Source organism: Mesorhizobium sp. M0207 (genome assembly GCF_040321995.1).
In the GTDB taxonomy this organism is placed as follows: domain Bacteria; phylum Pseudomonadota; class Alphaproteobacteria; order Rhizobiales; family Rhizobiaceae; genus Mesorhizobium.
Genome location: NZ_JAMYSQ010000014.1, coordinates 1 through 57,671 on the forward strand (window position 1 = coordinate 1; position 57,671 = coordinate 57,671).

54 protein-coding genes (1 of these 54 running past the window's edge) are annotated in these 57,671 nt (G+C 63.3%); 35 read left to right on the forward strand and 19 right to left on the reverse strand.

The genetic code is table 11. The features are described from left to right. Positions 1–319 (reverse strand): Rieske (2Fe-2S) protein (locus NKJ15_RS18880; RefSeq protein WP_502906925.1); only part of this gene is annotated, 319 nt, incomplete at its 3' end. A gap of 465 nt (positions 320–784) precedes the next feature. Here NKJ15_RS18880 and NKJ15_RS18885 point away from each other — a divergent pair. Together NKJ15_RS18885 and NKJ15_RS18890 are read left to right on the forward strand one after the other, a co-directional pair. After that, entirely contained in the window at positions 785–1,369 is a 585-nt protein-coding gene (locus NKJ15_RS18885; protein ID WP_352470601.1) for a glutathione binding-like protein, read from the forward strand. Positions 1,370–1,714: 345 nt separating this feature from the next. After that, positions 1,715–2,770: an alpha/beta fold hydrolase gene (locus NKJ15_RS18890; RefSeq protein WP_352540086.1), complete on the forward strand. Its 1,056-nt coding sequence runs from the start codon at positions 1,715–1,717 to the stop codon at positions 2,768–2,770. Between the two features lie 78 nt (positions 2,771–2,848). Here NKJ15_RS18890 and guaD read toward each other — a convergent pair whose 3' ends face one another. The 8 genes from guaD to add all read right to left on the reverse strand — a co-directional run bounded on the left by guaD (position 2,849) and on the right by add (position 12,522). Then, the gene (gene guaD / locus NKJ15_RS18895; protein ID WP_352470600.1) at positions 2,849–4,216 is read right to left on the reverse strand and encodes a guanine deaminase; all 1,368 of its coding nucleotides are present in this window, start codon (positions 4,214–4,216) and stop codon (positions 2,849–2,851) included. A 100-nt stretch (positions 4,217–4,316) separates the two neighbouring features. After that, entirely contained in the window at positions 4,317–5,180 is an 864-nt protein-coding gene (locus NKJ15_RS18900) for an aromatic ring-hydroxylating dioxygenase subunit alpha (RefSeq protein ID WP_352540085.1), read from the reverse strand. Between the two features lie 23 nt (positions 5,181–5,203). Further along, positions 5,204–6,604: an 8-oxoguanine deaminase gene (locus tag NKJ15_RS18905; RefSeq protein WP_352470598.1), complete on the reverse strand. Its 1,401-nt coding sequence runs from the start codon at positions 6,602–6,604 to the stop codon at positions 5,204–5,206. A gap of 7 nt (positions 6,605–6,611) precedes the next feature. Continuing rightward, complete coding sequence (locus NKJ15_RS18910) at positions 6,612–7,547, reverse strand: ABC transporter permease (RefSeq protein WP_352470597.1); 936 nt, start codon at positions 7,545–7,547, stop codon at positions 6,612–6,614. Positions 7,548–7,557: 10 nt separating this feature from the next. Then, a complete protein-coding gene (locus tag NKJ15_RS18915; RefSeq protein ID WP_502893731.1) occupies positions 7,558–8,610 on the reverse strand; it encodes an ABC transporter permease in 1,053 nt (350 codons plus the stop codon). A gap of 2 nt (positions 8,611–8,612) precedes the next feature. Further along, positions 8,613–10,217 (reverse strand): ABC transporter ATP-binding protein, encoded by a 1,605-nt coding sequence (locus tag NKJ15_RS18920; protein ID WP_352470700.1) that lies wholly within the window; start codon positions 10,215–10,217, stop codon positions 8,613–8,615. A gap of 115 nt (positions 10,218–10,332) precedes the next feature. Then, the gene (locus NKJ15_RS18925; protein WP_352540084.1) at positions 10,333–11,454 is read right to left on the reverse strand and encodes a BMP family ABC transporter substrate-binding protein; all 1,122 of its coding nucleotides are present in this window, start codon (positions 11,452–11,454) and stop codon (positions 10,333–10,335) included. A 27-nt stretch (positions 11,455–11,481) separates the two neighbouring features. After that, entirely contained in the window at positions 11,482–12,522 is a 1,041-nt protein-coding gene (gene add / locus NKJ15_RS18930; RefSeq protein WP_352470595.1) for an adenosine deaminase, read from the reverse strand. A gap of 224 nt (positions 12,523–12,746) precedes the next feature. Between add and NKJ15_RS18935 the strand changes: the two genes are divergently transcribed. The 21 genes from NKJ15_RS18935 (at position 12,747) to NKJ15_RS19035 (ending at position 35,494) form a co-directional block, all read left to right on the forward strand. Then, entirely contained in the window at positions 12,747–13,049 is a 303-nt protein-coding gene (locus NKJ15_RS18935; RefSeq protein WP_352470594.1) for a hypothetical protein, read from the forward strand. Further along, positions 13,046–13,768 carry a Rieske 2Fe-2S domain-containing protein gene (locus NKJ15_RS18940; protein WP_352470593.1) on the forward strand — a complete coding sequence of 241 codons (723 nt, stop codon included), beginning with the start codon at positions 13,046–13,048 and terminating at the stop codon, positions 13,766–13,768. Before NKJ15_RS18935 ends, NKJ15_RS18940 begins: the two co-directional genes overlap by 4 nt. Next, the gene (locus tag NKJ15_RS18945) at positions 13,765–14,400 is read left to right on the forward strand and encodes a glutathione S-transferase family protein (protein ID WP_352816766.1); all 636 of its coding nucleotides are present in this window, start codon (positions 13,765–13,767) and stop codon (positions 14,398–14,400) included. The genes NKJ15_RS18940 and NKJ15_RS18945 overlap by 4 nt, the downstream gene beginning before the upstream one ends. 36 nt (positions 14,401–14,436) lie before the next feature. After that, complete coding sequence (locus NKJ15_RS18950) at positions 14,437–16,239, forward strand: adenine deaminase (protein ID WP_352470591.1); 1,803 nt, start codon at positions 14,437–14,439, stop codon at positions 16,237–16,239. Next, positions 16,240–17,160: a LysR family transcriptional regulator gene (locus NKJ15_RS18955; protein ID WP_352470590.1), complete on the forward strand. Its 921-nt coding sequence runs from the start codon at positions 16,240–16,242 to the stop codon at positions 17,158–17,160. 90 nt (positions 17,161–17,250) lie between these two features. Further along, positions 17,251–17,751, forward strand: coding sequence for a thiamine pyrophosphate-binding protein (locus NKJ15_RS18960; protein WP_352612499.1), 501 nt, complete (start codon positions 17,251–17,253; stop codon positions 17,749–17,751). Continuing rightward, positions 17,748–18,356: a thiamine pyrophosphate-dependent enzyme gene (locus NKJ15_RS18965; RefSeq protein ID WP_352816771.1), complete on the forward strand. Its 609-nt coding sequence runs from the start codon at positions 17,748–17,750 to the stop codon at positions 18,354–18,356. The genes NKJ15_RS18960 and NKJ15_RS18965 overlap by 4 nt, the downstream gene beginning before the upstream one ends. A 7-nt stretch (positions 18,357–18,363) precedes the next feature. Further along, positions 18,364–19,932, forward strand: a complete 1,569-nt coding sequence (locus NKJ15_RS18970; RefSeq protein ID WP_352816774.1) for a GMC family oxidoreductase — start codon at positions 18,364–18,366, stop codon at positions 19,930–19,932. A 39-nt stretch (positions 19,933–19,971) separates the two neighbouring features. Then, positions 19,972–21,345, forward strand: a complete 1,374-nt coding sequence (locus tag NKJ15_RS18975; RefSeq protein ID WP_352816776.1) for an amidohydrolase family protein — start codon at positions 19,972–19,974, stop codon at positions 21,343–21,345. Positions 21,346–21,358: 13 nt separating this feature from the next. Then, a complete protein-coding gene (locus tag NKJ15_RS18980; RefSeq protein ID WP_352470585.1) occupies positions 21,359–22,225 on the forward strand; it encodes an aromatic ring-hydroxylating dioxygenase subunit alpha in 867 nt (288 codons plus the stop codon). Continuing rightward, positions 22,222–25,371 carry a molybdopterin cofactor-binding domain-containing protein gene (locus tag NKJ15_RS18985; RefSeq protein WP_352816778.1) on the forward strand — a complete coding sequence of 1,050 codons (3,150 nt, stop codon included), beginning with the start codon at positions 22,222–22,224 and terminating at the stop codon, positions 25,369–25,371. The genes NKJ15_RS18980 and NKJ15_RS18985 overlap by 4 nt, the downstream gene beginning before the upstream one ends. After that, positions 25,368–25,856, forward strand: a complete 489-nt coding sequence (locus NKJ15_RS18990; protein WP_352816781.1) for a (2Fe-2S)-binding protein — start codon at positions 25,368–25,370, stop codon at positions 25,854–25,856. Before NKJ15_RS18985 ends, NKJ15_RS18990 begins: the two co-directional genes overlap by 4 nt. Next, positions 25,853–27,358: an aldehyde dehydrogenase family protein gene (locus NKJ15_RS18995; RefSeq protein WP_352816784.1), complete on the forward strand. Its 1,506-nt coding sequence runs from the start codon at positions 25,853–25,855 to the stop codon at positions 27,356–27,358. The genes NKJ15_RS18990 and NKJ15_RS18995 overlap by 4 nt, the downstream gene beginning before the upstream one ends. A 207-nt stretch (positions 27,359–27,565) precedes the next feature. Beyond that, positions 27,566–28,738, forward strand: a complete 1,173-nt coding sequence (gene dgoD, locus NKJ15_RS19000) for a galactonate dehydratase (RefSeq protein ID WP_352816786.1) — start codon at positions 27,566–27,568, stop codon at positions 28,736–28,738. Between the two features lie 5 nt (positions 28,739–28,743). Continuing rightward, positions 28,744–29,520 (forward strand): SDR family oxidoreductase, encoded by a 777-nt coding sequence (locus NKJ15_RS19005; RefSeq protein WP_352502558.1) that lies wholly within the window; start codon positions 28,744–28,746, stop codon positions 29,518–29,520. A gap of 30 nt (positions 29,521–29,550) precedes the next feature. After that, on the forward strand, positions 29,551–30,534 hold the full coding sequence (locus NKJ15_RS19010) for a substrate-binding domain-containing protein (protein ID WP_352612514.1): 984 nt from the start codon (positions 29,551–29,553) through the stop codon (positions 30,532–30,534). 89 nt (positions 30,535–30,623) lie between these two features. Next, entirely contained in the window at positions 30,624–32,144 is a 1,521-nt protein-coding gene (locus NKJ15_RS19015; protein WP_352816789.1) for a sugar ABC transporter ATP-binding protein, read from the forward strand. 53 nt (positions 32,145–32,197) lie between these two features. Beyond that, entirely contained in the window at positions 32,198–33,142 is a 945-nt protein-coding gene (locus NKJ15_RS19020) for an ABC transporter permease (RefSeq protein ID WP_352540082.1), read from the forward strand. Positions 33,143–33,144: 2 nt separating this feature from the next. Then, positions 33,145–33,945: a FadR/GntR family transcriptional regulator gene (locus NKJ15_RS19025; RefSeq protein WP_352470576.1), complete on the forward strand. Its 801-nt coding sequence runs from the start codon at positions 33,145–33,147 to the stop codon at positions 33,943–33,945. 5 nt (positions 33,946–33,950) lie between these two features. Next, positions 33,951–34,826, forward strand: a complete 876-nt coding sequence (locus NKJ15_RS19030) for an aldose 1-epimerase (RefSeq protein ID WP_352470575.1) — start codon at positions 33,951–33,953, stop codon at positions 34,824–34,826. Positions 34,827–35,029: 203 nt separating this feature from the next. Next, positions 35,030–35,494: a cupin domain-containing protein gene (locus tag NKJ15_RS19035; protein ID WP_352470574.1), complete on the forward strand. Its 465-nt coding sequence runs from the start codon at positions 35,030–35,032 to the stop codon at positions 35,492–35,494. 65 nt (positions 35,495–35,559) lie between these two features. On the opposite strand, the gene NKJ15_RS19040 is transcribed toward NKJ15_RS19035, so the two are convergent. The 6 genes from NKJ15_RS19040 to NKJ15_RS19065 form a co-directional block, all read right to left on the reverse strand. Continuing rightward, the gene (locus NKJ15_RS19040) at positions 35,560–36,063 is read right to left on the reverse strand and encodes a sarcosine oxidase subunit gamma (protein ID WP_352470573.1); all 504 of its coding nucleotides are present in this window, start codon (positions 36,061–36,063) and stop codon (positions 35,560–35,562) included. After that, the gene (locus NKJ15_RS19045) at positions 36,056–39,010 is read right to left on the reverse strand and encodes a sarcosine oxidase subunit alpha family protein (RefSeq protein ID WP_352816794.1); all 2,955 of its coding nucleotides are present in this window, start codon (positions 39,008–39,010) and stop codon (positions 36,056–36,058) included. The genes NKJ15_RS19040 and NKJ15_RS19045 overlap by 8 nt, the downstream gene beginning before the upstream one ends. Continuing rightward, on the reverse strand, positions 39,007–39,288 hold the full coding sequence (locus NKJ15_RS19050; protein WP_352470571.1) for a sarcosine oxidase subunit delta: 282 nt from the start codon (positions 39,286–39,288) through the stop codon (positions 39,007–39,009). Before NKJ15_RS19050 ends, NKJ15_RS19045 begins: the two co-directional genes overlap by 4 nt. 13 nt (positions 39,289–39,301) lie before the next feature. After that, positions 39,302–40,558: a sarcosine oxidase subunit beta family protein gene (locus tag NKJ15_RS19055; protein WP_352816797.1), complete on the reverse strand. Its 1,257-nt coding sequence runs from the start codon at positions 40,556–40,558 to the stop codon at positions 39,302–39,304. 10 nt (positions 40,559–40,568) lie between these two features. Beyond that, positions 40,569–41,717, reverse strand: coding sequence for a M24 family metallopeptidase (locus NKJ15_RS19060; RefSeq protein ID WP_352816799.1), 1,149 nt, complete (start codon positions 41,715–41,717; stop codon positions 40,569–40,571). Positions 41,718–41,791: 74 nt separating this feature from the next. After that, positions 41,792–42,982: a M24 family metallopeptidase gene (locus NKJ15_RS19065; RefSeq protein WP_352470568.1), complete on the reverse strand. Its 1,191-nt coding sequence runs from the start codon at positions 42,980–42,982 to the stop codon at positions 41,792–41,794. Between the two features lie 242 nt (positions 42,983–43,224). Between NKJ15_RS19065 and ehuB the strand changes: the two genes are divergently transcribed. From ehuB to NKJ15_RS19090, 5 genes are read left to right on the forward strand one after another with little or no spacing between them, the layout of a single operon-like run. Then, the gene (gene ehuB, locus NKJ15_RS19070; protein WP_352470567.1) at positions 43,225–44,094 is read left to right on the forward strand and encodes an ectoine/hydroxyectoine ABC transporter substrate-binding protein EhuB; all 870 of its coding nucleotides are present in this window, start codon (positions 43,225–43,227) and stop codon (positions 44,092–44,094) included. 54 nt (positions 44,095–44,148) lie between these two features. After that, entirely contained in the window at positions 44,149–44,877 is a 729-nt protein-coding gene (ehuC, locus tag NKJ15_RS19075; RefSeq protein ID WP_352470566.1) for an ectoine/hydroxyectoine ABC transporter permease subunit EhuC, read from the forward strand. Continuing rightward, positions 44,874–45,533, forward strand: a complete 660-nt coding sequence (gene ehuD / locus NKJ15_RS19080) for an ectoine/hydroxyectoine ABC transporter permease subunit EhuD (protein WP_023674259.1) — start codon at positions 44,874–44,876, stop codon at positions 45,531–45,533. Before ehuC ends, ehuD begins: the two co-directional genes overlap by 4 nt. Then, positions 45,530–46,309, forward strand: a complete 780-nt coding sequence (gene ehuA / locus NKJ15_RS19085) for an ectoine/hydroxyectoine ABC transporter ATP-binding protein EhuA (RefSeq protein ID WP_023717024.1) — start codon at positions 45,530–45,532, stop codon at positions 46,307–46,309. The genes ehuD and ehuA overlap by 4 nt, the downstream gene beginning before the upstream one ends. Beyond that, positions 46,306–47,037 carry a GntR family transcriptional regulator gene (locus NKJ15_RS19090; protein WP_352470565.1) on the forward strand — a complete coding sequence of 244 codons (732 nt, stop codon included), beginning with the start codon at positions 46,306–46,308 and terminating at the stop codon, positions 47,035–47,037. Before ehuA ends, NKJ15_RS19090 begins: the two co-directional genes overlap by 4 nt. A gap of 145 nt (positions 47,038–47,182) precedes the next feature. Here the strand turns inward: NKJ15_RS19090 and NKJ15_RS19095 are convergent, their stop codons facing one another. Together NKJ15_RS19095 and NKJ15_RS19100 are read right to left on the reverse strand one after the other, a co-directional pair. Then, positions 47,183–47,614: a VOC family protein gene (locus NKJ15_RS19095; protein WP_352470564.1), complete on the reverse strand. Its 432-nt coding sequence runs from the start codon at positions 47,612–47,614 to the stop codon at positions 47,183–47,185. 92 nt (positions 47,615–47,706) lie between these two features. Continuing rightward, positions 47,707–48,378 (reverse strand): helix-turn-helix domain-containing protein, encoded by a 672-nt coding sequence (locus NKJ15_RS19100; RefSeq protein ID WP_352470563.1) that lies wholly within the window; start codon positions 48,376–48,378, stop codon positions 47,707–47,709. Positions 48,379–48,758: 380 nt separating this feature from the next. Here NKJ15_RS19100 and NKJ15_RS19105 point away from each other — a divergent pair, with 380 nt between their 5' ends. Together NKJ15_RS19105 and NKJ15_RS19110 are read left to right on the forward strand one after the other, a co-directional pair. After that, entirely contained in the window at positions 48,759–49,124 is a 366-nt protein-coding gene (locus tag NKJ15_RS19105) for a VOC family protein (protein ID WP_352470699.1), read from the forward strand. Beyond that, positions 49,121–49,486 carry a DoxX family protein gene (locus NKJ15_RS19110; protein WP_352470562.1) on the forward strand — a complete coding sequence of 122 codons (366 nt, stop codon included), beginning with the start codon at positions 49,121–49,123 and terminating at the stop codon, positions 49,484–49,486. The genes NKJ15_RS19105 and NKJ15_RS19110 overlap by 4 nt, the downstream gene beginning before the upstream one ends. Positions 49,487–49,865: 379 nt before the next feature. On the opposite strand, the gene NKJ15_RS19115 is transcribed toward NKJ15_RS19110, so the two are convergent. Together NKJ15_RS19115 and NKJ15_RS19120 are read right to left on the reverse strand one after the other, a co-directional pair. Continuing rightward, on the reverse strand, positions 49,866–50,258 hold the full coding sequence (locus tag NKJ15_RS19115) for a GFA family protein (protein ID WP_352452141.1): 393 nt from the start codon (positions 50,256–50,258) through the stop codon (positions 49,866–49,868). Positions 50,259–50,425: 167 nt separating this feature from the next. Continuing rightward, positions 50,426–51,274, reverse strand: a complete 849-nt coding sequence (locus NKJ15_RS19120) for a beta-keto acid cleavage family enzyme (RefSeq protein ID WP_352470561.1) — start codon at positions 51,272–51,274, stop codon at positions 50,426–50,428. 96 nt (positions 51,275–51,370) lie between these two features. Here NKJ15_RS19120 and NKJ15_RS19125 point away from each other — a divergent pair, with 96 nt between their 5' ends. From NKJ15_RS19125 to NKJ15_RS19145, 5 genes are all read left to right on the forward strand, one after another. Then, positions 51,371–52,276, forward strand: a complete 906-nt coding sequence (locus tag NKJ15_RS19125; RefSeq protein WP_352816804.1) for a MurR/RpiR family transcriptional regulator — start codon at positions 51,371–51,373, stop codon at positions 52,274–52,276. Then, positions 52,273–53,604: an aspartate aminotransferase family protein gene (locus tag NKJ15_RS19130; RefSeq protein ID WP_352470559.1), complete on the forward strand. Its 1,332-nt coding sequence runs from the start codon at positions 52,273–52,275 to the stop codon at positions 53,602–53,604. Before NKJ15_RS19125 ends, NKJ15_RS19130 begins: the two co-directional genes overlap by 4 nt. Before the next feature lie 93 nt (positions 53,605–53,697). Continuing rightward, complete coding sequence (locus tag NKJ15_RS19135; protein ID WP_352502597.1) at positions 53,698–54,651, forward strand: TAXI family TRAP transporter solute-binding subunit; 954 nt, start codon at positions 53,698–53,700, stop codon at positions 54,649–54,651. Between the two features lie 55 nt (positions 54,652–54,706). Beyond that, positions 54,707–57,307 (forward strand): TRAP transporter permease, encoded by a 2,601-nt coding sequence (locus tag NKJ15_RS19140; RefSeq protein WP_352816806.1) that lies wholly within the window; start codon positions 54,707–54,709, stop codon positions 57,305–57,307. Between the two features lie 82 nt (positions 57,308–57,389). Next, on the forward strand, positions 57,390–57,671 hold the start of the coding sequence (locus NKJ15_RS19145; protein ID WP_352502598.1) for a DMT family transporter. The gene runs 630 nt beyond the window's last position; 282 of the gene's 912 nt are visible here — the first part of the coding sequence; its start codon is at positions 57,390–57,392; the stop codon falls past the right edge of the window.

A 57,671-nucleotide genomic window follows, 5' to 3' on the forward strand; every position in this document is an offset into this window, starting at 1 on the left:
TGCAGCCAAGATGGGTGCAGACCTGGACCATCACCATCCAGGCTTCCTTGCCCGGCGTGGTCCGGTTGGCGTCGGTTGCCGGCGCGTCGGCCGGCAGGTTGGCGTTGCGGGCAATTGGATCCTTGAGCTCGGCGAGACTGACTGCCTGGCCGTCCTTCCTCTCTTTTTCGGTGCGGTTGCGCACGACAACCGGCTTGCCGTGCCAGTCGACGATCAGCGACGTTCCCGGCGTCAGCGAGGAGACGTCGACCTCGATCGCGGCGGGCGCCTCGACGCGCAATGTGTGCTCGGCTGTGGAGGTTTCGGAAAGGTCGGCCATGATGGCGACTCCTATTGTCGGAAGCTGCGTCATCGCGTTGGTGGCAATCGAGCAAAAGTCAGACCACGGCTTTCGCGTTTCCAGTCTGCTCGTGCCGCGCGGAATATGCCGGCCGTGGCCGGGTGTGAGCCATCGTGCCAACGGCACGTGCGTCCAATACTTTCGTTTAGGATTTCCTGAGCGAAGGACTGGCCGGGCCGGCGATGATGCCATTATGGAAGGTTCTGGATTCCTCCAGATAACCGTTGGCCGCTGAGCTGGCATACGTCCCGGCATTGCGCACGGCGATCCCGAACTTCAGTCCGACCATACCTCGGCATAGGCACGTCTAGCTGTCGGTGTCGTAGTCGTCGTCTCCGCCAAGTGCGAGTTTCTGGAGCGGTTGTCTCGCGTGGCGCGGGGCAGGTTTTCCGCTCGGCGACGACCAGTTGCGGGATTCAATCGGGTTCAGAAAAGGGAAAAGCGGTGAAACTCTACTACAGCCCTCTCGCCTGCAGCCTGGCGGACCACATCGCTCTGGAAGAGGCCGGTGTTTCCTTCGAGCGCGAAAGTGTGAACCTCAAGACCAAACGGACAGGCTCCGGGGATGATTTCACTACCGTCACGCGCAAGGGCTATGTTCCAGCCCTCGTGCTGGATAGCGGCGAAACGCTGACGGAAAATATCGCCGTCCTCGACTGGATTGCGTCGCAATACCCGCCACTGGCAGTGGCGGGGCCGTTGGGCCGTACCCGCCTTCTCGAAGCGCTGACCTACATCTCAACTGAAATACACCGAAGCTTCAAGCCGATGTGGCACCAAAGCAGCGATGCCGAAAAGGCCAGGGCGAGCGCGACGATTACGAGCCAACTCGAGTTCGTCGCTGACGGGCTCGAGACCGACTATCTGTTCGGCGACAAGCCGAGCGTCGCGGATTTTTATCTTTTCGTGATGCTGCTTTGGGCGGCCCGCTTCCAAGTCCCTGTTCCCGCGCCTTTGCAAGCCCTTCGCGTCCGAATGGCTGCCCGACCGGCCGTGCGCATCGCAATGGATCGTGAGGGCCTCGTCTGAAGCTGAGGGCGACTTCGAGCATAAGACCAGATGCAACATGTCCTCTCGCCCAAACAGAAGATCAGGAGTCATTCTCATGCTGCCGTTCCTGCGGATGCTACATCTACATCCAGCCGCTTCCAAGCGCGGGGACGGCCTAGGTCTCGAATTTCTGAGGAGGGAAATCGAGGAAACGCTTGACCTGACCGGCATTCAATCAGAGTTCGCCGCACTGCCTCCTGGCCGAGTGTTACAGTGGTTGGTCCGCCGCCCGCAGTCCCCATCGAAATAGGCAACATTTCCTGTCGGCCGATGAGGCGGGCGGTCCGGTCGTTCCTGCTTGTTGGTCATTACAGAGGCTTCATCATGAATGCGAGTAAGGCTCCCGACACGGTCGATCATCGCCGCCGGCGCATTGTTGGTGCTGCAGCAATGACGTTCGCCGCCACCGAACTCGGCTTGAGCGAGCCGGCGGCCACTTGGACGGTCGAGGCGAGGGCATCTGCTACGCAAGCCACGCAGAAATCATTCGGCTCGCTCGGGCAGGTCAATGCCGGAAATCTGAGCGTCGGATATGCGGAGCTGGGGCCCGCCGAAGGTGCCCCAGTGATCCTGCTTCATGGCTGGCCTTATGACATTCACACCTACGCCGATGTCGCTCCCCTGCTTGCCGCAAAGGGGTACCGCGTGATTGTGCCCTACCTGCGCGGCTACGGCACTACGCGCTTCCTGTCGGACGAGACGATGCGCAACGGCCAGCAGTCGGCGCTCGCCGCGGATACGATCGCCCTGATGGATGCGCTGGGGATCGAAAAGGCCACGATCGCCGGCTGCGCCTGGGGCGCTCGAACGGCCAATGTCGTTGCCGCGCTCTGGCCTGAGCGTTGCAAGGCGATCGTCTCGGTGAGCGGCTATCTCATCGGAAATCAGCAGGTCGGCATGGTGCCGCTGGCACCGGAGGCGGAGCTTCAATGGTGGTATCAGTATTACTTCGCCACGGATCGCGGCCGCGCCGGCTACGAGAAATACACGCGCGATTTCGCCAAACTCATCTGGCAACTCGCTTCGCCGCAGTGGAATTTCGATGATGACATCTTCCAGCGCAGCGCCGCAGCACTGGACAACCCGGATCACGTCAGCATCGTCATTCACAATTACCGTTGGAGGCTCGGCCTGGCACAGGGCGAGCCGGAATATGACGTTCTGGAAAACCGGCTGGCCGAAGCTCCCGTGATCACAGTGCCGACCATTACCCTTGAGGGCGATGCCAATGGCGCACCCCATCCCGACAGCAGTTCCTACGCCAAGAAATTCTCGGGCAGATACACGCACCGGATCATCACCGGCGGTATCGGCCACAACTTGCCTCAAGAAGCCCCGCAAGCCTTTGCCCAGGCTGTCATCGACGTCGGCGAATACTGATCAAAATCCATGACGTGCCCCCGACCGCAAGGAATAAAACGGGAAGAGTCCTGGTTCTCGGCACAGCCTCCGGTCCGCTTAGGCGAGAACAGCTCTCCCGCCGACCCAGACCGACGCGATGTTGGCCCTGGAAGCGGAGTAGACGATCTTCTGAAGGATGCCGTCGCCGTCGTCGAGTTCGTCCCACAGGTGAATTGTGCCTCTGGGCGCGGCGGTGTCGACCAGGATCGCATCGAAATGGTAGCCAGGCGAGAATCGCCCCACAGGCAAGCCGAGTGCCGCGCCACCGCCTGCCGTCGCCAGGTGGAAGGACTCGCGAAAGTCGACGCGTGCTGTTCCGGCCGTGCCGCGCGTCTCGGCCGCTAGCGCCGGGTCGGTGCCGGTTTCCAGCATGCGCGACGACATGACCGTCGCGCGCATCGCATCGAACATCGAGGCGCTCGGTCCCCCGGAAATGTCGGTGCCGAGCCCGACCTTGACACCCTTCTCGAGGGCCGCCCTCAACGGGAACACGGCGCCTGCGAAGTAGGCGTTGGAGACGGCGCAGTGCGCCACGGCCGCCTTGCGCACGCGGATCGTCTCCATGTCGGCAAGCGTAATGAAATTGGCGTGCGCGAGCACGCTGCCGGCGCGCAGCAGGCCAAAGCGATCAAGGCTAGACGTGTCGCTGATCCCGTGGCGCTGCAGCACGTAGCCATGCGCCCAGTCGCTCTCCGAGCAATGCGTCTGCACATGGCAGCCGCATTCCTGCGCAAGCGTGCCGAGCCCTTTGAGGGCGGCGTCGGTACAGGAGGGGATGAAGCGCGGCGTAATGACCGGCTTTACCCGTCCCGTGGCATTGTCCGGATGCCCATGCACGTAGTCGATCAGAGCGCGCGTGCCATCGATGGCCGCGTCCGCCGAGGTATCGCGATAATAGGCCGGGCACTCGTCGGGATTGTCCATCGCCACTTTACCGACCAGCGCACGTTGCCCACGTTCGAGGCAAATGTCGACGAGCAGCCTTGTCGCGTCCTGGTGGATGGTTGCGAAATAGAGCGCTGTGGTCGTGCCGTTAGCGATCAGGTCGTCGACCAGCAGGCCGTAGCTGCGCCGCGCGAAGGCGAGATCGGCGTAGCGCGCCTCCAGGGGAAACGTGTGTTTGTGGAGCCAGGCCTCGAGCGGCACGTCCAGCGCTCTGCCGAGCTGCGGATATTGCGGCGCGTGCACGTGAAGATCGACGAAGCCGGGCAGCAGATAACTCTGCGCCGGCAAGGTCGCCAGCGAACCGGTCCGGCGCGCGGCCTCCAGCGCCTCGTCATAGCCGGCATCATGCGGATGCAGCACCGAGGCGATGATGCCTGATTGATCGATTGCGATCAGGGCATGGAGCAACTCTTCCACGAGCCCGCGCTCCGGCGCGTGAAAGCCGCTGGCCAGAAGCGTCTTGCCGCTCAGGTCGCTCACCTGTCCTCCGCCGAAGAACAGCTACGCACTGCCGTCGCGAAGCGCCAGAGCGTGATTGCCCGTCCGTCGATGCCGATGACAATATCGGAAGGGCTGCCGCTCATGCGGCTTGCGCCGTCGTGCCGTAGGTGATGCCCTTCTCCTTCAGCCAGCGGCGATAGGCGATCGACGAGCCGTCGGCCCGCGTCGGGATTTCCGCGCGCGGCTCGAGCGGCAAAAGAAGTGGCCGCTGGTTCTCCAGGATGATGCGGTCCTGCAGGAAGATGAGCTGCTGGAACTGCACAAGTTCGGTCGTGGTCGATACGTCGTCGATCAGGAACATGACGGGGTGCGCGCGGCAGCGGTCCGGATCGAGGGGCTGCATGAACAGACAGATCACGTCCCACCGGGTAGCCGAGTTGGGGCAGGTCTTGTAGAGCATCACCGCGAAAGGATTGGCGACCCGGTACATGTATTGGGTCATGATGCCGCCGGTCGCCGAGAGTGCTGCCTGCGGCTGGAAGAATTCGCAGTTGGTCGCCCACACCTCATCCACGTCGCGGCGGATTTCGGTTGTGTAATGCCGCACTTCCGTGTGCGGCTCGGCGCCCAATATGTCGGTATGGACGAAGGGGAAATGCGCCATGTCGAGGAAATTCTCGACGATGCGCAGGCCGGACGCCTTTACCGCGATCGCTCCGCAAACGACAGGCCGGCGATCGTCCTCATAGGCCTCCGGGATCGACAGCACATCGCCGGCCGGCATGCCGAGCGTGATCCATAGATAGCCGTAGCGTTCCTTGGCCGGGACTTGGCTGCCGTCGCCGGCACGCGACACATTGACCGGGCCTGCCGTATCGCGGGCTACCAACAGATCGACGCCCAGAAGCCGGTTCGGCATCGTGCCGACCGGAATCTCGTTCAGCGCGTCAATGCAATACCATTGGTCGAGGGCCGCCTGCTCCGCAGCTCGCTTAATCGTCATTGTTGCGTCCTTCCTGTGCTATCTCACTGCCGATAGATGCGGTCCATCACGGCCCGGTGGTCGGCCATCGCCGCCTCGACATCGAAAGAGGCGAAGTCGCCTCTCGCGATAATCTGCCGGCCGTTGATGTAGGAATAGTCGACCTTGAAGGGTCCGCAAAGCACCAGCGCGGCGAGCGGGTCGCGCTCGGTGCCGGAAAGGCCGAGTTGGCTGCGTTTGACCGCGATGAAGTCGGCGCACATGCCGGGCGCGAGATGGCCGATGTCATTGCGGCCGAGCAGGGCAGCGCCACCGCGCGTCGCCATTTCGAGGGCCTCGCGCGCGGACAGCGCCGTCGGCGTGCCGCCGAAACCGCCGCGGCCGCCGGGCTTTTCGGAGAGGTAGTGGTGCGGCGCGACACGCTGAAGCATCAGCGCCAGCCGCGCTTCCATGAACAGGTTCGACGTGTCGTTCGAGGCCGAGCCGTCGACGCCAAGGCCGACCTTCACGCCCTTGTCGAGCATCTCGCGGATTTTCGCGATGCCCTGGCCGCAGCGCATGTTAGCCGACGGGCAATGGGCGACCCCGGTGCCGGTTTCGGCGAAGCGGTCGATCTCGTCGCTGGTCATGAAAATCGAGTGGGCGAACCAGACGTCGTCACCGAGCCAGCCGACGGATTCGGCGAACTCGACCGGCCGTTTGCCATAGATTTCGAGGCAGTACTTCTCCTCGAAAAGCTCTTCGGCAAGGTGCGAATGCAGGTTCACGCCCTTGTGGCTGCGCGCCAGCGATGCCGCATCGCGCATCAACTCCGGAGTCACCGAGAAAGGCGAGCAAGGAGCCAGGATGATTCGGCTCATTGAATGCCGCGACGCGTCGTGATAGCCGCCGATCAGCCGTTCGGCATCCTTCAGGATATCCTCTTCCTTTTCGACGCAGCGATCCGGCGGCAAGCCGCCCTGGCTTTCGCCGCGCGACATGGCTCCACGCGCAGCGTGGAAACGCAGACCGATATCGCGGGCCGCACCGATCGTCGCGTCGAGCGTGCAGTTGTTGGGCAAGATGTAGAGGTGATCGGAGCTGGTCGTGCAGCCCGAATGGATAAGCTCGGCCATCGCTACGCGCGCCGAGACACCTATCGCATCGTCGTCGAGCTCGGCCCAGATCGGATAGAGCGTCTTCAGCCAGACAAGCAGTTCGTCGTTCTGAGCCATCACACGGGTGAGGTTCTGGTACATATGATGATGCGTGTTCACCATGCCCGGCATGACGACATGGCCCGATAGGTCGAGCACCTCGTCGGCACTGGAGGCACTGAGTTCCGCGGTGGTGCCGACCGCTTCGATGACGTTGTCGTCGATCATCAAGGCGCCGTCGGAAATCTCGCGGCGCGTATCATCGAAGGTGGCGAGCAGATCGATGTTCTTGACAAGCAGGCGGGGCATGACGGTCTCAACGCATGTCGCGGAAATAGGGTTCGCCGAGAGCAGCCGGCGCGGCCATTACCCGGCGCATGCGCTGCCAGGCAAGCACCGGCACGATGATCAGGGCGATCGTGCCGAGATAGGGCAGCATCGACAGGATCGGCGCCGCGATCGGCCAGTTGCGTGCTTGGCCGACGAAGCCGAGCGAGGTGATGAGACCGAACAGCAGAGCGGCCAGCACGGCGTTGAGGGGCCGGTAGCCTGCGAAGATGACGAGAGAGACGGCAATCCAGCCGCGGCCGGCCACGACGCCTTCCGACCAGGAGGGAACGAAGGCAAGCGTGAGGTAAGCGCCGGCGCCGGCCGCCAGCGCCGAGCCCGCGGCGACATACCAGAAGCGGATGCTTAGCACCGAAATGCCGGCGGCGTCGGCTGCCGCGGGGTTTTCGCCCACCGCGCGCATGTTCAGCCCGTGGCGCGTGCGGAACATGATGTAGTGCAGCACAACCGGCAGGACGATGTAGATCAGGTAGACAAGGATGTTCTGCGTGAAGATCGCGCGACCGAGCAGCGGGATGTCGCTAAGATAGGGAATAGCGATCGGCGCGAAGGTCGCCGGCGCCGGCATGCCGGAATAGGCGCGACCGATCGTTGCGGCCATGCCGGTGCCCATCAGCGTCAGCGCCAGGCCGCACAACACCTGGTTCGCTTTAATGACGACGGTGCCAAGAGCGAAGACGCAGCCAATGAGGAAACCGACGGCAAGCGCAAGGACGAAGCCGAGCATAGGGTGCGGCGTGGCGACGACGACCGCGATGCCAGTGATTGCACCGAGCGCCATAAGCCCTTCGACGCCAAGATTGACGACGCCGGCGCGCTCGGAGAGCGTCTCGCCCAGCGCCGCCAGCGCCAGCACGCCGCCGGCGAGAATGGAGGTCTGGATCAGTCCGGCGATCATGTCCATGGGTGTTTCCTCAGCTCGCGACCGGTTCGGTCCGCGTGATGCGGTAGTGAGCGAGTTCGTTGCCGATCGCCGTGAAGAACAGGATCAGTCCGGTGATGGCGAGCACGGCCGAGACGGTGATGCCTTGCGTCTGCAGGATGATGCCCGAATTCAGGATGACGCCCATCAAAGCCGCGCCTGCGAGCACGCCAAGTGAGGAACCGCGCGCCAGCACCGCGACCATGATGCCGAGATAGCCGAAATTGTTGGAAATGCCGCCCTGCAGGCGATGCACCGTGCCAGCTACTTCCAGCATACCGGCGATGCCGGCGATCGCTCCCGACATCAGCAGGACGACGATCAGGCGGCGGCGGAACGGCATGCCCGCATAAAGCGCCGCGCTCGGGTTCGACCCAGCGACCCGCACCTCGTAACCCCAGCGCGTGTAGTTGAGCAGTCCTGCGATGACAAAGGTGAGCAGGATCGCCAGCGGGAAACCGTAGTGCACGATACCCCAGAATTCAGGCACGTCATGCGGCAGACGTGCAGTGGTCGCGAGCGCATGGCCGCTCGGGTCGAGCCATGGTCCGGTGGCGACGTAGTAGACCATCAGCGTCGCCACGAAATTCAGAAGCAGGGTGGTGATGAGTTCGCTGACATCGGCGTAGGCGCGCGCCAGCGTCGGCACCAGTATCCAGAGCAGCCCGCCGAGCGCGCCAGCGATGAACATAACAGGCAGGATCAGCCAGGTCGGGCCGGGAATGAACAGCGCGACTGCCGTGGCGCTGAAGGCGCCGGCATAGAATTGGCCCTCCGCGCCGATGTTCCAGGCGCCGATTCTCAGCGCTACCCAGACCGACAGGCCGGTCAGGATCAGGGGAGTGACCAGAAGTCCGACATCTTCCAGCCCGAAGCTCGAGCCAAAAGTCGAGTTGAGCACCTCCCAGGCGAGTTCGACGGGAGCATTGCCGCGAGCGGCCAGAACCAGGCCGGCGACCCCCAGTGCCAGCACGATCGCCAGGGCACGTGCCGCAAAGGCAACGGAGGGCTGCGCGGATGGAACGCGCTGGAGCTTGATCGCCAAGGTCAGTGCTTCCCGGCAGCGGCCTGGGCGCCAGCACTGGACCGCATCTGCCCGCCCATCATCAGGCCGATTTCCTCGATGTCGGTGGAGGCAGTCTCCACCGCGCCCATGATCCTGCCATGGAACATTACGGCGATGCGATCCGACAGGTTGAACAGCTCTTCCAGCTCCTCGGAAATGAAGAGCACACCGACGCCGGCATCGCGCAATTCGACGAGATAGTGCATCATCGTGTTGATCGCGCCGACATCGAGGCCACGGCTCGGATAGGCGGCGATCAGAACCTTGCTTGCGATGCGCATCTCGCGGCGTGCGACGAGGCGCTGCTGATTACCGCCGGAAAGGTTGCGCATGGGCATGCCGAAATTGGGCACCGCAACGGATGCCGCTTCGGCGATCGTGCGCGCAAGAGCAGCCGCTAGGCGCGGTCGGAACGCGAAGCCCTTTGAAACAGGCGCCGACGCATATTCGCGGATTATGGCGTTGTCGGTGATTGAAAGCGCCGGCGCCAGACCGCTGTGCAGCCGGTCTTCGGGAATGTGGCCGACGCCGAACTTCGCGTAATCGACCGCGCCGGCGGTCGTGACGCCCTTTCCGCCGAGCAGTATCTGGCCCGAGTGGATCGGCCGCAAGCCGGTGACGACCTGGGTCAGCTCCTTCTGGCCGTTGCCGGCCACACCGGCGATGCCGAGAATCTCGCCGGCATGGATGTCGAGCGAAACCTCGTCGAGAAGGATGCCGCCCACGTCGTCACGCGCGACGACGGATTTGAGGCTGAGCACCGGCTCGGCGGAGATGCCGGCCGCGCCTGGCTGCCTGGCACGCAGATTGCTGAGCACGATCTCACGGCCAACCATCAGGCGCGCCAGCATCTTCTCGCCGCAGTCCGCGGTATTTTCGGTGGCCACCTTGCGGCCGCCGCGCAGCACGGTGATGCGGTCTGATATTTCCAGGACCTCGTCGAGCTTGTGGCTGATGAAGATCACCGCATTGCCCCGGGACACGAACTGCTTGAGCGCCTTGAAGAGCTCGCGCGCTTCCGCCGGAGTAAGCACTGCAGTCGGCTCGTCGAGGATCAGAACACGGGCATTGCGCGCGAGCACGCGTAGGATTTCCACGCGCTGCTGCTCGCCGGTCGAAAGATCGGCGACGCGCGCGGATGGCCGTACCGCGAGGTTCAGCTTCTCGGCCAGTGCGGCAGTCCGCGCCTCGAGCACCGACGAGCCAATACGCTTGGGCGTTTCGGACCAGCCGAGATGAATATTCTCGGCGACCGTGAAGGCGGTCACCAGCTTGAAATGCTGGTGGACCATGCCAATACCGGCGGAGATCGCATCGACTGGAGATGCGAAATGCTTGGCATAGCCGTCGACGACGATCTCACCGGCATCCGGCTGATAGATGCCGGTGAGGATGTTCATCAAGGTCGATTTGCCGGCGCCATTCTCGCCGAGCAAGGCGTGGATCTCCCCCGGCATCACGTCCAGGTCGACGTCCTGGTTGGCAACGACGCCGGGGAAATATTTGCTGATGCTCTTGAGCAGCACGAGCGGCGGTGCGCCGGAGCCAGGCTCGTAACGTCCCGGGGAGGTGGACGGCACCTCCATGCCGCCGTAGCGGTGCTCGCTCGAAGCATGATGAACTGGAACAAAATCATTCATCCCGCTTAGCTCTTTGCCTTCTGCCGCATAGTCTATCCGAAAACTCTGCAATCTTTCAGGACTACGCTTGGAGGCCGCTGACGCCTTCGATCGACCAATCCCAGTTGTAGAGTTCCTCTTCGGTCATGCGATGGCCGGCAGCCACCTTGACGTTGCCCTTGGTGTCCTTGATCTCGCCCTCGAACGGGCTCCAGCCGCCGAGAATCTTGTCGCGCACGGCATCGGCCTGCTTTGCGACCTCGGTGGGCACCGTCTCGCCCCAGGCATCGCGGTCGATACCGCCGCCCATCGGCAGGATGGTCTGCGATGGCGTCCACTTGCCTTCGAGGCGCAGGCGCACCTGGTCGACATAGAATTTCTTGAAGTCGATGGCGATCGAGGAGACGTAGGCCTTCGGCCCGTAGCGGCGGATGTCGGTATTCCACATCACGGCCTTCGCGCCGCGCTGCTCGGCCACCTGCAGATAGCCTGCTTCGTCCATGATGCCGAACAGAAGGTCGGCGCCGTTGTCGATGAGCGCGGTGCCGGCCTGGGTGGCAGCCTGCGGATCGAACCACGAGTTGATGACGATGGTCTGCATCGTGGCGTTGGGATTGACCGAACGGGCGCCCATCAGGAAGGCATTGGTGCCGGAAAAGACCGACGGAACAGGGAAGGAGGCGACGTAGCCGAGCTTGCCGCTCTTGCTCATCAGGCCCGCGGCGACACCGGTGACGTAGGTTGGGTACCAGTGGGCGAGATAGTAGGTCGAGAGATTTTCGAGCGGGTTGCGGCCATCGCATTCATAGAAGGCGACGTCCGGCGAACGCTTGGCCACGTCGTAGAGGAAGTCGCCATAGTTGGAGGTGGCAAACACCATGTTGGCACCTTCCGAGACGAACTGGCGGAAGGTGCGGGTCGCGTCGGCCGAATAGGGGATGCTTTCGACGAACAGCGTCTTCAGCTTCGGGAACGCTTCCTGCACGGCCTTCATGCCCTGGTCGTGGCTCCAGGTCCAGCCTTCATCGGTCACCGGACCGGTGTGGCCGAAGGCGATGACCGCGTTTTCCTCGGCGACGGCGGCGAGCGGCGTCTGTGCATTGGCGGGCGTGATAAGGCCGGATTTCGGCAGGAGCAGCGAGGCGCCGGCCGCGGCGCCCATGTTGAGGAAGCCTCGGCGGGAGAGATTGCGCAGGTCGATCATGCTTCGGTCCTTTGTTCCGTGTCGTGTTCAGTTCGGGAGAGACAGTTCGGTTTCCATGAGGCGGTCGATTTCTGCCGACCAGTCGGCCGACCATGCCTGCTTGATGTCGTCATCGAGCCATGCTGCGGACAGGCCAGCCAGCGCGATCCGCTTCAGTGCCGACGGCCCGAGCGCAAAATTTTCGGCGATCAGCGCGTATTCGCGGTCGAGCGTCGTGGCGAACATGGGCGGATCGTCGGAGTGGATCGTCACGGTAAGCCCGGCCTCGATCATGCGGCGGATCGCGTGGTCGGGCGCGGTGAGGTCACGCCAGACGGTGGTGGCCAGCGTCGTGCTCGGACAGCAGGTGAAGACGATGCCCATCTCCTTGCACTGCTCCATCAGCGCCGGATCGTCGACGACATGGTAGCCGTGGTCGACCCGTCTCAGGCCGAGGACGTCGACGGTATCGCGGACATAGTCCGCCGGGCCATCCTCGCCCGCATGGTTGGTGACATTGAGCCCGGCAGCCCGCGCTCGCTCGACGATGCGCGCAAACATCGGCGGCGGGTTAGGGCGTTCGTCGTAATCGAAGCCGATGCCGATCACCTCAGCCGGGCGCTCGGCCAGAACCATGTCCAGGAAGCGCTCGCCACCTGCCGCGCCGAGCGGCTTCGCATGCGCCGGTATCAGCTTTGCCATAAGCCCATAGCGCTCCTTTGCGCGGTGAAAGCCGTCGAGGATGCCTTCGAGCATAGTCGAATAGGCCACGCCATGAGCCAGATGCGCATGCGGGCTGAAGAACAGTTCGACGTAGCGCGCACCGGCTTTAGCGCAGCGCTCCAGTGCCTCGAAGGTGATGCGAGAGAAATCGTCCGCAGTCCTGATCGAGGCGCAAACCAGATCGTAAATCTTCAGGAAATCCAGCAGGTTGCCGTAGCTGTAGAGCTCCGATGTCAGTCTGCCGTCCGGCAGCGGCACCGCGTTCAGCGCCGCCAGCTCGGCGAATGTCTCCGCGGATACGGCGCCCTCGAGGTGCAAGTGCAACTCGACCTTCGGCATGAGCTGAATGAAACTTGACAACGACATCGACGCTCACTCGCCCGGATCGGCAACCCCAAAGCCGTACCTGGTTTTCTTGGGCGACGGACGGCTGCCGAGTTGTTCGATAATCGCGGCTTTTTCCAACTGTCCGATCACCTGATACGCAACAGATGTCAGGGAAACGGGGCTTGCACAAGCCAAAAAATGATGCCTAACTAGACACATTCTAAAACTGCTTAAAAAATGTGCAGGCCGGGAGAAATATAGGCATGAAGCACCTACGGGAAGCGCAGAACCCTGCGCCTCCGCCTCAAACAACGCGCCTGCGCTTCATCGGCCGACTGGTGTCGTCGAGCTTTGGCGAGTTCGCCGACAGGCGTGCCGCTCGGCTCAATCTCGATCTGCTGGTGCACGAAGCCGCGGACGATTTTTTTGTCGTCCAGGTTTCGGGCCAGCCCGATCTCATCGATGCCTTCGAGATGGCATGTAGCTTGGGGCCAATCGACTGTCTGGTGATGGACTGCGAACGGGCCGAAATTTGGGAATATTCCAGAGGGAAAGACGCAGAATGACGATACAGGCTGGATGGCACCCAGTGGCGCTGTCGGGATCGATCGAGCCGGGCAGTTCGGCCGGAATCCGCCTTGGCGGAAACGAGCTGGTGGTCTGGCGCGACAACAGTGGCGCAGCGCATGTGTGGGAGGATCGCTGCCCGCATCGCGGTATGAAGCTGAGCTTCGGTTTTGTCCGCGGCGATCATATTGCCTGTCTTTATCACGGCTGGCAGTACGATGCGGCCGGCCAGTGCCGATACATTCCGGCCCACCCCGATCTCAGGGTGCCGGCGTCCATTACCGTGTCTGCCCACAGATCGGCCGAGGCGGCTGGGATAGTCTGGACGGCACTGGATCCGGCAGCAGCATTGCCCGAATTGCCTGCCTTGGCAGAGGAGGTGGTGCCGGTCCGCAGCCTGCATCTCGACAGTCCCGCCGCAATGGTGATCGATGTCGTGAGGGCCATGCCGCCCAGGCCCTTCTCCCGCGGATCCGGGCTCGCTGAGCTGAAGGCGCTGAGCGGGATGCTGTTCAGCCTGACGGTCGGCGAAGACACGCTGCTTCTTGGCCTGCAGGAACTGACCGACAAACGATCGGCCCTACACATCGTGATTGACGGACCGGCAGCCAAGTATGCCGGCAAGGGGCAGAAGCATTTCTTCGCTTGGACGAGCGAGCTGCGTCATCATCTCGAGACCGGGCGTACCGGCGCGACCTCGACGACGCGGGCTGCATGATGGCGAGGATCACGCTCTACAACTACGAGCTGGACGAAAACTGCTACAAGGTGCGGCTGGCGCTTTCCATGCTCGGCCTGGAATGGCAGACCGTTGCAGTCGATGCATTTCCGGGGGCGGAGCAGAAGACGCCGCCATTCCTGGCCATGAACCCGGCGGGCAGCCTGCCCATTCTCCGCGACGACGAGGTGACGATGTTCGGCGCCGAGTCCATCGTTGTCCATCTGGCGCGCAGCCACGATTCAACGGGTGCGTGGCTGCCGGCGGATGGTGCGGATTTCGCCAAGGTGATGCAGTGGCTTTTCTTTGCTGCCGGCGATCTCGGCGTTGCCGGCGCCGCGCGCCGCCATGCCATGTTCGGTGCCGCCGGCGACGAGGCTGCGCTGCGTGCCGGTGCCGCGCAAGCGCTCCGCGCCATGGACGACCATATGACCGCGCGGGGTTTCGAGAAGAAAGAATGGTTCGCTGCGGACCGCCCGACCATCGCCGACATCGCGCTTTTTCCGGCGTTTGCGCTGAGCCGCGATTTCGGCGTCGACCATGACGAGTATCCGGCGCTGCGCCGCTGGGTGCGTCGCTTCCGCGCGCTTCCGGGCTTCACGACCATGCCGGGCATCCCCGATTACCATTGACGCCCAACATTCGACGAGAACGAGGCAAGCAACAGAATGACCTCTCTCACGCGCTTTTCCGTCCAGCCGCTCTCGTCCATGACCCGGCGGCTGGCCGGCGTCGCTTCCGGGCGAGCCGATCCCGATCTGGTCATTGCCGGCGCACGCGTGTTGTCGACCTATTCGGAGCGCGTGCTTCCAGGCCGCGAGATCTGGTTGTCGGGAGGGCGGATCGCCGCTGTGAAGCCGGCCGGCACTTATAAGGGTGGCAGCGCCAGGATATATGACGCCAGGGGCGGCATCGTCGCCCCCGGCCTGGTCGATCCGCACATCCACATCGAATCCTCGATGGTGACGGCCTGCGCCTATGCCGAGGCGGCGCTGCTCAACGGCACCACGACCCTCTTCTGCGACAGCCACGAGATCGGCAACGTCATGGACGTTGCTGGCATCGAGGCGATGCTGGAGGACGCGCGCCTGGCGCCGTTGTCCATTTTCCTGACGGTTCCGAGCACCGTCCCGGCAACTTCGCCGTTGCTGGAAACGGCCGGTGGCGACCTGACAGCCGAGAAGATCGGCGCATTGTTCGACAAATGGCCGGAAGCCGTGGCGCTAGGCGAGAAGATGGATTTCGTGCCAGTGGCTATGGGCGATGAACGCAGCCATGCCATCCTCGCTGCGGCGCTGAGACGCGGCCGCCCGGTGTCGGGACACGTCTATGGACGCGAATTCGTGTCGGCCTATGCGGCCTCCGGCGTCACCGATACCCATGAGGCGATCGACCGCGAGATCGCCGACGACATGCTCGAGGCCGGCATCTGGCTGTTCCTGCGTGGCGGCCCGCCGACGACACCGTGGCACAGCCTGCCCGCAGCGATCAAGACGATTACGGAACTCGGAGCCTCGCATAAGCGCATCGCGGTCTGCACCGACGACCGCGATGCTGACGACCTGATGCTCTTCGGCCTGGACTGGGTGACGCGCGAGGCGATGAAGGCCGGCATGACGCCGGAGCAGGCCTGGTCGATGGGCTCGCTGCATGGCGCGACGCGCTTTGCAATGGAAGGCGAAATCGGAGGCCTCGGTGGTGGCCGCCGTGCCGACCTGGTGCTGCTCGACGACGGCTTCGATCCCGTTAGCACGTGGTATGGCGGCGAACTCGTCGTCGATGACGGCAAGATCATGCCGCTGCTCGACCAGGCCCTCTCGACCCGCTACCGCTATCCGGACACGGCCTACCACACAGTGAAGCTGCCGAAGCAGATCAAGCTGACGCCGGAGCTGCCAACCGGCAAGGTGGTGGCGCATACCATCCGCACCGAACTGCCGGGGATCACGCTCGGCCACCAGAAGATCACGCTCGATCCGTCCAACGATTGGCAGAACCATTTCGACCGCCACGGCCTGTGCTTCGTCACTGTGGTCGAGCGCCATGGCAAGTCGGACGGCAACGTCGCCTACGGGCTGCTCAGCAATTTCACGCTGCGACGCGGCGCCGTCGCATCGTCTGTCGGTCACGACAGCCACAACATCATCATCGCCGGCCTCAACGAGGCCGACATGCAGGTGGCGCTGCGGGCGATCGAGGAAACGCAAGGCGGCGTCTGTGTCGTCGTCGACGGCAAAGTGACTGCCATGGTTGAACTGCCGATCGCCGGCCTTTTGTCCGACAAGCGCGTCACTGAGGTCGCGGAGGAGGTGAAGATCCTCAAACGGGAATGGGAGGCGGCCGGCTGCTGCATTCCCTATATGGGCTTCAACCTCATCCCGCTCTCGGTCATCCCCGAAATCCGTATCACCGACAAAGGTCTCGTGCTGGTGCCGGAAATGGAGATCGTCCCCGCCTTTGAGGCCGCCTGAGTGGATCCCTTCCGACTTGGGCTGGTCTCACCGCGCATCCATTATTTCCAAATGGTCGCGCGGCTGGGCTCGGTTCGCCAGACCGCGCAGGCGCTCAACGTGGCGCCATCCTCCATCAGCCGCGTCATCAAGGGCCTGGAGGACGAACTGGGCACGCCGCTCTTCGAGCGTGTGCGCCAGCGACTGAAACTGACCAGCGCAGGCGAGCTTCTGCTCTACCACGCGCGTCAGAGCATCACCGAGTTGGCGCGCGCCTCGTCCGAGATCAATGATCTCAGTGGCCTCAACCGCGGCTCGTTGTCCGTGGCGATCGTGGAGAGCGCGGCGCGCGGGCTCGTGCCGAACGCGCTGAAGGAATTCTGGAAGCGCCACCCGCAGATATCGGTCGACGTGCATGTCGCCGGGTCGCAGCGCGCCTGCGATGCGGTTGCCGACGGCGAATGCGATCTGGCGCTTGCTTTCGACGTGCGCGTGCCGCGCAACGTGCGCAAGATCGCGAGCACGCCTCTGCCGCTGGGCGTCGTCGCTCATCCGGGCAGCCGCCTTGCCGGCCGCAAGGAAGTGAAGCTGTTCGATCTTGCCGGCGAACAGGTCATCGTCTCGGACAACAGCCTTGCTTTGGGCATTTCGATCGACGATGCGATCGGGCGCTCCATGATCGACATCACGCGACGGTCACGGACCAACTCGATCGGACTGATGACCGAGATGGTGCGCCTCAACCTCGGCGTGGTGCTTCGCACCAAGCTCGGCATCGAGCCGGAAGTGGCTGACGGATCGCTCGTTTTCGTGCCGTTGCGCGATTCTCGCATGAACCCGCACCGGCTGATGCTGCTCGCCCGGCTTGAACGCGAAATGTCGGATGCGGCCTCCGCATTCGCGGCGCTGCTGGCCCGCATGGTCGAGGCGTTGCATGATTAGTTGTTGCATTTTGCGCATCGATAAAGAGAGTAATTTGTCCCTATCTCGAACAACTGAGCTTTGCGAGACTTCCCGGCCGAAGGGGATGTCATGAAGCAGAGTGCGGTCGACGCGGTCATTCGGGGGCTTAAGCGGGCGGGAGTGAGCATCGTCTGCTATCTGCCCGATTCGTTGTTCAAGGAGCTCTACCCGGCCCTTGATGCCGATCCGGATATCCGCACGATCCGCGTCACCAACGAGGGTGAGGGCGCGGCGATATGTGGCGGGGTCTTCCTGTCGGGCAAGCGCGCGGCGCTGGTCATGGAAAATTCCGGCTTGCGCGCCTCGGTCGAGCCGCTGGCCCGTATGGGCCTTGGAGCCGGCATCCCGGTCGTGATGCTGATGAGCTATCGCGGCGAGCTCGGCGAGAACAACTGGTGGGCAGTCCCGCATGGCATCACCATGGAGCCGGTGCTGAACGCGCTGCGCGTGCCATACCGGATCGTCACGGAGGAGGCGAAGATCGAGCGCGCCATCCTTGACGCCTATTCCTGGTCCTATGCGTCCTATTACCATTCGGCTGTGGCGCTCGGCGGCGAGGTGGTGCGGTGAAACGCTTCGACTGCATGAAGGCGCTCGCCGCGCGGCTGAAGGATGAGCTGGTTATCCTTTCGCTCGGCGGCAGCGTCGACGAGTGGTACAACGCCGCGCCGCATATGCGCGAGGCGAGCCTGTTCCAGCAGCAACTCGGCTGCGTCACGCCGCAGGCCTTCGGGCTCGCCGCCGGCCTGCCGCACCGCCGCGTCATTTCGCTCGATACGGATGGCGGCCTGCTCTTCAACCTGGGCATTCTGGCCACGCTCGGAAACGAGCAGCCGAAGAACCTCTTCGTCGTGGTCTGGGACAATGAGTGCTACCAGTCGATCGGCGGCCCGCCGACCCATACGGCGCTGGGCCGCGTCGACCTTGCCGCGATCGCGCGCGGCGCCGGCGTCGAGAACGCCTATACGGCGCGCACGGTGGAGGAGTTCGACGCACATTGTGCAAGGGGGCTCGCCATGGAGGCACCCTATGTGGTGGTCGCCAAGGTCTCGGGAACGGTCCAGCCGGACATCAAGCGCAAACACAGCGACGGCCGCGAGGACAAGTATATCTTCGTCCGCCATGTCGAGGCGAGCGAAGGCATCGTCATCATGGGCCCGAGCGAGCACAACTGACGAGATCATGGGCACCCTCGGACCTGTCGTCCCCCGACGCGCACTGAAACGCAGCTACGATTACGTGGTGGTCGGCTCGGGTTCCGGTGGCTGTGCGGTGACGCGGCGACTGGTCGATGCCGGCGCCGACGTCCTCCTGATCGAGGCCGGCCCGACGGGTCTTGGGTTCGAAGAGATCGAGGACCCCGGCAAGTGGGTGCCGCTTGGCCGCAGCACCTATGACTGGGGCTATGATTATGCTCCGACACTGAGGGTGAATGGGCGTACCATCGGCATCCCGCGCGGGCGCCTGCTTGGCGGCTCAAGCGCCATCAACGCGATGATGTGGTATCGCGGCCATCCGCAAGATTACGATGCCTGGGAGGCTGGCGGCGCCAAGGGCTGGAGCTTCGCCGACGTGCTGCCCTATTTCCGGCGCTGCGAGGACTGGCGCGACGGTGCAAGCGAGTTTCGCGGAGCGGGCGGTCCGCTCCATATCGAGCGGCCGGCGGCGCTGCACCCGGTCGCGCAGGCGCTGATCGATGGCGCGGCCGAAATCGGCATCCCCGTAATCGACGATCCGAACGGCCCCGGCAACGAGGGGGCGGCGGCCGCGAATTTCAACATCTGCGACGGCAAGCGCTGGAGTTCGGCGACGGGCTATCTCGTGCCGATCCTGGATCACCCGATGCTGACGGTGCTGACCGGATCCGCGGCCATCGGCCTGACGGTCGAAGGCAGCCGATGCGTCGCGGTCAAGCACCTCGTCGGCGGCGAAATCTGCGAAACGCGCGCGCAAGAGAGCATCGTGCTCGCGGCCGGGGCCATCGACACGCCACGCCTGCTGATGCTGTCGGGCATCGGCGATCCGATCGAACTGCAGCGCCTTGGCATTGCGCTCGTTCGCGCCCTGCCGGGTGTCGGCAGGAATCTTCAGGACCATCCGCTGGCGCAGGCCTGCGTCTTCCGCGCGAAACGACCGATCGGACCGATAGTGGGCAATGGCGGTGGCTCGATGGTCAACTGGAAGTCGCGGCCGGACCTGCCGCAGCCCGACCTGCATGCCTTCCCCGTCCAGGGCAACAGCGCCGAACCGGCGATCCGCGCGCGCTACGATCTATCCGGCGATGTCTTTTCCTTCGGTGCGGGCCTGATGCGCTCGAAGAGCATCGGGCACTTGAAGTTGCTCGACGGCAAGCCCGGCGGGCCGCTCGAAATCCAACCGAACTTTCTGGCGGAACCGGAAGACATCGACGCCATGGTCACTGCGGTCGAGATGGTGATGGAGATGGCGGCTGCAAAGGCGAACGCCGGTGTCTTCCGCAACTTTGCCGCACCTGACCGCCGACTGACCCGCACCGAGACAATCGCCTTCATCCGCGAGGCGTGCACGACGTTCTTCCACACCTGCGGAACAGCCAAGATGGGCGAGGGCGCGATGGCCGTCGTCGACAGCCGTCTCGCCGTGCACGGGCTGGACGGCCTGCATGTTGCCGATGCCTCGGTGATCCCAACGATCCCGACCTGCAACACCCACGCGCCCGCCACGATGATCGGCGAGCGCGCCGCCGATTTCCTGCTCGCGGCGGCTGCTTGAGGATGTCATGACCGATGGACCGCACACGGAGTACCCTCGATGACCCAAGGCCTCATACTCGCTGCCGACACGCTGCTCACCATGGATGAAGATAACCACGTGTTGCCTGATGGCGCCGTGCTGATCGAGGATGGTCGTATCGCTGCGGTCAGCGCACTCGCAGCATTGCGCGCTGCGTATCCGGCCGCGGCGGTGAAGAAGCTCGACAATGCGGTGCTTTTGCCCGGGCTGGTCAATGCGCATGCGCATTCCGGTTTTCTGCGCGGCACAGCGGAGCACCTGCCGGTTTGGGACTGGCTGACGCTCCATATCAATCCGATGCATCGCGTGCTGCAGCCCCACGAGGCCGAGGCGGCATCGTGGCTCTGCTACGCGGAATCCGTGGTCGGCGGCACGACCACCGTCGTCGACATGTGGCGGTTCATGGAAGGCAGCGCCAGGGCGGCCGAGGCGATCGGCAACCGCCTGGTCGCCGTGCCTTACGTCGGCGAGCATCCCGACTACAACTACTTCGACACGCTCGACATGAACGAGGCGATGATCGAGGGCTGGCACCGCAAAGCGGGCGGGCGCATCAATGTGTGGGTCGGGCTGGAGCATCTGTTTTATGCCGACGAAACCGGCCAGCGCCGGGCGATCGAACTCGCAAGGAAACACGACACCGGCTTCCACACGCATTGCAGCGAGGCCGAGATCGAGATCGCGGAATTTAAGCGGCGCTACGGCAAACGCCCGATGTTCGCGCTGGACGACCTTGGCTTCTTCGAAACGCCGCGCGCCATGATCGCCCACGCCGTCTGGCTCGATCGAGAAGAGATCGAGCTTATTTCCAAGCGCCGCGTTTCCGTAGCCCACAATCCTGTTTCCAACATGAAGCTGGCAAGCGGCATCGCGTTGGTGGCCGAGATGCTGAAGGCCGGCGTGCCCGTCGGGATCGGCACCGACGGCGAGAAGGAGAACAACAATTTCGATATGTTCGAAGAGATGAAGGTGACTTCGCTGCTGGGCAAGCTGAAGGACTTCGACGCCGCCGCCATGGATAGCTGGCAGGTGCTGCGGATGGCCACCATTCTCGGCGCCAGGGCGATCGGCCTCGACCACGAGATCGGCTCGATTGAAGTCGGCAAGCGCGCCGACATCATCGCGGTCCGCACCGATACGCCGCGCATGACGCCGGTCTTCCGCGACGGACCTTATTTCAACTTCCATCACAATCTTGTCCATGCCGTGCGCGGCAGCGACGTGTCTTTGACGATGGTCGATGGCGAGATCCTGGCCGAGGACGGCGCGCTGCGCACCGGCGACCTGCGCGAGATCATCGCCGAAATCCATCGCGTCGCGCCTGGCCTGTTCGCCCGGCGCGCCGCTTTCCTTGCCCAGAATTCCGGCGGCAGCCTGCAATGGACTCAATAGGACGGGCCTCGGTATGAAGACGACGGACAGGGCGGCACTGGACGATTGGTACGCGGTGGAGACGGTCGCCGACCTGGATGGCGCGCCGAGCCATACGCGGCTGCTCGGCCAGGACATCGAACTGGTCCGTGACATCACGGGCGAAATCACGGTTCGGGAGGTCCTGGACGACGGCAACCGCGGCCCCGCGCTGCCCGTCCGGCAGCGCTACGGCTGCGTCTGGACGACGCTGGGCCTGCCCGGGAAGGAAATCTTCGAGATCGCCGAGGCATCGGAACCCGACCGCCGCTACGTGCCCTGCGGCTGGGTGACGATGCGGGCGTCGGGTTTGCGTGTCGTAGAGAACTTCCTCGACATGGCGCATTTCCCCTTCGTGCATACCGACATTCTCGGCTCGGAGCCGCACACGGAAGTACCGGCCTATCTGAGCGAGATACGTCGCGAAGTAGACGAGGTCTGGGCGACCAACTGCACGTTTTTCCAGCCGCGCATTGCCGCCACGGAAAGCTCCGGCGCGTTCGTGCATCTGACCTATCGCGTGCCGAGCCCATTCGTGGTGATGCTCTATCGCGTGTGCCCCGTGGCGCCGGACCGGCTCGACGCAATCGCGCTGTTCATCCAGCCCATCGAGGAAGACCGCTGCCGCGCCCAGCCGGTCATGTATCTCGTCGACTCGGCTTCGACGCAGACGGCGTTGCTCAACTTCGAACAGGTCATCTTCCTGCAAGACCGGATCATCGTGGAGAACCAGCGGCCGCTGCGCCTTCCACTCGAGCCGCGGATGGAAATCCCGACCCGCGCCGACGGGTCCTCCATCGCCTACCGCCGCTGGCTGAAGGAAAAAGGCATCCGTTTCGGCACGACCGCGAGAGCCACATGACCGAATCGGGTCTCCAGGTGCTTCGCCCGACCTCCGTTGCCGAGGCGCTGTCATTGGCAGGCGAGGGCGCGTCGCAACTGGTCGCCGGGGGCACGGCGCTGCAGCTCGGCTGGGCGAAGGGCCTGCCAAAGCCGCGGCGCCTCATCGACATCGGCCGTATCGCCTGCCTGAAGGGCATCCAACTGGCCGGCGACGGGTTTCGGATCGGCGCACTGACGACCCTGGGTGCCTTGGAGCGTGACCGGGCGATAGGCGAGACTTTGCCTCTGCTCGCAGCCGCAGTCCGCGCCACGGCGGGACCCGCCGTCCGCAATCTCGCAACGCTGGGCGGCAACGTCGCGGGGGGCACGGGTTGCCTTCTGCCGGCCCTGCTCGCGATCGATGCGAAGCTGGAGATCGTCTCACCGGCTGGGCGCGCCGTCGTGCCGCTCGCGCAATGGTTGGCCGACGCACCGTCAGCGGGCCTCATTGAGACGGTCATCGTTCCACCGCAGCCAACTGCCGCTCGCTGGACCCATCGCAAAGTCGGCCTGCGCGCCGCCTTCACCCCAAGCGTGGCCGGTGTCGCCGGGTTGATCGAAACGGCGGACGATCGTGTCACGATCGCGCGGCTCGCGGCCAGCGGCGGCGGGGAAGCAGCCCGTCTCGGTCACGCCGAAGCGCTGCTCATCGGCCGGCGCCTCCAAGAGATCGATTGGGCCGAGCTGCACGCCGCAATTCTCGAAGAGGCGCCGGCGATCGATGATGCATGGCGGTCCGACCGCTATCGGCGCAGTGTCGTGGCGAATGCGCTGGTCTTCGGGCTCGGCGGAAAGTTGTCCCAAGGAGTACATTCGCCGCGCCGGCGGACCGTGCCGTCCGGAAATCCACCTGCCGAAATTCTCGTGTCGCGATCGGAGATCGGCGCACGCTGGCGCCAGCGGCCGGACGTTGCGCCGAAAATCGCAGGCAGGCTCGAATACCTGACCGACCGTCGCGAGCCCGCCATGCTGGTCGGGCGCATTCGGCGTGCCGGCATTCCCCATGCAAGGATCGTTTCCATCGATACGAGCGCGGCCGAGGCGCTGCCAGGAGTCGCGGCGGTTGTCACGCACCGCGACATCGCCGGCAGCAATGCCTTCGGCATTGTCGTGCAGGATCAGCCTGCACTGTGCTTCGACAAGGTCCGCTATTTCGGCGACGCTGTTGCTGCCGTTGCCGCAGTTGACACGAAGACGGCCGAACGCGCGCTTGCTCTCGTCAGCGTCGAATACGAGCCGCTGCCAATTGTGAGCGATCCCCAACAGGCACTCGCCGCTGGGGCCGAGCCGGTCCACGCCTCAGGCAATCTGCAGTGCAGCTTCGAGTTCACGCGTGGCGATGCCGCCGCGACTTTTGCCAAGGCAGCTCATATCGTCGAGGCTGTCTACGAAACGCCGAGCCAGATGCACGGCTTTATGGAGACGGAGGGCGGCTACGCTTTCGTCGGCACGGATGGTACCCTGAACGTCTTTGCCGGTGGGCAGCATGGCCGCCGCGACCGCATGCAGCTCTCGCGCATCCTCGGTATGCCGCAAGAGCGGATACGGGTGGTCACCAGCCCGACTGGCGGCGCTTTCGGCGGCAAGGACGAGCTGACCGTGCAGCCGGCCCTGGCCCTGCTGGCGCTGAAGACCGGACGCGCCGTGCGGCTGCATCTCGACCGGGCGGAATCCGTCATCGCGGGTACCAAGCGCAATGCAATGCACATCCATATGCGCACCGCCTGCGACGCCGAGGGTCGTCTGCTCGCCCAACAGGTGGATGTGATCGCGGATGCCGGCGCCTACGCCTCGCTCGGTCCGGGCGTGCTTGAGACGGCGCTCGAACACGCCTGCGGGCCATATGTCGTTCCCAACGTCCTCAGCTCGGGCAGGCTCGCCTACACCAATAACGGCGTCTGCGGCGCGTTTCGTGGCTTCGGTGCCAACCAGATGGCCTTCGCGGTAGAGTGCCAGCTGGACCGGCTGGCCGAAGCCGCCGGCATCGACATTATCGAGATACGGCGCCGCAATTTGCGCGAGCCTGGCACGCGAGGCCATCTCGGCCAGCAGGTCGCGCCGTCCGAACGTTTGGCCGAGATGCTGCAAGCCGCCGCTGCTGACCCAATCTGGGCCAAGCCGCGTGGTCCGTCGTTCGACGGCTCTGAGACGATCGGTGTCGGCATGGCGATGAACTATCAAGGCAACGGACTAGGCACGCTGCCGCCGGACCCGGCCGGAGGCGCGTTGCGCCTGGCTCCGGATGGCATGATCGAAGCGCTCTATGGCCTGGACGAGATGGGACAAGGCCTGCTCACCGCGGTGAAGGCCGCGGTCGCCGGAGCGCTCGGCTGCGGCCGCGACGATGTCCGGCCGGTCACCGGTGATACGGCGGCGACGCCCGAATCCGGCTCCTCCACCGCCTCTCGCGGCACTCACGTGGTTTGGCGGGTAGCAGCAGTCGCCGCACCACCTTTTACGCGCGACCTGCTGGCAGCAGCGGGCCAGCTGCTTTGCCGCGAAGCCAGGACGCTGGCGCTGGCACCCGGCGGTATCGTCGAGCGACATTCCAACAGCGGCTCACTGCTCATGAGTTTCGCCGAGCTTGCCGAGGCGTTGCCTTCCGACCGGCTGCCAGCTGCTGCCGTCAGCTTCGAGTTTCCGAAATCGGACTATCTGGAAGGCAATGCACGCCTGATCTTCGCCTTCGGCGCGACACTGGCGCGCGTTGCCGTGAGCCGCATCACTGGGCAGGTACGCGTGCTCGAGCTCCATCAGCACACCGCGGCCGGACCGATGCTCGATGCTGCCGCCTATCTTGGCCAGATCGAAGGCGGCGGCGTCCAGGGGCTGGGCTTCACCCTCGCTGAGGACGCGGCTATGCGGGATGGCCGGTATCTTGCCGGCAACCTCGACTTCTACATGCTGCCAGGCATTGCCGACACGCCGGAAAGCTTCGCGACGTTCGCGTTGGAGGATCTGGACGAGGACGACCCGTTCGGCCCGCGCGGAGTTGGTGAGCTTGGCATTGGCGCCGTGACGCCAGCCGTCGTCAACGCGATTGCGGACGCCACAGGGGCTTGGCCCGAGCGCCTCCCGGTCGATCCTGAATGGGTACTCGACGCCCTGCAGAGGAGTGCAGCGTGAGTGCCGAGATCGCGATTACCTTTAACCTAAACGGCTGCCGCCAGGCGCTGGCCGTGCCCGCCGAGTTGCGCCTGATCGACCTGCTGCGCGATCATTTCGGCATGACTGCCGCCAAGATGGCTTGCGGCATCGGCCGCTGCGGCGCTTGTTCCGTGCTGATGGACCATCGCGCGGTCAATGGCTGTCTGCTCATGTCGTGGCAACTCGACGGGGCCACCATCATCACGCCGGAGGGTTTCGACGACCTTCCCGAAGCCATTGTCCTGCGCCAGGCTCTGGCGGCCGAAAACGCCTTCCAGTGCGGCTACTGCGCACCCGGCATCACTGTTGCGCTGACCGCTCTGCTGCTGGAGAATCCGGCTCCAGACGGGTCTCAGATCCGCACTGCGCTCGAAGGCAATATCTGCCGCTGTACCGGCTATCATTCCATCATCCGCGGTGCCCTCGCGGCGGTCGAGGCGTTCGCTTGCGGGGTACGGACATGACGGTCATCATTCGAAACGGTGCAGCCAGGCACGCAGGCGTCGAGGCGTTCCTGGCCAAACCCAGAATGCGGCACCTGATCGGCGGCGGCTGGTGCGACGCCAGCGATGGCGCAACCTTGCCCGCGACCGATCCTGCGAATGGCGACACGCTCGCGCTGCTGGCGCAAGGCACAGCCGATGACGCCGGGCGCGCCGTTGCTGCGGCGCGTGCTGCTTTCGAAGGCGAGAGCTGGCGCGACATGACACCGTCGGCACGCGGCAAGCTGCTATGGCGCATCGCCGACCTGATTGAACGCCATGCCGATGAGCTTGCAGAACTCGAGACGCTTGACCAAGGAAAGTCGCTGAAGACCTCGCGCTTCGCCGAGATTCCCGCCTCGGCCGAGCAGTTCCGCTATTTTGCCGGTTTTGCCACGAAAATCCTCGGCACGACCATCCCCACCTCCATCAGCTACCAACCGGTGGGCAGCAAGATTTTCGCCTACACGGTGCGAGAGCCGATCGGTGTCGTGGCTGCCATAACGCCCTGGAATTCGCCGCTGCTTATGGCCTCGATGAAGCTCGCCCCGGCGCTTGCCGCCGGCTGTACGATCGTGCTCAAGCCAGCTGAGGAAACGTCGCTCACCGCCCTCAGGCTCGGCGAACTGATGATCGAAGCCGGCTTGCCGGACGGCGTCGTCAATATCGTGACCGGTCTCGGTGAAACCGTGGGCGCAGCATTGGCTGCACATCCCGATGTCGATAAGGTCGCCTTCACCGGCTCGACGGAAGTCGGAAAGATGATCGTCTCCGCAGCGCGCGGCAATCTGAAGAAGCTGACGCTCGAGCTGGGCGGCAAGTCGCCGGCCATCATCATGCCCGATGCGGACATGGGGCTCGCAATCCCCGGAGTGGCTCGGGGGATCTTCGCCAATGCCGGCCAGGTCTGCGTCGCCGGCTCGCGTGTCTATGCGCATCGCTCGATCTACGACCGTCTGGCGGAGGGGCTGGCGGAAGAAGCGCGAAAGCTGCGTCTCGGACACGGGCTTGACCCGGATACCGACCTTGGTCCGCTGGTCAACGGAACCCAGGCTGCGCGCGTCGCCTTCTACGTCAGCGATGGTGCTTCCAGCGGCGCCGAGATCATCGCCGGCGGCCGGCGCTTCGACAACTTCTTCGAGCCGACCGTGGTTACCGGCGTGCGCCCGGACATGCGCATGATGCGCGAGGAAATCTTCGGCCCAGTCGTTGCCGTGACACCGTTCGACGATGTCGCGGAGGCGATAAGCCTTGCGAACGACTCGCCCTACGGCCTCGCCGCAAGCGTCTGGACCCGCGACCTATCCACTGCGCATCGCCTTGCCGCAAGTATCCGGTCGGGCACCGTCTGGATCAATTGCCATTCCTACTTCTCGCCGGAACTGCCGAAGGGCGGCCACAAGCAATCCGGTTGGGGCTATGAGAACGGCGCACCGGGCCTGGAGAACTATCTCGAGACGAAAACGGTCTGCGCGGTGATTTAGCCGCGCCTTTTCCGCGATGTTCGCGGATCGGAGGCTGACAGCCCTCCATCGGCGGACAAGGATTGATCGAAAATTGCTCGGATCCTCCTGAGGACCAGTTCCTTGGCGGCGCTGGTCCACATCGACGTTGCGCTTGACTCGTCCATATTATCCGTAATAAATCATACATATTGCCATCGAAAAAAGGCGGCAGGTCTGGGAGGACCGATGAAAATCACGGCCATCAAGGCGCGCGTCTGCAATGCGGAAATGCGCAACTGGGTCTTCGTCCGGGTCGAAACCGACGAGCCCGGGCTGTTTGGCTGGGGTGAGGCAACGCTGGAATGGAAGACCCGAGCCGTCGTTGGGGCGCTTCAGGACCTTGAGGCCCTGCTCATCGGGCAGGATCCGCGCAACGTGGAGCAGTGCTACCAGATACTTACGCGCCACGGATTTTGGCGTCTTGGCGTCGAGGGAATGTCTGCCGTCAGCGGCATCGAGATCGCGCTCTGGGACATCCTGGGCAAGTCATTGGGCGTCCCCGTCTGGCGCCTTCTGGGCGGACAGGTTCGCGACTATCTGCGCACCTATACGCATCTCGGCCTCGGAGACATGAAGGCGGTCTATGAGACCGGATCCGCGGACGCGATCGTGGAACGCGGACGCATCGTGACGCAGGCAGGCTACGACGCTGTCAAGGTCGTCTGCATTCCCTACACCCACTACCTATCGCCTGCGAAAGCCGTTGATTCTGTCGCCAACATGGTTGGCTCACTTCGCGAGGCCATAGGTCCGGACATCGACATCATGGTCGATTTCCATGGACGCCCGGCATCCGTTAACGCTGCGATGGATTACCTCAGAGCAATCGAGCCGGCCCGCATCATGTTCGCGGAAGAACCCGTGCCGCCCGAAGATGTTGCCGGACTAGCGCATATCACGGCGCGATCGGCCGTGCCGATCGCTTCCGGCGAGCGGCTGATCGGACGTCGCGAATTCACGCACTCGATCGCAGCCCGCGCCTTCAACATTGCCCAGCCTGATATTTGCCACACTGGCGGTCTGCTGGAGACAAAAAAGATCGCGGCCATGGCGGAAACGGCAGGCATCGGCCTTGCGCCGCACAACCCGCTCGGTCCGATCGCTGGCGTCGCTGCTCTTCACTTCGGCATATCGACGCCAAACGTCGTCATTCAGGAGGAGATGTCCGGTGCCGTCGCCTGGTACGACGAGGTCGTTACCTGGCCAATTCGGCGTAAACCAGGCCGCTGGGACCTGCCCGAACTGCCGGGCCTTGGCGTCACCGTCAATGAGGACGTCATCACGCGCTACCCCTTCAAGCAGGAAGTGCTGCATGCCCGCAATGCCGTCATGCCGGACGGCACCGTGGTCGACTGGTGAATGCAATGGCAGGCCGGCTGCAAGGAAAGATCGCAATCGTCACGGGCGCCGGCCAAGGCATAGGTGCCGCCACCGCCCGGGCTTTTGCCATGCATGGGGCAAAGACCGTCATTGCCGAACTGAATGCGGCAAGCGGCAAAGCGGTCGCCGACGAATTGCGTGCCGGAGGCGCCGACGTATTGTTCGTCGAGACGGATGTCACGGACGCATCCGCGGTCGCGGACATGGTCGCCCGCACGATCACGGCCTATGGCGGCGTCGACGTTCTGGTCAACAATGCCGGTGCCAACGTCTTCTACGAACCATTGCTGATGCCGGATGAGGAATGGGAGCGCTGCCTCAAGCTCGACCTCCAGGCCGCGTGGTTCTGCGCCAAGGCGGTTTTGCCGACGATGCTGGCGAAGGGCTCGGGGTCCATCGTCAACATGGCGAGCTGTCACGCCTTCCAGATCATTCCCCATACGTTTCCGTATCCCGTCGCCAAGCATGCACTTTTGGGCCTGACCCGTTCGCTGGCCATCGAATATGCCGCACGCGGTATCCGGGTGAACGCGATAGCACCCGGCTATATCGAGACGCCGATCGCGGAAGCCTACTGGAACACATTCCCGAACCCCGCCGAGGAGAAGCGGCGAGCCTACGACCTCCATCCGCCCAAGCGAATTGGCCGGCCGGACGAGGTTGCAATGACGGCGGTTTTCCTCGCTTCGGACGAAGCGCCGTTCATAAATGCCGAGACGATCACCATCGATGGTGGGCGCTCGGTTCTCTACCACGACTAGCAACCACCATTGAGCTCAGGGAGGATCTTCATGAAAACCACAACAAAGGCTTTGGCGACATTTGCGGTACTGGCTGCCGGACTGATGAGTGGCACAGCAAGCGCAGACGACATCAAGATCGGCTACATCAACAAGATGGGAGACCACCCATGGTTCGTCGCCGAAGTCGGCGGCGCCAAGAAAGCGGCTGAGGCGGCCGGGGCCGCGTTCGTGTCGCAGGACGTTCAGTTCGACGCCAATTTGACGATCACGACCTTCGATACGATGGTCGGCGATGGCGTGAAAGGCATCGCCATCGTTGTCCCCGACAAGGCACTGGGACCGGTCATCGCGGAGAAAGCAAAGGCCGCAAAAATTCCCTTGGTGGCGGTGGACGACGATATCTACTACCAGGATGGCACCCAGGTCCCCTATGTCGGCATGAATGCTTACAACATCGGTGCGCGGGTGGGCGAAGAGCTTGCCAAGCTCTACAAGGCTGAAGGCTGGGCGGGCAAAGAAGTGCGCATCGCCTCGATCGAGGACCGCAAGGCCGATACCTGCATGCAGCGCAACAAGGGCGCGGAAGAAGCGTTCCTGAAGGCGGTGCCCGATTTCAAGCCGGGCAACATCGTTCGCGTCCCCTACGACAACACGATGGTCAACGCCATCGACGTGATGACCACCACACTGACGGCCAATCCCAGCGTCACGAACTGGATATTCTATTCATGCAACGATGACGGCGTGCTGGGTGGTGCGCGAGCACTGGAGAATGCCGGCTATTCCGCAGACCAGGGCATGGGGATCGGCATCGACGGGAGCCGCGCCTGCGATGCCTTCGGATCCGGAAAGCCCTCGGCGTTCCGTGGTACGATGTGGCTCAATTCGGAAAATCATGGCGCGCTGGCGGTGAAGATTCTCTTGGCCTCCATCAAGGACGGAACCAAGCTTCCTGTTCAATCCTTCACTGACCCGGAATACATCACCGCCGACAATTTTGCGTCGGACTACAAAGCCAAGCTCTGCCACTGAACCAGATATGCGTCATGCGCCGCAGTGCGCATGACGCTCTTTGGTTCGTCGGCGGGCACACGGGATCGATCCTCGGGAGTGAGCTTTTGATGCAATCGGATTTCTTCTCGCTCGACAGGATATCGAAGCGCTTCGGCGTCGTGCAGGCGCTCGACAATGTCTCGATTGCCTTTCGGCCAGGAGAGGTGCTTGCCCTGGTTGGCGAGAATGGCGCCGGCAAGTCGACAATGATGCGAATTCTCGAGGGCGTGTTCGCACCGGACACCGGCACCGTGCTGCATGGCTCCACGCCGATCGTTTTCAGCGAACCGCGCGACAGCCACAGAGCCGGAATACGCGTCATCCATCAGGAGCCGGAGATCGTTCCGAACCTGACCGTGGCCGAGAACATTTTCGTCGGCGAACTGCCGCGGCTGGCAGGCGTCCTGCTCGACTGGCACAGGCTCGAGGACCAGACCGATAAGGTGCTTGCGACCTTCGGCATGCAGCAGGATATGCTGCCGCGTCAACTCTGCAGCACACTCGGTCCGGCACAGCGCCAGATGATCGAAATCATGCGCGCCATACGTGCCGGCGGCCGGCTGATCGCATTCGATGAGCCGACCTCGTCACTGACCGACGACGAAGCGCGCCGTCTGTTTTCAGTAATTCGCCGGCTGCGCGGCGAGGGCACTTCGATCGTCTACATCTCTCACAGGCTGAACGAGGTCATCGACCTTGCGGATCGCATTGTCGTGTTGCGGGACGGCCGGCTGGTCGATGATTCCCCCGCTGCCGGTGCCAGCGAGCAGACCATAGCCAAGCTCATGGTGGGCCGCGACATAGCCGATCTGTTTACGCGCGAGACGTGGCAATCGGGGCAACCGTTGCTGGAGGTGGCGGGCCTGACCACCGACCACGTCACCGATGTGAGCCTCAAGGTCCGCCGTGGCGAGGTGCTCGGCATTGCCGGCCTTATGGGTGCGGGTCGATCCGAACTGGCAAAGGCGATTGTCGGCTATGATAGGCGCCTCGACGGAACCATAACGATGAATGGTGTGCCCGTTGGCCCCAACAGTCCGCATGCAGCGATCGTGGCGGGCATCGGCTTTGCCCCAGAAGACCGCAAGCACGAGGCGCTGCTGTTGTTCCGAAGCATTCTTGATAACGCCTCGCTTTGCGTGCCCGACAGAACGTCGACCTTCGGCTTCTTCAACCGGCGCAAGGCACTGGAGATCGTCTCACCGCTTGCAGCAAAGATGTCGATCAAGGCGCCTAACCTCGACGAACAGGTTTCGAAATTATCGGGTGGCAACCAACAGAAGGTCGTTCTCGCGCGCTGGCTTGCGCGGCAGCCGATGCTTCTCATCCTCGACGAGCCGACCCGCGGCATCGACATCGGCGCCAAGGCGGAAATCTATCGCCTGATCGACGAACTCGCCGCCAGCGGCATCGGCATAATCCTGATTTCCTCGGAAATGCCGGAACTGATCGGGCTGGCCGACAGGGTGCTTGTTATGGCTGGAGGCCGGATCACGGCCGAATTTTCCCGCCCTGACATCGACGAGGCCACGATCCTGAGACATGCCATGCCTCAATCTGCAGCATCGCTTGGAGGACAAATTCAGTGAACAGCCTTGAGCTCAGGACAGCAACAACGCAAACCGGCAAAAGGCGCGCTTCCTTGCGCATCGCAGAGCGCATCGGCATTCACAACATAAGCCTTCTTGTTGCTCTCGCCATTCTCGTGCTCATTTTCGGCACCCTGAGAGGCGACGTGTTCTTCTCCAGCCGAAACCTGCTGAACATCGGTCTAGGCATTACCATCCTGGGCGTTCTGGCGATGAGCCAGACCGTGGTTATTGTCGCCGGAGGGCTCGATATTGCCGTCGGCGCAATTGTCGGTCTGACCACAGTATCGACGGCAATGGCCATCCAGGCCACCGGATCACCCGCCGCGGGCATTCTTGCCGGCCTGGTCCTGGGCGGTCTTGCCGGCCTCGTGAACGGCATCATCATCACCTATGGGCGGGTCAACGCTGTCATCGCGACTCTCGGTACGATGGCGATCTTCCGCGGCATCGCGTTCATCATGTCCGACGGGCAATCGATCGCGATTTTCAGCGAGACTTTCCGCTTCATCGGGATCGGACGAATCCTCGGCCTGCCTCTGCTGATCTGGATTCTCTTGCTGACCGCGATCGTGTTCCATCTCTTCCTTGCCCGCTCGATCGTTGGCCGCAACATCTATGCCCTGGGCGGCAATCCCGTTGTCGCACGCTTCTCCGGCATCGACATCAACCGCTACCGCGTCGGCATCTATATCATGAGTGGAGTGGCGGCCGGATTGGCCGGGATTCTGTTGGCTGCCCGTACCGGCTCCGGGCAGCCCGTATCCGGATCCCAAGGCCTGGAACTCGAGGCCATCACAGCGGCCGTTCTTGGTGGCTGCGCCTTGCAGGGCGGCAAGGGCACGATCGTCGGCGCACTGCTGGGCGTCGCCATCATTGGCGTCCTCAACAACGGAATGATACTGACGTCCGTGCCAACCTTCTATCAGTTGCTTGCCAAGGGCTCGCTGCTGATACTTGCTGTGGTAATTGCCGAGTACCACTTGAACAGGACATGACGATGGACGCGGCGATCGCTTCGACTGGCCAAGGCAAGCAGGACATTCCTGCCGCAGATGGCACCACGTCATCGCTCAAGGATCGCATCGCACGCGATCTCGGACAGCGCATCCTCGCCGGCTCCTACGCCCAGCACTCCGTCCTGCCGACGGAAGCCGAGCTTTGCGTTATCTACGGGGCCAGCCGCACCGCGCTTCGCGATGCTCTTCTGACGCTTTCGGCGAAAGGATTGATCGAGGCGCGCAAGCGGGCCGGGACGCGTGTGCGCGTGTCGAGCGAATGGAACAGGCTGGATGCACAGGTTCTGGAATGGATGCGCGATATCGAGCCCGATCTCGATTTCGTCCGCGGATTGATCGAGGCGCGGCTGGTCATTGAACCCGCTGCCGCCCAACTTGCGGCCAAGATGGCGACGTCAGGCGATCTCGCGGTCATCGAAGCGGCCTATGAAGCCATGCGCATTGCTCCGCAGGATGATCTCGCTGCGTGTCTCGATGCCGACGTCAGGTTTCATACGGCCATCCTGCGTGCCAGCCGCAACCCGGTGTTCGCCAATCTCGGCAATATGCTTGCGGCCGCCCTCAGCTTCTCCTTCCGCTTGACCACATCGGCCACCGCTAATTACCAGCAGACGCTGAGCGCGCATGGCGACGTGCTGGAGGCAATCAGGATGCGGAGGGCCGACGATGCACACGATCAGATGAAGGCGCTCATCGGGATCGCGTCGAACGACCTTCTTGCAGTGGCTCGCAAAGGCCGCCATCAACAGCCGATCGCCGCTGCCAAGGCCAATACCGTCTGAAGCGGATGGTCGGGACGATCAAGATCAGAAGCGGAGACCTGTCTGCTGAAATCGTCCCATCGCTTGGGGCAGGTCTTGCGAGACTGGACCATGGACGCGTGCCGCTCTTCAGGCCTTGGCCGAACGGCGGGAGCAGCAACCCGTTCGACCTTGCCTGCAACCTGCTTTTGCCATGGTCAAATCGCATCTCGGGCGGCGGGTTCACATTCGACTCCAAATTCCACGAACTGCCTGCCAATGTTGCACGCGAGCCATTTCCCATTCACGGCAATGGATTTTCGAGCGAGTGGGACGTCGACAGCGTAACGCAGGACAACGCAAAGCTGTCGCTCATCAGCAACGGGCCTGGCCCATACCGATATCGCGCCGAGGTGAGCTACGCGCTGGCCGGACAGGGGCTCGAGCTGAAACTTCGCATCGTCAATCGGGCATCGATCAGATTGCCGTTCGGGCTTGGCATCCATCCATGGTTCCCGAGAACAGCGTTGACCACGCTTCACGCCGCGGCATCACAGGTTTGCCTCGAACGGCCCAACCACCTCCCTGAACGGTTTGTGGATATCAAAACCCATCCCGATTGGAATTTCGGCGCCCCGGCCGCCTTGCCGAGCGGATGGATAAACAATGTGTTCGCTGGCTGGGATGGTGTCGCCTCCATATCTTGGCCAGAGCACAGTTGCAGCCTGCGGATTGAAGCTTCATCGCCCTTGAATTTGTACCTGGTCTATTCGCCATCGGACGAGAGCGACTTCTTCTGTTTTGAACCGGTCAGTCATGTTGTCGATGCTCATAATCGGGGTTCGATCGACAAATGGAATGGACTGTCGGTGCTTGGGCCCGGCGAGAGCCTGGCAGCACGTTGCAGCTTTGCCGTCAGTTAGGCGGACCTCTGCGGCGCCCTCGAATTGGCGGATGTCGGCCTGCATGTCCGGTGACAACGAAGCCGTCTTTTCGTCCAAACGGAGCTTGGGAAGAGGGAACTCCGGCGACCGGGAACCCGCGAGCCAGTTCGACGTTTGCCGGATGTCGCTGCGCAGCTCGTCTGCTTGACGGCCCACCAAATGTGCCTGGCAGGATTGGATCAATGACGGATGTTGAACCAAAAGAATTCGTGCTCGCGGGCATCGTCATGAAGCGACTGGTCTCCGGCGAACAGACGGGAGGCTTGTTGAGTCTGTTCGAAAACAGAAGCGACGGGCACACCAAAACGCCAATCCATGTTCATGCGAATGACGACGAGACGGTCTACGTCATCGAAGGGCACTTGACCGCAATTGTGGACGGTGTGGTCCGAACGCTCTCGCCCGGCGAGAGCATGTTTTTGAAGCGGGGCATCCCGCACCAGCTTATGAATCCCGGCAACCAGCTCGTTCGCTATATCCTGATAGACACGCCAAGTGTGTTCGAGCAGTTTCTTGCCGAAGGTGGCCATGAACGCAGCAAGGGAGAGGTGGTCGGGCCGCCGACGCCTGCCGATATCGAGCGGCTCAAAGTAGCCGCGCCGAAGTTTGGGATTACGCTCCTGCAGGACTGGCCGGCAAGAGAGTAGATGGCTTCGTGATGGCGGCTTGGATCGCCGCTAAAGCCGGCCCTTGCCCGAAGAACCGGTATTGGCTAGCCGTCGGCAATCCAATCCGAGAGGCTTCGCGAAAAACTTCGCGGCACGATGAGTTCGCACGCGGTCTCGCCGGTGCGCAGGAAGAGCACGGGCACGTGATGGAAGGATGTTTGCACGGCGCGGCCCGGAGCGGCGGTCGGCGCGTGCCAGTTGACGGCAATGCAGCCGGACAGAAGCCTTGCGATACCAGGGCCGGCCATTTTCAAACGAACACGACCTTCCCCAAGGGGCACGGAACAGCCGAGATCGGGGTCGACGACAAGGGCTGGCGCTTCTGTGCCTTCGTCGAGAGCCAGCCAAAGGCGGCGAGGTGCAACGCGGATGGTCAAAAGGCCCTTGTGGCGAACCGTCTCTCCCACCGAAGCGGGAAGTTTCGTGTTGAGCGACGCCGAGACGCTCTTTTCGAATTGTCTCAGTGTCGCGTCCCAGCCCTCGATCTGGATAAGCGGACAATCCGCCACGGACAGACTGAAATCCCGAGAAGAGGTCAAGCTAGCCATGCAGCCGTTCTCCCTGCGGATCGATGAATACCGGCGAGACAACGCGGGCGCGAACCGTTTCGGCCTTCATCGGATAGACCGCCACGACCTCGCTTCCTTCTGCCGCGACATCACCGGCAAGCAGGGCCAATCCGACATAGCGGTCGAGTTCTGGGCTAAAGGTGATCGAGGTCACCCGGCCGCGGCCATGGCCCTCGATCTTGTCGTCGGGCAGGAACAGGATCGCCCCGCCGCGGAGGCGCTTGCCGTCTTCGGCGCATTCCAGTCCGACCAGCCGCTGGCGCTCAGGCGCCTGATAGGCCTGGCGGCGGCGCAGTACATCGCCGACGAAGCCGCTGCGCTTGCCGGCCATGCGGCCGAGGCCGAGATCGTCGAGCGTCGTGCGCCCATCGATCTCCGGTCCGGCGACATGGCCCTTTTCGACCCGCAGCGCGCCGAGCGCCTCGACACCGTAAGGCTTCAGGTCGAAGGGTCTGCCGGCTTCGAGCAAGCGGCTCCAGAGCTGTTCACCGGCAGTGGCGCCGACATAGACTTCGTAAGCGCGCTCGCCGGAATAACTGAGGCGCAGGATGCGGAGCCCACGGACCTGCCACTCGCTTTCGAGTAGCCCCATATGCGGAAGCGCCGCGTCGGAAACGTCGAGACCAGGAAAAGCAACACCGAGGATTGCGCGGCTGTTGGGCCCGGCAACCGACATCGCCGCCCATTCATCGCTGACCGAGGTAACGGCCACGCGCAAATCCGGCCAGGCCGTGTCGAGCAGGAATTCGAGACGCGACAGCACATCGGCGGCCTTGGCGGTCGACGTGGTCATGAAGAACCGGTTTTCCGCTAGCCGCGTCGTGGTGCCGTCGTCGAAGACGATGCCGTCGTCGCGCAGCATGACGCCGTAGCGGGCGCGGCCTATCGCCAGTTTGGCAAAGCCGTTGGCATAGACGCGGTCGAGGAAGATTGCCGCATCCGGGCCCTGGACATCGATCTTGCCGAGCGTGGAGATGTCCATCAGCCCCGCGGCCTGACGCACGGTACGCATTTCGGCAACATAGGCCTCGTTCACGTCGCGGCCCGACTGCCGGTAGAAATAGGGCCGCATCCAGAGCCCGACCTCGAGCATCTCGGCGCCATTCGCCATGTGCCAGTCGTGCATCGGCGTGCGGCGGATCGGCTTGAAATGATGGCCGACGGCGCGTCCGGCAAGCGCGCCGATCGCCACCGGCGTATAGGGCGGGCGGAAGGTCGTGGTGCCGGTATCGGGAATCGTTGCGCCGCGCAGCGCTGCCATGGCGGCAAGTGCGGGAAAATTGCTGGTCTTGCCCTGATCGGTGCCCATGCCGAGCGTGGTGTAGCGCTTCAGATGCTCGACCGATTCATAGCCCTCACGATGGGCGAGCTCGATATCCCCGGTCGTCACGTCCATCTGGAAATCGACGAAGGCCTTTCCGCGTCCAGCGGGCAGGGCTTCGCGAAGCACGGTCGAGGCGGTCTCATCGAGATCGAGTTTCGATGGAGCGGGCACCGGCGCCGACTTGCCGCAGGAGGCTGCCGCTTCGATGCCGGCCCGATGGCCGTGCTCGACGGCAGCGGCGGTCGCATAAGCTCCTATCATTGCGCCGGCGCCGAACTGGCTGGCTGAAAAGACGCCCGGCACGAAGCCGTCAATGTCGTCGCGATAGACAGGTTTGACACCGAGGTGGGAGGTGAGATGCACGGTTGGCGACCAGCCGCCGGAGATGCAGACCAGGTCGCAGGCGGCCGAGGATTGTCCCTCCGGTCCATTGAGCGTTACGCGCCTGACGGTATGGCGGCCGTGCAGGTCGACGATGCGCGTTGCGGCCCGCACCACCACGCCGAGCCGTGCGGCTTCCGCGGCAAGTGCTGCGGGCGGGACGGCGCGCAGATCAGCAACCGTCACCTCCGCGCCGGCTGCGGCATAGTCGAAGGCGGTGCGCCAGGCACCGTCATTGCTAGTGGCGACGACGATTTTCCTGCCCGGCAGGACGGCGAAACGGTTGAGATAGGTCCGGGCGGCCGAGGCAAGCATCACGCCGGGCCGGTCATTGTTCGAGAACACGATCGGCCGCTCGATGGCGCCGGTGGCGAAAACAATCGAGCGGGCGCGCAGCATAGTGACCGTTTGCCGGGCCTCGCCGGCCGGCTTCGGATCGGTCGGATCGCGCTGTTCGACCAGTCCAAGGACATTGCCGTCATAGCTGCCGAAAGCCGTCGTCCGCTTCATCAGCGTGATGGTTTCGAAGCCCTCCAACTCGGCCGCGGCCTGCCTCAGCCATGCGGCCGCTGCGCTGTCGGACGGTTCCGCCAGAAGCTGGCCGCCAAGCAGGAAATCCTGCTCGATCAGCGCGACCCGCGCGCCGGCCGCGGCGGCCGCCCGCGCCGCCGACAATCCCGCCGGGCCGCCGCCGACGATAGCGACATCGGCGAAGGCATGATGAACCTCGTAGCGGTCGGGATCGGGGCCGGTGGCGGCTCTGCCCAGGCCGGCCGCCTTGCGGATGAAATGTTCGTAAAACATCCAGGCGCGGCGCGTCGGGCCCATGAAGGTCTTGTAGTAGAAGCCGGCGGACAGAAACGGCGCGAAAAGGCCGTTGACGCTTTGCACGTCGAAGGCAAGCGACGGCCAGCGGTTCTGGCTCTCCACGACCATGCCGTCGGCGAGTTCCAGCGTCGCCGCCGGCAGGTTCGGCTCGCGCCTGCCGGCGCTCCCGAGCGTAACCAGCGCATTCGGCTCTTCGGGCCCGGCGGAAAAAATGCCGCGCGGGCGATGATATTTGAAGCTGCGACCGACCAGGGTGACGCCATTGGCGAGCAGCGCGGAGGCGAGCGTGTCGCCGCGATACCCAATCAGCTTGCGGCCATCGAAGGTGAAATCTACCGGCACCTCGCGACTGATGCGGCCACCCGCTGGCAGGCGTTTGCGGTTCGAACTCATGCCGGTTGTTTCCTGACAGTCGATTTCCTGGCGAAGTCGACGGATGCGATCGCGTGGTTGCGGGTGTCGCGTTCGACCACCAGCCATTGCCGGCAGCCGGTCACGTGCTGCCAGAATTCACGGTGCGGGCCGGCCGGGTTTGTCCTGATATAGACGTAGCGGTACCAGGCCTCCGGATCGGCATCGTCATGGGTTGGACGCGTGACCGAGGCATCGCCGCCATAGCGGAACTCGTCATGGTCGCGCGGGCCGCAGCAGGGGCATTCGATGCGCAGCATTTTGTCCCGCCTCCTATTGCAGCCAGGCGGAAGGGCCGACACCGGCCTCATCGAGCGTGTGGCCGGTGCGGAAACGATCGAGTCCGTAGGCCGCGATCAGGGGATGCGGCTTGCCGGTGGCGATCGTGTGGGCGAAGCACCAGCCGGAAGCCGGCGTCGCCTTGAAGCCGCCATAGCACCAGCCGCCATTGAGATAGAGGCCGTCGATCGGCGTCGGGCAGATGATCGGGCTGGCATCGGGAGTCATGTCCATGACGCCGCCCCAGTGGCGCAGCAGACGGACGCGTGAAATGCACGGCATCAAAGCAATCGCCGCCTCCGCCACCTCGCGCACGACGCCGAGATTGCCGCGCTGGGCGTATGAATTGTAGCCGTCGAGATTGCCGCCGAAGACCAGTCCGCCCTTGTCGGACTGGCTGACGTAGAAATGGTCGGCGCCGTAAGCGACGACGTGATCTACCAGCGGCTTCAGCGGCTCGGTGACAAAGGCTTGCAGGACGTGGCTTTCGATCGGCAGGTCAAGGCCGGCCTTGGCACCGAGCACGGATGTATGACCGGCAACAGCGAGGCCGACCTTGCCGGCGCCGATCCGGCCTTTCGTCGTTTCGACGCCGACGATACTGTCGCGGTCGCGGAGGAAGCCTGTCACTTCGCAGTTCTGGATTATGTCGACGCCATGGCTGTCGGCGGCGCGCGCATAGCCCCAGGCGACGGCGTCGTGGCGCGCCGTGCCCGCCCGGCCCTGGAAGATGGCACCATGGATCGGAAAGCGGGCGGTGTCGGAAAAATCGAGATAGGGCACGAGACGGCGCACCTCGTCGCGGTCGAGGATATCGGCATCAATGCCATTCAGCCGCATGACATTGGCGCGGTGGCTGAAGCCGTCGAGCTGATCGGCCGAATGCGCCGTGACGAGCTGGCCGCGCTGCGAGAACATGACGTTGAAGTTCAGCGCGCGCGACATGCCCTCCCAGAGCTTCATCGAGAATTCGTAGAACTGGGTGTTGCCGTCGAGCAGGTAGTTGGAGCGGATGACGGTGGTGTTGCGGCCGACATTGCCGCCGCCGACATAGCCCTTTTCGAGTACGGCGACGTTACGGATGCCGTGGTTCTCGGCGAGGTAAAAGGCGGTGGCGAGGCCGTGTCCGCCGCCGCCGATGACGATCACATCATAGGACGGTTTTGGCTCCGCCGCACGCCAGGCGCGCTGCCAATTCTTCTGGCCGGCGAGCGCGTTGCGGAAAATCCAGAGTGCCGAGTAGCGCGCCATGCGTGCGGGCCTATCGAACGATCGGGCCGGCCGGCGTGCGGGTGAGCACTTCGGCGCCCGCGTCGGTCAAAAGCACCGTGTTGGAGACGAAGTCATTGCCGTGACCCGTTCCCATCAGCCATGACAGGATGTGGAAGCTCATCCCCGTTTCGATCTCGAGGTCGGAATCGTGTCGCAAGCCGGTCACCGAATTGCCGCCGGTCCATGACGGCGGCTGGCCGGCGCCGACAAGGTAGCCGCAGTGATGGCGGCGATAGTGGGAAAGGCCGGCCTCGTCGGCGACGGCCTGCCAGGCGGCGTAAACATCACGCGCCTTGGCGCCCGGGCGCAGCGCCTCGACGACCGCGTTGAAGGCCTTGGCGGTCACCTCCGCCATTGCGGCGTCTTCATCGCTGATGTGGCCGATGCGAACGAGCCGGCCGAGCGGGGCATGGTAGCGCGAGATGCACCCGGACAGTTCGACAAAGACCGGCTCGCGCTTGCGGTAGATTCCGTCGCCCCAGGTCGTGTGCTCTTCACCCAGGCGCGCGGCCGGGCGGATGAACGGTCCGAAGCCCGGCGCATGACCGCCGGCGCGGATCATTGCCGAAACACATTGGGCGGCGACCTCCTGTTCGGAAGCGCCATCGGAGATCGCGGCGATCGCGGCACCGGCGGCGGCGTCCGTCACCTTTGCGGCACGCCGCATCAGCGCCTGTTCTTCGGCGCTCTTCACCCGCCGCATCTCGTCGATCAGACCGGAGACATCGCTCCACGTTGCATCGGCTTGCGTCTGGAGCGCCACGGCAAGTCCATGGCTAAGGCCGGCCGTCCAGTATTCGAGGCCGATCCGCTTGCCCGACAGGCCGAGCTCCGCAAGCACCCGCGCGGCAAGGTCGGCCGCCGTTTCGCTGTCGGAGTGGCCGCGGAATTCCGCTGCCTTCACCTGCTTCTCGATCGTCACCTTCTCCATCGAGCGGGTGACCAGGACGGGGTTTCCCTGGAGTGGAACGATCAGCAGGTGAGGGGCAAAATACCCCCAGTGATCAAGCCCGGTGAGATAGAAGACGTTCTCCGGCGAGGCAAACACCGCCGCGTCGAGCTCCCGCTCGATCAGTGCAGTACGGACCTTTGCCAGGCGGCCGGCGATTTCGGCTTCGGAAAACGGATTGCGGTCCATCGGGCGTCCTCGTGCTTGTTGCCGGCTTGCTGGCGGGCATGGTCTTTTCGGCAGCCGGTTTCCCGGCCGCCATGTCAGTCGATGACGATGAGGTCGCGCGCCACGTCGCAGAGGCGTTCGCCGCCGCGTTCCGTGACGACGAACGACTCCGAGATGGCGATGCCGAAATCGTCGAGCCAGACGCCGGCCATGAAATGGAAGCACATCCCGGACTGCATCTCGGTAGTATCGCCGGGACGAAGGCTTGCGGTGCGTTCACCCCAATCGGGCGGGTATGCGAGCCCGACCGGATAGCCGACCCGGCTTTCCTTCTTCAGCCCGTTCCGTCGCAGGACTGCCTGCCAGGCGGCTTCCACCTGTTCGGCGGTGTAGCCGGGGCGCGCCTTCTCGAGGCCGGCGTCGACACCCTCGACGATTGCCTTGGCCATGTCGAGGATGGCTAGCGGCGGCTTGCCGAAATGTATGGTCCGCGTCAGCGCCGCGTGATAGCGGCGCCTCACGCCGGCAATCTCCAGAATGGCGGGGCCGCTGTCCGGCAGCGGCGCGTCGGACCACGTCAGATGCGGCGTGCTGGTGCCCTCGCCGACGGGCATCAGCGGACAGATCGCGGCATAGTCGCCGCCCGCTCCGGGCACCCCCATGATCTGCGCGTGATAGATTTCCGCAATGACATGGTTCTGAGGCACACCGGGCCGCATTTTCCCGATGGCGCGGTTCATGGCATGCGTGCAGATCGCACCCGCCTCGCGGATCAGCACCAGCTCGGCTTCGGATTTGACCAGCCGCGCCCAGTTAACGAGATCGTGGTTGTTGGCGAAATGCGCGTCGGGCAGCCCCTCGACAAGGTGGGCGTGGCAGCGCGCAGTGTAATAATGCGCGTCCATCTCGACGCCGATACGGGCCTTTCCCCAGCCGCGCGACCGGATCAGTTGGGCGAGTTCGTCATAAGGGTGTTCGACGGGCTGCTGCACCAGCCGTTCCGAGAACGGCACGATGTTTGTCTCGGGCAGGCCGGTGGTCAGGCGTGCGCTCTTGGCATCCTGCGCCCTGCCGAACCAGATCGGCCGGTCCTCCTCCAGATGGACGAGCACGCACTGCGGAACGTAGAACGACCATCCGTCATAGCCGGTCAGCCAGCACATGTTGGCTGGATCCTGACAGACGATGAGATCGAAGCCGGCTTGTTGCATGCGTGTCTTCACGCCGGCGAGGCGCTGCCCATACTCCGCTTGCGTGAATGTCCCGAAGCCCTTCGCGGTCGCCACCGAAATCCTGCCTTCCAGTACGCCGCTTGCCCTTTGATAAAATATGGGCAAGCAGGCCCAAATTGTGCACAACTCGACGTCAATTTGTTGGCTAACTACGAATTATCGCCGAATTTCCATGGTTTCTATATCTCTGCTTGCGAAATGTCTAGGGCAGTTGTATACGTCTGATCAAGCAGGCGCCGACCTCGAAGAAGGCCGCGCCCTGGGAACCATCCACAGTTGTCCAATGGGAGAAAAGCATGTTCAATTCATCGATATCGCGCCGCATGGTCGTGAAAGCGGCTGCCTGCATCGCGCTCGCCGCGACGTCATTGACCTCGCTGTCCGCTCACGCGGAAACCACCCTCGAACGGGCCAAGAAGGACGGCTACATCCGCGTCGGTTTCGCCAACGAGGCGCCGTTCGGTTACGCCACGCCAGACGGCAAGCTGACCGGCGAGGCGCCGGAAGTCGCCAAGGCGGTGCTCGCCAAGATGGGCATACCGCAGGTCGACGGTGTTTTGACCGAATTCGGCTCGCTCATTCCAGGTCTCAAGGCCGGCCGCTTCGATATCATCGCCGCCGGCATGTTCATCACCCCGAAGCGCTGCGCCGAGATCAACTACTCCGAGCCGTCCTACGGCATCGGCGAGGCTATGCTGGTGGCAAAAGGCAATCCGAAAGGCATCAAGGATTTTTCCAGCATCAAGGACAATCCGGATCTCAAGCTTGCCGTGATGGCCGGCGCCGTCGAAGGCGGCTTCGCCAAGGAAGCGGGCGTTGCCGATGGGCAGATCGTCTCCTTGCCCGACCAGTCCAGCCTGGTCGCCGCCGTCCAGTCGGGCCGCGCCGATGCTGCCGCGCTTACCGCCCTTTCGATCGCCGACATGGCCAAGAAGGCCGACGGTGTCGAATCGACCAAGCCCTTCGGCGAGGTCGCCGGCAAGTCGGTGAAAGGCCATGGCGGCTTCGGCTTCCGCAAGGAAGACACCGACCTGCAGCAGGCTTTCAACGCCGAGCTGAAGAAGTTCATCGGTTCGCCGGAGCATATCGCGCTGGTCGAGCCACTCGGCTTCGGCAAGGATTATCTGCCCAACAAGACCACCGCAGAGCTCTGCGCTGGCAAATAGGTTCCCAACTGCTGGCGGCGCGAAAGCGCCGCCCTTTTTTCCCGGGGGAATCGCATGGGAATCCGTACGCTCATTGCCATGCTGGTCATCGCGCTAGTCGTGATCGGCGCGTTGGCAACACAGGAAAGCTATAGAGTGTTCATGCCGGGGCTGCTGCAAGGCGCGGTCCTGACGGTCGAGATCGCCGTCCTCGGCAGCCTGCTGGCAATTATCATGGGCGTGCTTGCGGCACTTGCAAGGATGTATGGCCCGACGCCGCTCAGATGGCTGGCCACGGTTTACGTCGAGATCTTCCGCGGAACGTCGGCACTGGTGCAATTGTTCTGGCTGTTTTTCGTGCTCCCGCAATTCGGCGTCACGATCAACGCATTCGTTGTGGCGGTGCTGGCGCTCGGCCTCAATGTCGGCGCTTACGGATCGGAGTGCGTGCGCGGCGCGATCCAGTCCGTCGCCCGCGGCCAGTGGGAAGCGTGTACTGCATTGAACATGAGCCGCCCGCAGATGCTGCGCCGGATCATCCTGCCGCAGGCCTTTGTCGCGATGATCCCGCCCTGGGGCAATCTGTTCATCGAGCTTCTGAAATCGACGGCGCTGGTCTCGCTGATCACGCTTTCGGATCTCGCCTTCAAGGCGCAGCAAATGAACCAGAACACGTTCAAGACCATTCCGATCTTCACCCTCGTTCTTTTGATGTACCTGGCAATGTCGCTGGTTGTGACCATCGGCATGCGGCTTCTTGAAAGGCGAGCGTCGCTCGGACTGGCGCGGGGGAAGGCGGCATGATCTGGGATTGGGGATTTGCCCTGGAAATCCTGCCGGTGCTTGCCCGCGCCGCCGTCATTTCCATCGAAGCGACGCTGATCGGCTTTGCGCTTGCCGCCTCGCTCGGCCTGGTGCTGGCCGTTGTCCGCATCGCCGTGCCATGGACCAGCTGGACGATTTCGGTGCTGGTCGAGCTGATCCGCTCGACCCCGCTGCTCATCCAGATATTCTTTCTCTATTTCGTCTTTCCGAAATTCGGTGTCGTGCTCGACGCTTTCACCGCCGGGGTGCTGGCCATCGGCATCCACTACGCCGCCTATTGCTCCGAGGTCTATCGCGCCGGTTTCGACAACATCCATCGCGGCCAGTGGGAAGCTTCGATCGCGCTCAATCTCTCGTCCTGGACGACGTTCCGCGACATCATCATTCCGCAGGCGATCCCGCCGATCGTTCCGGCGCTCGGCAATTATCTGGTGGCCTTGTTCAAGGAAACGCCGTTGCTTTCCGCAATCGCCGTGATGGAACTGATGCAGACCGCCAAGATCATCGGCTCCGAAACGTTCCGCTACACCGAGCCGATCACGCTGGTCGGCCTGTTTTTCCTTGCCATGAGCCTGGTTTCGGCGGCGCTCATCCGCTCCCTCGAAGGGCTGCTCAACCGGAGGACCACCCGATGACTGAACAACCGATGGTCCGCTTCGACAATGTATCGAAACGCTACGGCACGTTAACCGTTCTCGACGGGCTCAATCTCGAAATAGCGCGCGGCGAAAAAGTCTCCGTCATCGGTCCGTCGGGTTCGGGCAAGACGACGGTGCTGCGCATGCTGATGACGCTGGAGACGATCAATGACGGCGTCATCTGGGTCGAAGGCGAGCCGCTGACCCATATGGAGAGGAACGGCAAGCTTGTTCCCGCCGATCTCGCCCACATCCGCAAGATCCGCGCCAAAATCGGCATGGTGTTCCAGTCGTTCAACCTGTTTCCGCATATGACAGCGATGCAGAACTGCATCGAGGCGCCGATAACGGTGCTCGGAATGAAGCGGGCGGACGCCGAGGCAAGAGCGGCCGAACTGCTGGAGCTGGTCGGTCTGGCCCAGAAGAAGGACCACTATCCGTCACAGCTTTCTGGCGGCCAGCAGCAGCGCGTCGCCATCGCCAGGGCGCTGGCAATGCGGCCCAAGATCATGCTGTTCGACGAGGTGACGTCGGCGCTCGACCCGGAGCTTGTCGGCGAAGTGCTGCAGGTGATAAGGCAAATCGGGCGCGAGCATGATCTCACCATGCTGATGGTCACCCATCAGATGGGCTTCGCCAAGGAGTTTTCCGACCGCGTTTGTTTCTTCTATCAAGGCAAGATCTGCGAGCAGGGGCCGCCAAGCGAACTGTTTGGTGCTCCCAAGAACGAGCGGACACGGCAATTCCTGCATGCTGTCCTGGAGGCTGGGTGACGATCGAGACAGAGGCCAAGCCGCCCACGACGGTGACCGCCGCGCCGCCGCGCCCGCTCTCCGCGCGGGAGCGGTTCGAGCGCATCTACCGGATATTGCGCGACCGCATCTGCCTGCTCGATTATGCGCCGGGAAGCCACCTGTCCGAGGAAGAACTTGCCCAGGAATTCCAGATCAGCCGCACGCCGGTCCGGCGCGTGCTGGCGCGCCTTGAATCCGAGGGTCTGGTTCAATCCGTCCACGGCGTCGGCACGATCGTCACCGACGTCGACATCGAGGAATTGCAGCAGGTCTATCATTTGCGCCTGGAGCTGGCGCTCCTCGTCGGCAAGCTTTCGCCGATTCCGCGCACGGCGGACGATCTTGACCGGATACGGGCGCTCATCGCGCGCTGCGATGCCGATATACTCAATCCCGACCAGCGCGCTTTCCTGCGCCTCAACATGGATTTTTTCTACGAGCTCACGGCGATGACCGGCAACCAGCCACTGCGCGAGATCAGCGAGCGCCTGTATTTTCAGGTCGCGCGCGTCGTCCTGAAGCTGATGCCGCAATTGGGCCTCGTCGAGGAATTCACCGCATTCCGCCGCGAAATGGAAGAGGTCCTTGCCGCGGCCGAAATCGGCGACTGGGAGTCCATCGGGCACATAAGGCGGGCGCATATCTCAATGAGCTTCCGCCGCATGATGCGCCATGCAGGCGAGGCGAATCTGGATAGAGCTACATAATCAGCCCCGTAAGATTATGCTGGTGGACTGCCGTCGAACTGGCTTCGTTTGCCAGGGAAAGCAGGCCGCCCGCCCCGATGCCGATAGAATTTGCCAGCACCGGGAATGACCGGAACGGCCCGATCCTACAGGGCCATACCTGCCCTCAGAGAGCGTCCTCATTCGGTATGTTGGCGGGGTTCCAGACGACCTCCCACAGGTGTCCGTTCGGATCGCGGAAGTATCCGGCATATCCGCCAAAGAACGTGTCCCGGGCAGGCTTGATGATCTCGGCTCCGGCGCGAGCGGCCTCATCCATCACTTGATCGACTTCTTCGCGGCGCACAACGTTGTGTCCGACTGTGAACGAGGTCGAGCTGATCGGCGCCTTGGGCAGGCCAGTGTCGTAGGCGAGGTCGTCCTGCGCCCAGATCGCGAGCTTCAACCCGCCAGACAGCGTGAAGAACGCGACGGCGCCATGCTCGAACTCGCGGCCGATGATCCCTTCCGTCGGCAAGCCGAGACCGTCGCGGTAGAACGCCAGAGAACTCTCGAGGTTGGCGACAGCGATAGTCAAAACCGAAATGCGCGGTTTCATGGCGATCTCCTCTGGTTGTCGGAGACACCAGGATAAAGTCGGGCGACAGTGACGAATTGAACAAAACGGCCAATGAAGAGCGCGACGTGGTTTCACCCGTTCTGCAGCAGGTGATGAATCTGTCGCGGGGTGCTTCCCGTCAGGCGTCGGCTCTCGCGGACAAGATGCGCCTGATCGGAATAGCCCGCCTCGGCTGCCAGGATGGCCGTGGCGCTGTTTGATTGGCTCGAAAGCCGCAGAAAGCGCTGGTAGCGGAGGATACGGTCAAGCGTCTTGGGGCCATAGCCGAAGCTCTCGTCGAAGCGCCGGCGCAACGTCCTTTCGCTCATCTCGAGTGCGCGCATCAACCAAGGGACGAGCGGCGCGTCGGGTGGCGGCCCGCGCTCGATCAGGCGATATGCCGCCTGCATGGGAACGTCTGGCGCGCGGGAGGCCGCCTCCTCGGCGACGACCTGTTCGAGCGAACAGGCCAGATCCTCGAGATTGTCGCCTGCGCGCACGCGGCTGGCGAGGCGCCGGGCTCGCGCGCCCCATAAATCGTCGAGCAACAGCCTCTGGCCGACAAGCTCGATTTGTGGCACGCCGAGCCATGCCGCCGCCGTGGCAGGATGAAAGCGCAAGCCGATCACGATCTCGCCTGCCGCCAGGACCTCGGTCTGCGGCTCCTTGTCGGGGCCGGCAATTCGGAAGCTGCCTCCGATCCATTGCAGGTCGATCGTTGCATCGGGCATGACGACGATTGGCGGTGCGCCCGCCGGGTCCATTCGATGCGCCCACACCGAAGCAAAGCTCCCGTGAAGCCGCGCCGACGCTGGACGTTGCTGAAATGAACCCGTTGCCTGCGCTGGGACGGGATCGCTCATCTCGCTCCTCTTCGGATTACCGGCGGTGAACCGACGCAGTGGCTGCGCCCGCCGTCGCTCGAGACAACAATCTGCACGACCGACAACGTCTGCCAATCGAAAACGGTTGCAAGAATCGGTTGTTTCTTCCGGCCGGAAGGAAGAGGGTAGGTGAATAATCATGTCAGATGCATCGCCTCGGCGGCGCCGTGTGAAGCCATACGTCGATGGCCGTTTTGTTCAATCCGGCAGGCGAGATGCGTGCTTATCTTTCGCCGTCGTACACCACACGAGAGGTATGCATCATGAGCAACAACAACGATCAACGGATCGACTACGTCGAATTCAACGTGAAAGACATTCAGCGGTCACGCGACTTCTACGGAAAGGCCTTCGGCTGGACCTTCACTGACTACGGCACGCAATATTGCGAGTTCAACGACGGGCGCTTGTCAGGTGGCTTCGCCGCTGGCCCAGCGAGGTCCGGAGGAGGCCCGCTCGTCATTCTCTATGCCGATGATTTGCCGGCAACGGTCAAGCGGGTCGAGGAAGCGGGAGGCACGATCGTCAGGCCGATTTATGGGTTCCCCGGCGGCCGGCGCTTTCATTTCGCGGATCCGGATGGTTACGAGCTAGCGGTTTACACCGAGGACGGCAGCAAGGAATGATCGCGTTCCTCCACCACCTTGGATTGGTTTTGCTCGGCGGCGTCTTTATCTGGGCGGGCGCCGAGCATTTCCTCAGGTTCCGGGCAGTTACAGCGTCCCTGGCCGAGCGGGGCTTTCCTGCTCCCAGGCCTCTTCTCGCGGCCGGATCGGTGCTGGAGATCGCAGGCGGCTTTTGCCTAGCAGCGGGCCTTGGTGGACCCTTTCCCGCCGCGACCTTGGCCGTATTCACCATTGCGGCGTCGTTCATGGCGCTCAACTTCTGGCGCTACAGCGGCGATGAACGCGAAGCGCTTCGTACCGGCTTCACCATCAATGTCGCCGTCTTGGGCGGGTTGATTGTCGCCGCGACCACTAGCCTGTGATCATCGTTTCGAGGCGGCGGGCCACTGGACCACGACAGAGCCATTCCACGACGCTGCGCTGCTTGGGCATTTCGTTGATGGCTTCCGCAAGGCCGATCTTCCGGCGTGACCTCCTAAACGGCCAGCTTTGAACGCGGCGCTCTGTACAAAGCCTGCGTCAGGATCGCGACGATGAATCCCATCCCGTGCGATCCTCCTCTAAGGTCCGGCGCCTTGGCTGTCACGGGTCGCCTTAGGCGCTCACGAATGCCCATGGGGCAATGTGGATGAAGGCAGCGCACCTTGTAAGCATGCAAGTTCACATTTTAGCGGCGTGAGCAGGCGGCCTGTGAAAATCCATGTTCTGATGTCGTTGCCTCCTCGGCACCGTTCCTGCGACCTATTCCTCAAAGCGACCCGTGGCGTCACGATCGCGCTCGTACCGTCTGGTGAGCGGAAACGGCGGCAACCAGGACTCGCGTCGGATGATCCAGCTTTCGTAGGTTGGCATCAGCTGGTCAGGCGCATCCAGGGACCCCAGGTTTACTTCGATTTCGTCTGCGGTGCGTCCGAAAACGGAGGAGCCGCAGCGGGGACAGAAAAACCGCCCGGCGTAGTCGCGTGTTTCGCCGTCGATCGTCACCGCATCCTCAGGAAAAATCGCGGAAGCGTGAAAAAGGGCGCCATGATGCTTGCGGCAGTCGAGACAGTGACAAAGGCCGACCCGGTATGGGCGCCCTGACGCGACAATTCGGACGTTGCCGCACAGGCAACCGCCGGTGAATCGGTCCATGCTGCGTCTCCTCCAATATCAAGCGGCCGGAATGGTTACAACGACCGGCACTGTTGTTGCAATCGCCGCGCCGCGGGCGGGGACACGTCGTTCTTCCGTGGCGATGACATTGCAGCCGCCTCTCTATGTCTTGCGCGAGCTTGCCGCCGAAAATAGGCTTTGGTTTGTCATATGGAACGAAACGGCGCGTTCCATTGAGCCGCCAACTCGGCGGCCGAGGCGATCTTGACGCCGCAGTCGGCGAGTATGCGTGCGACGGTCGCTACCAGTTCGGCGTTGGACGAGGCTATGCTGCCGTCCGGAAGGAAAAGATTGTTTTCGAAGCCGACCCGGACATGGCCGCCAAGCAACGCGGCGGCGGTCACGCACGCCGCTTCGTTGCGGCCGAAGGCGCAGACGCTCCAATGGTCGAAGCGCGGCATGTTCGCCGCGAGGAATGGCAGGAGATCGGCAGGAACGGACGCCTGTCCCGGCGTGTATCGGCCCAGCACGTAGAGAACCGGTATGCTTGCCCAGGGGATCAGTCCGCGCTGCTGCATGTCCGAAAGCCTGACGGCCTCCTCGGGCGAATAGAGGATGATCTGCGGCGCAACCCCCTCGGTGTGCAGCCAGGCCATGAAGCGCACACAGGCGAGTTCCGATCCGGCATCAGGAACGATTTCGCGAAGCGCCAACGAGACAGCTTGCGGCTTCACATCTTGTACGACGGCCATCTGTTGGGCCGGCGAATAGATACCGAGCGCTTCGGAGGTGATCTGAATTATCAAGCGGTCGCCGGCAGCACCGCGGATGGCGGCGATCGTCTGGCGGTAGGCGTCGGGGTCGAGCAGATGATTGCCGCTTCTGTCGCGGACATGGACGTGGATCATAGCCGCACCGGCATCGGCGCATTCCGCGGCCGTCCTCGCAAGTTCGGCTGGTGTCAGTGGAATCGCCGGATGGTCGGCCTTGCTGCGACGTCCCCCATTCGGGGCGACGGCTATGGCGATGCGGTCGAGACCAGTGGCCGGCTTCATGGGGACGTTCTGTGAGCGACAAGATTCATATGAATCAATCTTTGATCACACTGAAACAGACGTTGCAATCGCTGGGCTGGCGAGCTAGCAATATCCATGGACCAGGGAGAGCTTGCTGGACAGATCGTCACTGCCTTCGACGGCATGTCGGCGCAGCTTCGGTCCGCTGCGCGCTATGTCCTTGACAAGCCGTATGATGTCGCGCTGTTGTCCATGCGCGAGCAGGCCCGGCACGCAGGAGTGCAGCCGGCGACGATGACGCGGCTGGCCCAGCATCTCGGCCTTGATGGCTACGAGGCGGTACGCGATATCTACGCCGCCGCGATCCGGGACGGCGAAATCGGTTTCGCCGGCAAGGCGGGCCTTCAGGTGGCCAGCCAAAAGCTCAAGGGCGACCACGCGCTGGCGGCCGATATTCTGGATTCGATTTCCAGCCAGCTTGCCCATCTCGCCGAAAGCAGGTCGATCCACCGTCTGGTCGAGACGGCCAGGGCGCTGAGTGCGGCAAGGCGCGTCTATTGCCTCGGCCTGCGCTCGAGCCATGCGGTGGCCTGGCATCTGCATTACATCCTGTCGCTGATCGGCGAGAAGTCGGTGCTGTTGCACGGCATCGGCGGAACCGATGGCGACGCTCTGGCCCATGCGACCAAGGACGACGTGCTGATCGCCGCCAGCGTCCTGCCCTACACGCGCTTCACCATCGAGCTTGTCGAGTATGCTGCCGGCCGCGGCGTACCGGTCATTGCGATCACCGACAGCGGGGTAGCCCCCTTGGCGCTGCTTGCCGATCACCTGGTCGTCGTGCCGACCGGCAGCCCGTCCTTTTTCCACACCATGACGCCAGCTTTCATCGTTGCTGAGATCCTCGGTGCTCTTGTCGCAGGACAGGCAGGCGAGGGCGCCGTTGAATCGCTGCGACGCTTCGATGAGCAGGGCGCCGCCCTCAAGACCCACCTGAACCAGCGTACGCCGAAGAAAATGCCCCTGAGGGACCGTCGATGACACACATTCTTCATCGAACCATCCACTCGACGCTGCCGGTCGCCGTTCGCGGCCAAGGCATCGAACTGTTCGACGCAGAGGGCAAGTCCTACATCGACGCATCGGGCGGCGCGGCCGTGTCCTGTCTCGGCCACGGCCATCCCGACGTGATTGCCGCGCTGCACGCCCAGCTTGACCGCATCGCCTACGCCCATACCAGCTTCTTCACCACCGAGGTGGCGGAGCGCTTGGCGGACCGGCTGGTCGAGGACGCGCCGAAAGGGTTGGACCACGTCTATCTGGTCAGCGGCGGCTCGGAGGCGGTCGAGGCCGCGCTCAAGATGGCCAGGCAATATTTTGTCGAGAAAGGCGAGCCGCAACGGCGCCATCTCATCGCACGCCGGCAGAGCTATCACGGCAATACGCTCGGCGCTCTCGCCACCGGCGGCAACGAATGGCGGCGCGCCCAGTTCAGGCCGTTGCTGATCGAGACCCACCATATCGACCCCTGTTACGCCTATCGCTATCAAAAGCATGGCGAAAGCGACGAAGCCTATGCGGCGCGCGCCGCCCAGCAGCTCGAAGACAAGATCCTCGAACTCGGCCCGGACGAGGTCATCGCCTTTGTCGCCGAGCCGGTGGTGGGTGCCACGCTCGGCGCGGTGCCGCCGGTCGCGGACTACTTCAAGCACATTCGCGCGATTTGCGACCGCTACGGCGTGCTGCTCATTCTCGACGAGGTGATGTGCGGCATGGGCCGTACCGGCACGCTGCATGCGTGCGAGCAGGACGGCATCGCTCCCGACCTGCTGACTATCGCCAAGGGACTCGGCGGTGGCTACCAGCCGATTGGCGCGGTGCTGCTCGGCCGGCATATATTCGATGCCTTTGCCCAAGGCTCGGGCTTCTTCCAGCATGGACATACCTATATGGGCCATCCAATGGCAGCGGCGGCCGGCCTTGCCGTGCAGGAGGTCATCCGGCGTGACGGTTTGCTCGACAACGTCAGCGCAATGGGCGCGCAGCTGGACGAACGCCTGCACCAACGCTTCGATAACCACCATCACGTCGGCGACATTCGCGGGCGGGGTCTATTCAGGGGAATCGAGCTGGTGGTTGATCGCGCCAGCAAGGAACCATTCGACCAGAGGCTTGAACTCAACGCCCGCATCAAGCGCGAAGCAATGGCCCGCGGCCTGATGATTTATCCGATGGCCGGGACGATTGATGGTGTGCGGGGCGTTCATGTGCTTGTGGCGCCGCCATTCATCATTTCCAAACAGGATATCGATCGGATCGTCGAACGGCTCGGTGAGGCGATCGACGCTGCGATCGCTTCAGCGGCCTGAGCCGCACGACGCGGACCGCCTCAACCAGTTCCAACGCGTCATCGGCGACGGGCCGGGACACCCACCAGAGAGGTAGCAACCATGTACAGTTCAATGAAAACCCTGATCGGCGCGGCGGCCTGCATGCTGCTGGCGCTGCCATCCGTCGGAGCCGAGCAGCGCTTCGTCACGGTCGGCACCGGCGGGGTCACCGGCGTCTACTACGCCGTCGGCGGCGCCATTTGCCGACTGATGAACAAGGACCGGCAGAAAACCGGCATCCGATGCTCGACGGAGTCGACCGGCGGTTCGGTCTTCAACGTCAACTCCATCCAGACGGGCGACCTCGATTTCGGCTTGACCCAATCGGACGTTCAGTACCAGGCCTATGAGGGGACCGGAAATTTCGACGGCAAGCCGTTCAAGGATCTGCGGGCCGTGTTCTCTGTCCATCCCGAGCCGTTTACCGTGCTGGCGCGGCCAGACGCCGGCGTCACCAAATTCGAGGACTTCAAAGGCAAACGCTTCAACGTCGGCAATCCCGGGTCAGGCACCCGCTCGTCCATGGAGGAGTTGCTCAAGCAGATGGGCTGGACGCTCGGCGATTTCTCGCTTGCCGCGGAGCTGAAGGCGGACGAGCAGGGCAGCGCGCTGTGCGACAACAAGATCGACGGTTTCTTCTATGGCGTTGGTCATCCTTCCGCGGCGATCCAGGATCCGACCACGGCCTGTGGTGCCAAACTCATCGCGCTGACCGGTCCGGCAGTGGACGCGCTGCTGGCAGCTCATCCGTACTATTCAGTCGCCACCATCAAGGGCGGCATGTACGCCAACAATCCGGACGACGTGACGACATTCGGCGTCCGCGCGACCGTGGTGACGAATGCCAGCACGCCCGATGAGGTGGTCTACGAACTGGTGAAGTCGGTCTTCGAAAATTTCGACGACTTCAAGAAACTGCATCCGGCTTTCGCCAATCTCGATCCCAAGGAGATGATCAAGACCGGTCTGTCGGCGCCAATGCATCCGGGCGCGGAGCGCTATTACAAGGAGAAGGGGTGGCTCTAGGCCTTCAATGCGAGGCGCCACAGGCGCCTCGCATTGCAAATAATTGTGGGGAACGATGACAGATCAAAGCCAGCGGGCGGCAGGGCCTGACCAACCCGTTATCGACATTGACAAGCTTAGCGAGATCGTCGCCGAGGCCGACACCGGTGGGCGCAAGCCGACCGGCCGCACCGCGAAGCTGATCCTCGGCGTATCGCTGGCATGGTCGCTGTTCCAGCTCTGGTATGCCTCGCCCCTTCCGTTCATGCTCAATTTTGGTGTCGTCAGCGACGGCATCGCCCGCTCCATCCATCTGGCCTTCGCCCTGTTTCTGGCGATGCTGACGTTTCCGGCCTTCAAGACCTCGTCGCGCAGCCGGGTGCCGCTGTCCGACTGGGTGCTAGGCATCGCCGGGGCGGCGTCCGCCCTCTATCTGTTGGTCTTTTACAGCGATATCGCCCATCGGCCGGGTCTTCCTACTACGGCTGACCTGGTCGTCTCGATCGCCGGCGTCCTCATCCTGCTCGAGGCCGCCCGTCGCGCCGTCGGGCCTGCCATCACCGTCATCGCGGCGAGCATGCTGATCTATATCTTTGCCGGGCCTCACCTACCTGGCCTGCTCGGCCATAAGGGCGCGACGTTATCGCGCGCAGCCTCGCAGATGTGGCTGACGTCGGAGGGGGTCTTCGGTGTTGCCCTCGGTGTGTCCACCAACGTCGTCTTCATGTTCGTTCTGTTCGGAACATTGCTGGAGCGCGCCGGCGCCGGCGGCTTTTTCATCCAGCTTGCCTTCTCGCTGCTCGGCAGATACCGCGGCGGTCCGGCCAAGGCCGGTGTCGTGGCTTCCGGCCTGACCGGCATGATTTCCGGGTCGTCGATCGCTAATGTCGTGACCACCGGAACCTTCACCATCCCGCTGATGCGCCGGGTCGGATATTCTGCGGTGAAGGCGGGCGCCATCGAATGCGCGGCCGGCGTCAATGGTCAGCTGATGCCTCCGGTGATGGGCGCCGCCGCGTTCTTGATCGCGGAATATGTCGGCATTTCCTATGCCGAGGTGGTCAAGCACGCCTTCTATCCGGCGCTGCTGACCTACGGCTCGTTGTTCTACATCGTCGATATCGAGGCGATGAAGACGGGGATGAAGGGCCTGCCGTCACGCAGCACGCACTCCGCATTTCAGGGCGCGCTGCGCGGGCTGATGGGCGTATGCGGTTTCATCATCCTCGCAGGGCTTGTCTATTACGGCATTGGCTGGACGAAGATCGTTTTCGGCACGGCCGCGACCTGGATGATCACTGCCGCGCTGATCGCCGTTTACATCGGCCTTGTCGCCTACCGGGCGCGTTATCCCGACCTGCCGCTGGAGGATCTGGAGGGCGAGGTCGTCAGGATTCCCCACTTCGGCGAGACGGCACGCACCGGCCTGCATTTTCTGCTGCCTGTGATCCTGCTGATCTGGTGCCTGATGGTGGAGGAGTTGTCGCCCGGCCTGTCGGCATTCTGGGGCGCTGTCGCCCTTATGGCGCTGATCGTCACGCAGCGGCCGCTCACCGCCTTTTTCCGCAAGGACCGCGCGCTGGCGCAGCATTGGCTTCACGGTTTCGACGATCTGGTCGGTGGTCTGTCCGCCGCCGCACGCAACATGACGACGGTCGGCATTGCCACTGCGACGGCCGGCATCATCGTCGGCACGGTTCTGCTCACGGGCATCGGGCTGGTAATGACCGAGCTGGTCGAATTCATCTCGGGCGGCAGCTTCATCGTCATGCTTTTGTTCACCGCGGTGATCTGCATCATTCTCGGCATGGGCATGCCGACCACTGCAAGCTATGTCGTCGTCGCCACCTTGATGGCGCCGGTCATCGTCGATTTGGCGGCGCAGAACGATCTTGCCGTGCCGCTGGTCGCCGTCCACATGTTCGTTTTCTATTTCGGGCTGATGGCGGACGTGACGCCGCCAGTGGGCCTGGCGGCTTATGCAGCTGCGGCAATTTCCGGCGCCGATCCGGTGAAGACCGGCATTCAGGGCTTCAAGTACGAGATCCGTACCGGCCTGCTGCCGTTCATCTTCATCTTCAACACCGGACTGCTGATGATCGATCTCGAAGGTCCGTTCGATTTCGTCGCGATGGTGGTGACATCGACGCTGGCCATGGTCTCGTTTGTAGCAGCGACGCAGAATTGGATGCTCGTGCGCAACCGCTGGTACGAGACGATTGCGTTGCTTGTGGCCTGTTTCATCTTGTTCAGGCCGGGATTGTTGCTCGATCAGGTGAGTGAACCGTATCGGGCAGTACCCGCCACCGAACTCAGCCGTATCGTCGACGAGACGGCCGAGGGAGGCGCGGTTCGCTTGCGCCTGACGACACTGAACCTCAACGGCGATGAGATATCGAAGCTGGTTCGGCTGCAGCTCGGGCCTGCAAATTCATCGGCCGAACGCCTGAAGGCTGCGGGCCTGGACGTCAGTGCGCTTGGCGATAGCGTGACGGTCGGCGTGGTGCGACTGGGCAGTCAGGCGGCCAAATTCGGCCTGCAGCCCGGCGACGAGATCAACCAGGTGCTAGTCCCTGCGGAACGGCCATCGCGCTATTGGTTTACCATCCCGGCCCTGTTGTTGGTCGGTCTCGTCTTCTGGGTTCAGAAGCGGCGAAGGAGGACAATCGCTCCGTAAGCGTCTTGTGAGCGGAAGAGTCTTGGCCAGCATGTCAGTAACAAGAGAACCAAACGGCGCCGCGGAACCGGCTAGCGTGGAAATGCGCTTGACGACGCACGACCGCCCCTTCGAACCGGTCGACTACGGGCTTTACGCGCTGACGGTCATTGCCTGGAGCGCATCGTGGTTCGCGATCGAACTTCAGGTCGGCAGCGGCGTGTCGAACGAGGTCAATCTGGTCTGGCGCTTCGCCATCGCCACGCTGCTGATGTTTGCCTGGGCGGGCTTTTCCGGTCGGCGGCTCCGCTTTCCGATCACCGATCATTTGCGCTTTGCTGTGCTCGGCATCCTCATCTTCTCGTCGAACTTCCTGTTTTTCTAT

Bases quoted from the DNA above. Each gene is read 5' to 3' on its own strand.
- NKJ15_RS18945 (WP_352816766.1), top strand. From the start codon at position 13,765: ATGATGGCGAGGATCACGCTCTACAACTACGAGCTGGACGAAAACTGC.
- NKJ15_RS19060 (WP_352816799.1), bottom strand. From the start codon at position 41,717: ATGGACCGCAATCCGTTTTCCGAAGCCGAAATCGCCGGCCGCCTGGCA.
- NKJ15_RS18890 (WP_352540086.1), top strand. From the start codon at position 1,715: ATGAATGCGAGTAAGGCTCCCGACACGGTCGATCATCGCCGCCGGCGC.
- NKJ15_RS19050 (WP_352470571.1), bottom strand. From the start codon at position 39,288: ATGCTGCGCATCGAATGCCCCTGCTGCGGCCCGCGCGACCATGACGAG.
- NKJ15_RS19030 (WP_352470575.1), top strand. From the start codon at position 33,951: ATGGTCGGGACGATCAAGATCAGAAGCGGAGACCTGTCTGCTGAAATC.
- ehuA (WP_023717024.1), top strand. From the start codon at position 45,530: ATGACTGAACAACCGATGGTCCGCTTCGACAATGTATCGAAACGCTAC.
- NKJ15_RS18985 (WP_352816778.1), top strand. From the start codon at position 22,222: ATGACCGAATCGGGTCTCCAGGTGCTTCGCCCGACCTCCGTTGCCGAG.
- NKJ15_RS18975 (WP_352816776.1), top strand. From the start codon at position 19,972: ATGACCCAAGGCCTCATACTCGCTGCCGACACGCTGCTCACCATGGAT.
- NKJ15_RS18925 (WP_352540084.1), bottom strand. From the start codon at position 11,454: ATGATCGACCTGCGCAATCTCTCCCGCCGAGGCTTCCTCAACATGGGC.
- NKJ15_RS18940 (WP_352470593.1), top strand. From the start codon at position 13,046: ATGACGATACAGGCTGGATGGCACCCAGTGGCGCTGTCGGGATCGATC.
- NKJ15_RS19055 (WP_352816797.1), bottom strand. From the start codon at position 40,558: ATGGCGCGCTACTCGGCACTCTGGATTTTCCGCAACGCGCTCGCCGGC.
- ehuB (WP_352470567.1), top strand. From the start codon at position 43,225: ATGTTCAATTCATCGATATCGCGCCGCATGGTCGTGAAAGCGGCTGCC.
- NKJ15_RS19140 (WP_352816806.1), top strand. From the start codon at position 54,707: ATGACAGATCAAAGCCAGCGGGCGGCAGGGCCTGACCAACCCGTTATC.
- NKJ15_RS19135 (WP_352502597.1), top strand. From the start codon at position 53,698: ATGAAAACCCTGATCGGCGCGGCGGCCTGCATGCTGCTGGCGCTGCCA.
- NKJ15_RS19110 (WP_352470562.1), top strand. From the start codon at position 49,121: ATGATCGCGTTCCTCCACCACCTTGGATTGGTTTTGCTCGGCGGCGTC.
- NKJ15_RS18980 (WP_352470585.1), top strand. From the start codon at position 21,359: ATGAAGACGACGGACAGGGCGGCACTGGACGATTGGTACGCGGTGGAG.
- NKJ15_RS19010 (WP_352612514.1), top strand. From the start codon at position 29,551: ATGAAAACCACAACAAAGGCTTTGGCGACATTTGCGGTACTGGCTGCC.
- NKJ15_RS18950 (WP_352470591.1), top strand. From the start codon at position 14,437: ATGACCTCTCTCACGCGCTTTTCCGTCCAGCCGCTCTCGTCCATGACC.
- NKJ15_RS18920 (WP_352470700.1), bottom strand. From the start codon at position 10,217: ATGGAGGTGCCGTCCACCTCCCCGGGACGTTACGAGCCTGGCTCCGGC.
- NKJ15_RS19130 (WP_352470559.1), top strand. From the start codon at position 52,273: ATGACACACATTCTTCATCGAACCATCCACTCGACGCTGCCGGTCGCC.
- NKJ15_RS18995 (WP_352816784.1), top strand. From the start codon at position 25,853: ATGACGGTCATCATTCGAAACGGTGCAGCCAGGCACGCAGGCGTCGAG.
- NKJ15_RS19045 (WP_352816794.1), bottom strand. From the start codon at position 39,010: ATGAGTTCGAACCGCAAACGCCTGCCAGCGGGTGGCCGCATCAGTCGC.
- NKJ15_RS19025 (WP_352470576.1), top strand. From the start codon at position 33,145: ATGGACGCGGCGATCGCTTCGACTGGCCAAGGCAAGCAGGACATTCCT.
- ehuD (WP_023674259.1), top strand. From the start codon at position 44,874: ATGATCTGGGATTGGGGATTTGCCCTGGAAATCCTGCCGGTGCTTGCC.
- NKJ15_RS18905 (WP_352470598.1), bottom strand. From the start codon at position 6,604: ATGCCCCGCCTGCTTGTCAAGAACATCGATCTGCTCGCCACCTTCGAT.
- NKJ15_RS19095 (WP_352470564.1), bottom strand. From the start codon at position 47,614: ATGAAACCGCGCATTTCGGTTTTGACTATCGCTGTCGCCAACCTCGAG.
- add (WP_352470595.1), bottom strand. From the start codon at position 12,522: ATGTCGTTGTCAAGTTTCATTCAGCTCATGCCGAAGGTCGAGTTGCAC.
- NKJ15_RS19040 (WP_352470573.1), bottom strand. From the start codon at position 36,063: ATGGCTAGCTTGACCTCTTCTCGGGATTTCAGTCTGTCCGTGGCGGAT.
- NKJ15_RS18900 (WP_352540085.1), bottom strand. From the start codon at position 5,180: ATGACGATTAAGCGAGCTGCGGAGCAGGCGGCCCTCGACCAATGGTAT.
- NKJ15_RS19115 (WP_352452141.1), bottom strand. From the start codon at position 50,258: ATGGACCGATTCACCGGCGGTTGCCTGTGCGGCAACGTCCGAATTGTC.
- NKJ15_RS18970 (WP_352816774.1), top strand. From the start codon at position 18,364: ATGGGCACCCTCGGACCTGTCGTCCCCCGACGCGCACTGAAACGCAGC.
- dgoD (WP_352816786.1), top strand. From the start codon at position 27,566: ATGAAAATCACGGCCATCAAGGCGCGCGTCTGCAATGCGGAAATGCGC.
- NKJ15_RS18935 (WP_352470594.1), top strand. From the start codon at position 12,747: ATGAAGCACCTACGGGAAGCGCAGAACCCTGCGCCTCCGCCTCAAACA.
- NKJ15_RS19005 (WP_352502558.1), top strand. From the start codon at position 28,744: ATGGCAGGCCGGCTGCAAGGAAAGATCGCAATCGTCACGGGCGCCGGC.
- NKJ15_RS19015 (WP_352816789.1), top strand. From the start codon at position 30,624: ATGCAATCGGATTTCTTCTCGCTCGACAGGATATCGAAGCGCTTCGGC.
- ehuC (WP_352470566.1), top strand. From the start codon at position 44,149: ATGGGAATCCGTACGCTCATTGCCATGCTGGTCATCGCGCTAGTCGTG.
- NKJ15_RS19120 (WP_352470561.1), bottom strand. From the start codon at position 51,274: ATGAAGCCGGCCACTGGTCTCGACCGCATCGCCATAGCCGTCGCCCCG.
- NKJ15_RS19035 (WP_352470574.1), top strand. From the start codon at position 35,030: ATGACGGATGTTGAACCAAAAGAATTCGTGCTCGCGGGCATCGTCATG.
- NKJ15_RS19125 (WP_352816804.1), top strand. From the start codon at position 51,371: ATGGACCAGGGAGAGCTTGCTGGACAGATCGTCACTGCCTTCGACGGC.
- NKJ15_RS18960 (WP_352612499.1), top strand. From the start codon at position 17,251: ATGAAGCAGAGTGCGGTCGACGCGGTCATTCGGGGGCTTAAGCGGGCG.
- NKJ15_RS18910 (WP_352470597.1), bottom strand. From the start codon at position 7,547: ATGGACATGATCGCCGGACTGATCCAGACCTCCATTCTCGCCGGCGGC.
- NKJ15_RS19100 (WP_352470563.1), bottom strand. From the start codon at position 48,378: ATGGACCCGGCGGGCGCACCGCCAATCGTCGTCATGCCCGATGCAACG.